The organism is Streptomyces sp. NPDC085944 (assembly GCF_040686295.1).
Taxonomy (GTDB): Bacteria; Actinomycetota; Actinomycetes; order Streptomycetales; family Streptomycetaceae; genus Streptomyces; species Streptomyces salinarius.
In genome coordinates, this window is record NZ_JBFBJX010000035.1 from 1 (window position 1) to 40,518 (window position 40,518).

The window sequence follows — 40,518 nt, forward strand, 5'->3', positions numbered from 1 at the left end:
CGCCGGAGGCATCCGCGCTCCCGCCGGAGGCATCCGCGCTCCCGCCGGAGGCATCCGCGCTCCCGCCGGAGGCATCCGCGCTCCCGCCGGAGGCACCCGCGCTCCCGCCGGAGGCATCCGCGCTCCCGCCGAAGACACCCGCGCCACCGCCGGAGGCACCCGGCCCTGTTACAGCCAGCCCGCGAACTCCAGCAGCAGCTCCGCGTCCTGCTCGCGCCCCACCCGCCGGGCCCGCACCCCCGACTCCACCGCCCGGAACAGCGTCCAGCCACGCAGCCGCTCCTGATCGACCTCCAGCGACTCCGCGAGCCGCTTGATCCGCCGTCGCGTCGTCGACGCCCCCGACGGCTGGGCGATCAGATCCTCCACCCGGTCCCGCACCAACCGCGCCAGATCGAACGCGGTCTCCCCGACCACCGGATCGGGCCCCACCGCCAGCCACGGCATCCGATCCCCGGCGAGCACCTTGCTCTGCCGAAACGTGCCGTGCAGCAGCAACTGCTCCGACGGCTCGGCCAACAACTCCGCACGCGCCGCGAGCGCCGCGTCGACCAGCGGCGCCACCTCCGCGTCGGCCACCGCCGCCGCCCGCATCGCCTCGGCCTGCCGCCCGGTCCGCTCGGCCACGGTCTCGAAGGGATGAGAGACGGGCGGCTCCACCCACAGCCGCCGCAACGTCCCCGCGGCCTCCAGCAACGCCTTCGCCTCCGGCAACGACCGAACCGACACGTCCGGATGCAGCCGCTCGAGCAGCAGCACGCCCTCCTCGGACACCCCCTCGGCACCCTCGTCGCGCACCTGCACGGCCCCCAGCCCACCCCAGTGCACCAGCGCGGCCCGCTCGCTCTCCGGACGGGCCCGGCGAGGGGCAAGCTTCAGCACCGCGGGGGAACCCCCGGCCGTCCGCACGAGCACCACCAGACTGCTGCGCCCGCCGGGCACCTGCACCCGCTCCGCGGTCAGCCCACGCACCGCCACGGCCCGCTCCGCCGCCTCGGGCAGCTTCGCCAGCCAGTCGTCACCGTCCGGTGCCGTCTCGCCGAGCGCTCGGATCAAACGCCGCGGCGGTTCGAAAGCCATGCGCGAGCCGTTCCCTTCCCGTACGGAAAGCCGTACGCGTTACGCAGTCGGTGAAGCCGTTGCCGATGAAGCCGCCGGTCCCGTAGCCGTGTCGGAGGCATCCGGATCAGGACGACCCCGCCCGGACGGCGTCCCGGCCCGCTCGGCGAGCCCAGGGAAGGCTACGCTCCCGCCCCGCCAACGTGCCGCGCGGACCGCCGCCTCGCGCAGCGCCCCGGCCGCCGTGGTCCGCGCGTCGCCCTCGGCCGCCCGCACCAGGTCGGAGTAGACCCCGGCCACCCGGTCCTCCAGCTCGGCCGCCAGCCGCACGGCCGCCGCCGAGTCCGGCACCGAGAACGGCAGCGCGTACCCCGCCGCCGCGGCGACCGGCTCGCCGCCCAGGCCCCGCACGTCGCGCGCCAGCGCGTCCCGCCGCGCCCGGTGAGCGTCGTACGCCGCCCGTGCCTCGGTGCGCCGTTTCTCGCCGACACGCCCACCGACGACCCCGTAGCCGTACACCGCCGCGTGCTCCGCCGCCAACGCGGCCTGGAGGGCGTCCAGCCGCCTGTCCTCCGCCTTGCTCACCCGTCACCCTCCGTCAGCAGAAACACGTGGGCCGCCCCGGCCGCGGCGACCGAGGCCAGCAGCCGCGCCGACTCGCCCGGCACGTCGAGCAGCGCCGCGGCCCGCCGGTCGGCGAGCTTCCGTTCGGCGTCGGCGAGCAGGGCCAGAGCACCCTTCTCGTCGGCCGGCACGGCACCGGAGTCACGGGCCGTCGGCCCGGCGGCCCGCGCGGAATCCGAGGGCGAGGCCGGCGAGGCCGCCCGCACACCACCGAACGCTTCCGCGTGCCGTACGACCTCCTCCCGCAGCGGCCCCAGCCGATCCGCCAGCCCGCTATGGGCCGCGATCACCGCCGCGTACCGCTCGGCCAGCGCTTCGCTGTCCCGGGCCGCACGCGCGCGTACCCGGTCGGCGGCCGACGTCCCGGTCCCGGGATCGTCGGGGGCCGAGCCCCCGGTACAGCCGACAAGCAGCGCGGCCCCGGCGGCCGACGCGAGCAGGCTCCTTCTGCGCGGCCCCCGGGGAGGGCGCGGCGATGGGGAAAACGACACGGCAGACGACCTCGACAGGCTCGTTCGGAAGCGGCGGCAGAGCGACGGGCGACGGCGGGAGCGCGATACGGCCCACGGCCTGCGGCCCGCCAGTGATCACGGTACCCGTGCCCCGCCCCACCCCCCACCCGCACCGCACCACCCACCCGCACCACCCGCACCGCACCACCCACCCGCACCGCACCACCCACCCGCACCACCCACGCACCCGCACCCCCACCCGAACCACCCACCCACCCGCACCGGCCCCCCACCCGAACCGACACCCCCGAACCCACACCCCCCACCCACACCCCCGCCGGCGAACCCGCCCCATCCCCCGGGGTGGACGGCAACACCCCCCGCGACCGGATACCCTTTGACCAGACACGCGCACCGTCCCACAACAGCACACGCGGCCGAGGAGTCACCCGGATGAGCACCACCCAGAGCGAGAGGCTGCGAGAGCTGCTGGAGCCGCTCGTCGCCTCCCAGGGACTGGACCTCGAGGAGATCGCGGTGGACTCGGTCGGCCGTAGGCGTGTGCTGAGCGTGGTCGTCGACTCCGACACCGGGGCGGACCTGGACCGGATCGCCGATGTGAGCCGCGCGCTCTCGGCGAAGCTCGACGAGACCGACGCGATGGGCGAGGGGGAGTACACCCTCGAGGTCGGCACCCCGGGCGCGGAGCGCTCACTCACCCAGCACCGCCACTACGTGCGCGCCACGGACCGCCTGGTCCGTTTCCAGCTGCACGAGGGCGGTGAACTGGTCGCCCGCATCCTCGCCGTGGACGAGGACGGACTCGACCTCGAAGTCCCGGGTGTCAAGGGCCGCAAGGCCACCACCCGCAGACTGCCCTTCGGCGACATCGACAAGGCACGCGTCCAGGTCGAGTTCAACCGCAAGGACACCAAGAACACCGACAACAACACGAAAGAGGAGGAGGCGTAGCCGTGGACATCGACATGAGCGCCCTGCGGGGCTTGGTACGGGAGAAGGAGATCTCCTTCGACCTGCTGGTCGAAGCGATCGAGTCGGCCCTCCTCATCGCCTACCACCGCACCGAGGGAAGCCGCCGGCACGCGCGCGTGCAGCTCGACCGGAACACCGGGCACGTGACCGTGTGGGCGAAGGAGGACCCCGACGACCTCGAGGAGGGCCAGGCGGCCCGCGAGTTCGACGACACCCCGTCCGACTTCGGCCGTATCGCCGCCACCACCGCCAAGCAGGTCATCCTGCAGCGGCTGCGCGACGCCGAGGACGACGCGACGCTCGGCGAGTACGCCGGCCGTGAGGGCGACATCGTCACCGGCGTGGTCCAGCAGGGCCGCGACCCGAAGAACGTACTGGTCGACATCGGCAAGCTGGAGGCCATCCTGCCGGTGCAGGAGCAGGTGCCCGGCGAGACCTACCCGCACGGCACGCGGCTGCGGTCCTACGTCGTCCGCGTCGCCAAGGGCGTACGAGGCCCCTCCGTGACGCTCTCCCGCACGCACCCCAACCTGGTGAAGAAGCTGTTCGCCCTCGAGGTGCCGGAGATCGCCGACGGGTCCGTCGAGATCTCCGCGATCGCCCGCGAGGCCGGCCACCGTACCAAGATCGCCGTACGCTCCACCCGCTCGGGCCTGAACGCCAAGGGCGCCTGCATCGGCCCCATGGGCGGCCGGGTGCGCAACGTCATGGGCGAGCTGAACGGTGAGAAGATCGACATCGTCGACTGGTCGGACGACCCGGCCGAGATGGTGGCGAACGCGCTCTCCCCGGCCCGCGTCTCGAAGGTGGAGGTCGTCGACCTGGCGGCCCGCTCCGCGCGCGTGATCGTGCCCGACTACCAGCTGTCGCTGGCCATCGGCAAGGAAGGCCAGAACGCCAGGCTCGCGGCCCGGCTGACCGGCTGGCGGATCGACATCCGCCCGGACACCGAGCAGCCGGACGAGCAGCCGGACGACCAGCCGTCCGAGTAGCAGGGCGACCGGCCGTCCGAGGCGCCGGGGAATAGATCCAAGCCGCAGGCCGCTGAGATCACGACAGCTTTGCTTGCGGCACGCGTTCGATTCTTGCCCCGAAGGGGTGAGGTCGATTCGGGGAGGTAGACTTAGGAGTGTCTGGCCGGACACGTGCCCGAGCATGCCCCGAGCGCACCTGCGTGGGGTGCCGGGAGCGAGCGGTCAAGAGCGAGCTGCTGCGCACCGTCGCGGTCGAGGGTCATTGCGCCCCTGATCCACGCGGTACGCTGCCCGGCCGGGGTGCGTACGTCCACCCCGTGCCGGTCTGTGTCGACCAGGCAGTGCGCCGCAAGGCGTTCCCGCGGGCGCTCCGCGTCCCGGGTCCGCTCGACGTAAAGGCGTTGCGCCACTACGTCGAGCAGGCACAAGGTTGCGACAAGGCTGCCGAAGGCAGCATGTGAGCAACGTGGTAAGGAAGACATGCCGCGCGGAACCCCGTGCGGTCTGGTACCTCGCGAGTCGAAAGCAGGTCGAGATTGCGATGAGCACTCGATGAGTACGCGATGAGTACGCCCATGAACTAGCGACGGTCCGGACGCAACCCGGACCTCAGAGGAGCGAAGTGGCTAAGGTCCGGGTCTACGAACTCGCCAAGGAGTTCGGTGTCGAGAGCAAGGTCGTCATGGCCAAGCTCCAGGAGCTCGGTGAATTCGTCCGTTCGGCGTCTTCGACGATCGAAGCGCCCGTAGTACGCAAGCTGACAGACGCCTTCCAGCAGGGTGGTGGCAACGGTCGGTCCGCCGGTCGTCCCGCGGCCCCGAAGAAGGCTGCCCCCAGGCCGTCGGCGCCCTCCCCGGCGCAGGCGGCCCGCCCGGCTGCGCCCCGTCCGGGCCCCGCGGCTCCGGCGGCTCCCAAGCCGCCGGCCGCCCAGCAGCCCGCGGCACCGTCCGCCCCGGCGCCGGGCCCGCGTCCGACGCCGGGTCCGAAGCCCGCGCCGCGTCCGGCCCCGGCCGCCCCGGAGTTCACCGCTCCGCCGACCGCCCCGGCCGCCCCGGCCGCTTCGTCCCAGGCTCCGGCCGGTCCGAAGCCCGGTGGTGCGCGTCCCGGTGCCCCCAAGCCCGGCGAGCGCCGTCCGTCCGGTCCGGGTCAGGACCGCGGTCAGCAGGGCGGCCAGGGCCGTCCCGGTGGCCAGCGTCCCGCCTCCCCGGGCCAGCGTCCCGGCGGCCGTCCCGGCGGTCCGCGTCCGGGCAACAACCCCTTCACCTCCGGCGGCAACGCCGGCATGGCGCGCCCGCAGGCGCCCCGTCCGCAGGGCGGGCCGCGTCCGGGCGGTCCCGGTGCTCCCGGCGCCGGTCCCCGTCCGCAGGGCCCCGGCGGCCAGGGCGGCGGTCCCCGTCCCCAGGCTCCGGGCGGCAACCGTCCGAGCCCGGGCTCGATGCCCCGTCCGCAGGGCGGCGGCGCCGGTCCCCGTCCCGGCGGCGGCCCGCGTCCGAACCCCGGCATGATGCCGCAGCGTCCCGCTGCCGGCCCGCGTCCCGGCCCCGGTGGCGGCGGTCGCGGTCCCGGCGGTGCCGGTCGTCCCGGCGGCGGTCGTCCGGGTGGCGGCGGCTTCGCCGGCCGTCCCGGTGGCGGCGGCGGTCGTCCGGGTGGCGGCGGCGGTTTCGCCGGTCGTCCCGGCGGTGGCTTCGGTGGCGGCGGTGGCCGTCCCGGCTTCGGCGGTCGTCCCGGCGGCCCCGGTGGCCGTGGTGGCACGCAGGGTGCCTTCGGCCGTCCCGGCGGACCCGCGCGTCGCGGTCGCAAGTCGAAGCGGCAGAGGCGCCAGGAGTACGAGGCCATGCAGGCCCCGAGCGTCGGCGGCGTGATGCTGCCGCGCGGCAACGGCGAGACCATCCGTCTCTCCCGCGGCGCGTCGCTCACCGACTTCGCGGAGAAGATCAACGCCAACCCGGCGTCGCTCGTCGCGGTCATGATGAACCTCGGCGAGATGGTCACCGCGACCCAGTCCGTCTCCGACGAGACGCTCCAGCTCCTCGCCGACGAGATGAACTACACGGTTCAGATCGTCAGCCCGGAGGAGGAGGACCGCGAGCTGCTCGAGTCCTTCGACCTGGAGTTCGGCGAGGACGAGGGCTCCGAGGAGGACCTGGTCGTCCGTCCGCCGGCCGTGACCGTCATGGGTCACGTCGACCACGGCAAGACCCGACTGCTCGACGCCATCCGCAAGACGAACGTCATCGCGGGCGAGGCCGGCGGCATCACCCAGCACATCGGTGCCTACCAGGTCGCGACCGAGGTCAACGGCGAAGAGCGCAAGATCACCTTCATCGACACCCCGGGTCACGAGGCGTTCACCGCCATGCGTGCCCGCGGTGCGAAGTCGACCGACATCGCGATCCTGGTCGTCGCGGCCAACGACGGCGTCATGCCGCAGACGGTCGAGGCGCTCAACCACGCCAAGGCGGCCGAGGTCCCGATCGTCGTCGCGGTCAACAAGATCGACGTCGAGGGTGCCGACCCGACCAAGGTGCGCGGTCAGCTGACCGAGTACGGCCTGGTGGCCGAGGAGTACGGCGGCGACACCATGTTCGTCGACATCTCCGCCAAGCAGGGTCTGAACATCGACTCCCTGCTGGAGGCCGTGGTCCTCACCGCGGACGCCTCGCTCGACCTGCGGGCCAACCCGAACCAGGACGCGCAGGGCATCTCCATCGAGTCCCGTCTCGACCGCGGCCGCGGTGCCGTGGCGACGGTCCTCGTGCAGCGAGGCACCCTGCGGGTCGGCGACACGATGGTGGTGGGCGACGCCTACGGCCGCGTCCGCGCCATGCTCGACGACAACGGCAACAACGTCGCCGAGGCGGGTCCGTCCACGCCGGTCCAGGTGCTGGGTCTGACCAACGTCCCGGGCGCAGGCGACAACTTCATCGTGGTCGAGGAGGACCGTACGGCCCGCCAGATCGCGGAGAAGCGCGCCGCCCGCGAGCGCAACGCCGCGTTCGCCAAGCGCACGCGCCGCGTGTCGCTGGAGGACCTGGACAAGGTGCTGAAGGCCGGCGAGGTCCAGCAGCTCAACCTGATCATCAAGGGCGACGCGTCCGGATCGGTCGAGGCGCTGGAATCCTCCCTGCTCCAGCTGGACGTCGGCGAAGAGGTCGACATCCGCGTCCTGCACCGCGGCGTCGGTGCGGTCACGGAGTCCGACATCGACCTGGCGATGGGCTCCGACGCCATCGTGATCGGCTTCAACGTGCGCGCCGCCGGGCGTGCCGCGCAGATGGCCGAGCGCGAGGGTGTGGACGTCCGGTACTACTCGGTCATCTACCAGGCGATCGAGGAGATCGAGGCGGCCCTCAAGGGCATGCTCAAGCCGGAGTACGAAGAGGTCGAGCTGGGCACGGCGGAGATCCGCGAGGTCTTCCGCTCCTCCAAGCTGGGCAACATCGCGGGTGTCCTCATCCGCTCCGGCGAGGTCAAGCGCAACACCAAGGCGCGCCTCCTGCGCGATGGCAAGGTCATCGCGGAGAACCTCAACATCGAGGGTCTGCGTCGCTTCAAGGACGACGTCACCGAGATCCGCGAAGGCTTCGAGGGCGGTATCAACCTCGGAAACTTCAACGACATCAAGGTCGACGACGTCATCGCGACGTACGAGATGCGTGAGAAGCCGCGGGTGTAAGCACCGCGTCTTCCGGCAGTGACCGGTCCGGGGCCGGTCGGCGGAGCACAATATCCGTCGATCGGCCCCGGCCGTTCGTTGTACGGTTCTGGTGTCCCCGCCCGTTCGCGGCGGGGCCATCGATCCCGGACCGGCGGGTGAACCGGTTTCACATGTATGTGGGGACGCTGTCCTTCGACCTCCTCCTCGGCGACGTACATTCGCTGAAGGAGAAGCGCTCCGTCGTCCGTCCGATCGTCGCCGAACTCCAGCGGAAGTACGCGGTGAGCGCGGCGGAGGTGGAGCACATGAACCTCCACCGCCGGGCGGTCGTCGGCCTGGCCCTGGTGTCCGGCGACGCGGGCCACCTCAGCGACGTACTCGACCGGTGCGAGCGGCTGGTGGCCGGCCGCCCCGAGGTGGAACTGCTGTCGGTGCGACGGCGATTCCACGGCGACGACGACTGACCAGATCGGGCAGAAGACCAGATCAGGCAAGAGAAGAAAGAACGGGAGACGGACCAGTGGCCGACAACGCGCGGGCGAAAAGGCTGGCGGACCTCATCCGAGAGGTGGTGGCCCAGAAGCTGCAGCGCGGGATCAAGGACCCGCGGCTCGGCTCGCACGTCACCATCACGGACACCCGGGTCACGGGTGACCTGCGGGAGGCGACCGTCTTCTACACGGTCTACGGCGACGACGAGGAGCGCAAGGCCGCCGCGGCGGGCCTGGAGAGCGCCAAGGGCATCCTGCGCTCCGAGGTCGGCAAGGCGGCGGGCGTGAAGTTCACGCCGACCCTGACCTTCGTCATGGACGCCCTGCCGGACACCGCCCGCAACATCGAGGACCTCCTCGACCGGGCACGCCAGTCCGACGAGAAGGTCCGCGAGGCGTCCGCGGGCGCCGCGTACGCGGGCGACGCGGACCCGTACCGCAAGCCGGACGAGGACGACACCGAGGCCGACGAGACGGACGACACCGCTAAATGACCGACAAGCACACCACGCCCGACGGCCTTGTCATCGTCGACAAGCCGTCGGGCTTCACTTCGCACGACGTGGTCGCCAAGATGCGGGGCATCGCCCGCACCCGGCGCGTCGGGCACGCCGGCACGCTCGACCCGATGGCGACGGGCGTCCTGGTCCTCGGGGTGGAGCGGGCGACCAAGCTCCTCGGGCACCTCGCCCTCACCGAGAAGGAGTACCTGGGCACCATCAGGCTCGGGCAGACGACGCTCACCGACGACGCCGAGGGCGAGATCACGGGGTCGCGGGACGCCTCGAAGGTCACCCGGGAGGCGATCGACGCCGGGGTCGCCAAGCTGAGCGGCGACATCATGCAGGTGCCGTCCAAGGTCAGCGCCATCAAGATCAAGGGCGTGCGCTCCTACAAGAGGGCCCGCGAGGGCGAGGACTTCGAGATCCCCGCCCGCCCCGTCACCGTCTCCTCCTTCGCGGTGTACGACGTCCGGGACGCCGTCGCCGAGGACGGCACCCCGGTGCTCGACCTGGTGGTCTCGGTGACCTGCTCCTCCGGTACCTACATCCGGGCCCTCGCCCGCGACCTGGGCGCCGACCTCGGCGTCGGCGGGCACCTCACGGCGCTGCGCCGCACCCGCGTCGGGCCGTACAAGCTGGACGGCGCCCGGACACTGGACCAGCTCCAGCAGGAGCTCACCGTCATGCCCGTCGCGGACGCGGCCGGTGCCGCCTTCCCGCGCTGGGACGTGGACACCAGGCGGGCCCGGCTGCTCACCAACGGCGTACGCCTGGAGATGCCCGAGGAGTACGCGGGCGCCGGTGCCGTCGCCGTCTTCGATTCCGACGGGCGCCTCCTCGCGCTCGTGGAGGAGCAGAAGGGCAAGGCGAAGAGCCTGGCCGTCTTCGGCTGAGCCGGCACACCGCCGGGTCCGCCCGTGGAGCGGCGATCACGGGGACTACCACTGTCGCCGCTCCACGGTCCCCCCTCGGTTCCCCCACCCCCTAGGGTCTATCCAACCCACCCCTTGTGTTCACCCGTCCGGGCAGGCGCTCGGAGTGAACCGGGGGAGTGGAAGGGGGCGCGTTGGCCACGGTGTCTGTCCTGCTGATCATCACGCGCCTACCGTCGAACACACGGCACGGGTGTACGGCGGGGAGGTTCGACGATGGCGTCGCGGAACCGGTCCCGGGGGGTAGCGGGCGGCACGGCGGGGGAGCGGTCCGGGGCCGGCTCCCGGGGAGCGCGAGGCGGGCTCCCGGCCGTCCGTGAGGCCGAGCCGGCGGAGTATCCGTCCGACCCGGCCGGGTGCGCGTCCGGCGACGCCTCCCTGATCCGCGTCCACGACCTCGCCGGCCGCCCCCGCGGCACCGGGTTCGTCGCCGACCACCACGGCACGGTGCTCACCAGCCACGAAGCGGTCGACGGCCTGTCCCGGCTGGTCCTGAGCACCGCCGGTGCCCGGCGTCGGGTCGTGGCCGCCGCCGACGTGACCCCGCTGCCCGCCCTCGGCCTGGCCCTGGTCCGCACCGAGGGCCTCGGCGTCGACCCGCTGCCCCTCACCACGCGGGACCACGTCGATGCCGGGACCTACGTCCGCATCGCCGCCGGCGGCTGGCGCGAGGCCCGCGTCCTGGGCACCACCGACGTCACCTACGCCGCCACCGACCGCTTCCACCTCGTCGGCGACGCCCTGGAACTCGCCGTCGGCACGGCCGGGCGGGACGCCCTGCGACTGGGCGGCGGCGCGGCCGGCGGCCCCGTGCTCGACGCGGCGACCGGCGCCGTCCTCGGTGTCCTCGGCACCGCCCTCAGCTCCGGCCACAGCGACGTCGGCTTCGCCCTGCCCCTGCGCCGAGCGGCCACGGGCCCGCTCGCCGGCCTCCTCGCCGAGAACGCGGCGACGGTCCCGGCGTACGGCGCCGACCTCAACCTGGCCGGTGTGCTGGCCCTGACGGCGACTTCGGTCCGGGAGGGCAGCCCCGCCACCGGTCCCGGCGGCGGATCCGGGACGCCGGAACCGGTCGAACGCGCGGACACGGCCCGCGACTTCGCAGCCTTCGCCGCCGGCCACGCCCGCGTCCTCGGCCTGGTCGGCGCGCCGGGCAGCGGTCGTACGACGGAGCTGGCCGCCCTCGCCGCCCGCCGTGCCAAAGGCCCGGAGGCGGCACCCACGCTGTGGCTGCGCGGCGCCGACCTGCACGACGACGACATGTCGGTGGCGGACGCGGCCCGCCGAACACTGGCCGGGGCGGCCCGCACCGTGGCCGCCTCGGACCCCTCCCGCCCCGCCGGCCTCGGCGACATCGCCCCGGAACGCCTCGCCCACCTGGCCGGTGCCGCCGGCCGGCCCCTCCTGCTCCTTCTCGACGGCCCGGAGGAGATGCCGCCCGTCCTGGCCCACCGCCTCCCCGAGTGGACCGAGGGCACGGCCACCTGGCTGCGGGAGACGGGGGCACGGCTCGTGGTGGCCTGCCGCCCGGAGCACTGGGAGCACGCGGGGGCGGAGTTCCCGGGGGAGCTGCTGTACGGGGCGGTTTCGGGGGCGTCGTCGCCTCCTCGGTCCACGGGTGGGCCGATGTCCGGCCCGACGGCCGGAGCGGGGGCGTCCGGGTGGATGGCGGAGCTTCCGTCGCCCCGGGTGGCCGCCGAAGGGGGGCCGGGGGAGGCGGGTGCCGTGCCCCCGTCCGGAACGGGCTCTCGGGGCGGCCAGGTGCCGGGGACGGACCCCGGTGCGGTGGCGCGCGGGGTGGTTGGAGGCACCCGGCCGGCGGAGGCGGCCGGTCCTGTGTCGGTCGGTGGTGTGTCGGCCGCCGGTGTTTCCGTCGGTCGTGTGCCGGTGTCCCGGGCGTGGGAGGGGACGTCGGACTGGGCGGAAGACGGGGCGCCTCTGTCCGGGACGGTCGGCGGAGCCGCCGCGCCCGCCGCGCCCGGGACGACCAGCGGAGCGCCGTGGCCGCGACGCACCGGCGGCGCAACGGGACCTGAATCGCCGGCCGGAGCGGCCGCCGCAGCAACGCGGGGAGGGACCGGAGCCACCGACCTGCGACCGGCGTCCGCCGAGGTGACGTGCTCCGGGCTTGTGTCCGCCGAGGTGACGCGCTCTGGGCCGATGTACCCCGGGCCGGGGTCCGCCGAGCCGACGTACCACGGGCCGGCGTCTGCCGAGCCGATGTACCCAGGGCGGGGGTCCGCCGAGGTGACGTGCTCCGGGCCGATGTACCCCGGGCCGGGGTCTGCCGAGCCGATGTACCCCGGGCGGGGGTCCGCCGAGGTGACGCGCTCCGGGCCGGCGTCCGCCGAGCCGACGTACCCAGGGCGGGCGTCCGCCCAGGTGACGCGCTCGGGGCCGGCGTGCGCCGAGCCGGTGTCTGCAGGACCCCGGTGGCGCGGGCACGCCGGGCTCCCGCCCTGTGTCCGCCTGGGCGACCTGCGCGACGACGAGGCCCGCGAGGCGCGCGCACGCCACGGTGTACCGGAAGGGGGCCTGGCGGAGGCGGACGCCGGGCACCCCCTCACCCTCCGCCTGTACGCGGAGGTACACGCCGCCCTCCCCGGCTCCCCGGCCCCGGCCCCCGTCACCCGGGACACGGTCTTCGCGGCATACCTGGACCTGATGTGCCTGCGCGTCGCCACCCGCCTGGCCGGGGAGAACGGCCTGCACGGCACCGCGGTGCGCCGGCTCGCGGCGAAGGTCTCCGGGCAGGTCCACGAGGCGGCCCGGCGCAGCCTCGGCCCCGGGCAGGGCGGACTGGACCGGGAGACCTTCGGGGCGCTGTTCCCGTGGGGACCGGCCCCGGCCCGGCTGGGCGGCGGCACCGGCTGGGCCTCGGCCGTGCTCGCCGAAGGCATTTTCGTCCCCGCGGGCAGCGGCTACCGCTTCGCGCACGAGGCACTCGCCGACTGGATCCAGGGCACCCACCTCGACCTGGACGAGGCCCTGCGCGCCCTGGTCCACCGCCGTGACACCCCGCACGGCACGCACATCCTCCCCGTCCCGCACCACCGCATCGGCTCCGTCGTCGAGGCGGTCCTGCTCCTCGCCCGGCAGCACGGCGTCCCCCAACTCGCGCTGACCCTCGAGGAGCTGGTGCACGCCCTCGACCTCGACCCGCACTCCTGGTGGGCCGCCCGACTGCTCGCCGAGGTGCTCACCCGCGTACCCGACGCGACGCCGTACACGGAGGTGCTGCGACTGCTCGCCGACGGCATCGCGGAACGGGGGGCGCAGGGGCAGCCGACGCCGCAGGTGTTCGGGCCCGGCTTCTGGACGGCCCTGCGCCTGCCCGAATCCACCCGCCTGGACCTGCTGCGCCGCCTCGTCCTCGCAGACCGCCCTCCGCACGAGCCCGGCCCCCGCCACCTCGACACCGTGGCCGGGCTGCTCACCGCCGACCCCTCGGCCGTACAACCGCTCCTCGTCCGCTGGTTCGACGACGAGCGGCCGTTGCCCGCCACCCCGCACGCCACCGTCGCGACGGCCGCTCAGGCGCTGCTGCACACCCACCGCCACCGCGGCCTGGACGGCCTCACCGAGGTGCTCGTCGACAGCGCGCAGCGGCGCGCGGACGAACTGCTCGCCGTCCTGGCCGAGGAAGAGCCGTCCGCGCTCTGCCGCGCCGTGGAGCGTTGGGCCCGCGACGAGCGCCCGGCACGGCAGACCGCGGCCGTCACCCACGGACTGCGCACCGCCCCGCACGCCCGCCCCGGCGCCGACCGCACCCTGCTCCGCCACGCCGCCCTGGTGCTGCTCGCCGGCCCTTCCCACAGCCCCCTGCGCGGTGGCGCGCTCGCGTTGCTCGTCCAGGACCCCGATTGCCGCGACCGCCACCTCCCCAGGGCCCTCGACCACTTCGCCGCCTGCGACCCGTATCTCCCGCCGAGCGCGGTGGCCACCGCCCTGCCGACGCACCCCGAGCCCGTCCTCGAGGCGTTCCGGGCCCGCCTGCTCGGCCCGGACGCCGGGGAGGCGCTGCGCAGGCTCGCCGACGCCACCACACCCGCGCTGACTCACCGGGTGGCAGCCCTCGTGGGGCGGGCCGCGGCGGAGCGCCCGGAGATCGCCGGGCACCTGGCCGCGTACGTCGACCGGCGCCTCGACCGGGACCCGGCACCCCGCGCCGTACTCCTCCCGCTGGTGACCCGCCTCCTGGACGACGGTCCCGACCCGGCGCGGGCCGCGCTCGCCACCGTCCTCGCCGCCGACGGGGCCACGGCAGGCGCCCCGCTGCGCCGCGCACTGCGGGAGCACCTGTTCGCCCACGAGCAGGAACCCGCCGTGCTGGACGCGCTGCTGCACGCGGCGGCCCGGTGCAACCGCGGGGAACTGCGCGGCCTCGTCCACCGCACCGGGCTGATCCTGGTCCGCACTCCGGAGGGCGCCACCCGTTTCGACCGGGGTCTGGTCGACCTCGCCCGCCACGTCCCCGGGTTCGCCACCCGCCTGATCGGCTGGCTCACCGACGCACCCGAGGACTGGGCCGTGCTGGTGGGCCCCAGCACCCGCCGCACGATCGAGCAGCTGGCGGGCGCCCGCGTCCCCGCCTGACCCGACCGCGACCGTCCACCGGGCCCGCACGGCGTGCACCCGGTCACAGGGTCGATGCCGATGCGGGCGGGAGCCGGACGGCATGGCACCCTTAGTCCTGCGCAAGGGTCACCACGGAAACCATGGAAACCACGGAAGCACCAAGGAGCGGACACAGTGCAGCGCTGGCGTGGCTTGGAGGACATCCCCGAGGACTGGGGACGCAGCGTCGTCACCATCGGCTCCTACGACGGCGTCCACCGCGGGCACCAGCTGATCATCAGGCACGCCGTGGACCGCGCCCGTGAGCTGGGCGTTCCGGCCGTCGTCGTCACCTTCGACCCGCACCCCAGCGAGGTCGTCCGCCCCGGCAGCCACCCACCGCTGCTCGCCCCGCACCACCGCCGGGCCGAACTGATGGCGGGCCTGGGCGTGGACGCGGTGCTGATCCTCCCCTTCACCAAGGAGTTCTCGAAGCTCTCCGCGGCCGACTTCGTGGTCAAGGTCCTGGTCGACCGGCTGCGCGCCAAGGCCGTCGTCGAGGGCCCCAACTTCCGCTTCGGCCACAAGGCCGCCGGGAACGTGGACTTCCTCGTCGAGCAGGGCAAGGTCTACGACTTCGAGGTCGAGGTCGTCGACCTGTACGTCACCGGCGAGGCGGGCGGCGGCGAGCCGTTCTCCTCCACCCTGACCCGCCGCCTGGTCGCCGAGGGCGACGTCGCGGGCGCCGCGGAGATCCTGGGCCGCCCGCACCGCGTGGAGGGCGTGGTGGTGCGCGGCGCCCAGCGGGGCCGTGAGATGGGCTTCCCGACGGCCAACGTCGAGACCCTCCCGCACACCGCCATCCCGGCCGACGGCGTCTACGCAGGCTGGCTGCACGCCCAGGGCGAGGCGATGCCGGCCGCGATCTCCGTCGGCACCAACCCGCAGTTCGAGGGCACCGAGCGCACGGTCGAGGCGTACGCCATCGACCGCGTGGGCCTGGAGCTGTACGGCCTGCACGTCGCCGTGGACTTCGTGGCCTTCGTGCGCGGACAGGCGAAGTTCGAGACGCTGGACGCGCTGCTCGCGCAGATGGCCGAGGACGTCGACCGGTGCCGGGAGATCACCGAGGCGGACGCGCCCAAGGGCTGAGTCCCGGCGGTCTTCCCGTCGCCGGGCGCCACCGGCGGTCCTCGCCGTCACCGCCGGCTTCCTGGCCGTCACGGCCGGCCTTCCCCGTCCGGTCGACGCCTCGTCAGCCCGGCTGCCCGGCCGCCGGCCGGTCCGTCCGGGCCCAGTGGCAGGCGACCTGTGACTCGTCGCCGCCGCGCAGGATCTCCAGCTCCGTGGTCCGGCACGCGTCCGCGACCCCGGCGCGTTCGGCCTCGCCGCCCGCCAGGACCGGGCAGCGCACGTGGAAGCGGCAGCCGCCCGGGACGTACGACGGGTCCGGCGGCTCGCCGGTGAGCACCACCGGGGCGCCGGGCGCCTCCGGGAGCACGGACAGCAGGGCCTGGGTGTACGGGTGCCGGGGCGCCGTCAGCACCTGCTCCACCGGGCCCGTCTCGACGATCCGGCCGAGGTACATCACCGCGACCCGGTCGGCGATGTTCCAGGCCAGCCCCAGGTCGTGGGTGACCACCAGCGCGGACAGGTCCAGCTCGGTGCGCAGCCGCAGCAGCAGGGCCAGGATCTCGCCGCGTACCGACGCGTCGAGGGAGGCCACCGGCTCGTCGGCGACGAGGAGTTCCGGCTGCAGCACCAGCGCGCCCGCGATGACGACCCGCTGGCGCTGGCCGCCGGACAGCTCGTGCGGGTAGCGCAGGAAGAAGCGCTCCGGCGGTCGCAGCCCGGCCCGCGCCAGCGCCTCGGCCACCGCCGTCCGCTCGTCCCCGGCGTGCCCGTGGATGCGCAGGCCCTCGGCGACGATGTCGTACACCGTGTGCCGCGGGTTCAGCGAGCCGCTCGGGTCCTGCAGGACCAGCTGAGCCCGCCTGCGGTGGGCCTTCAGCGCCCGGGCGGAGTACGCGAGGGACGCGCCGTCGAAGGTGACGCGCCCCCCGGTCGGCCTGGCCAGGCCGAGCAGCGCACGGGCGAGGGTCGTCTTGCCGCAGCCCGACTCGCCGACCAGCGCGACGATCTCGCCCCGCCGGATGTCGAGGTCGACCCCGTCAACGGCCCGCGCGGCAGCTGCCCCGCGCCGCCCGGGAAAGGCGACGCGCAGACCCCGGACGCTCAACAGTGGAGCCTCGGCACCCGTCGTCCTGCTGACCTCGCTGCCACTCATGGGGCACTGCTCCTCACTCCGTCGCCCTGCACCGCCGCGTCTGCGCCGGCCCCATCCGCACGCTCGTCCACGGCTCCGCGCCCGGCCCCTGTTCCGCTCCCGTCGGCGCCGTCGGCCGTTCCGGCGGCCCCCTCTGCGGCAGCACCGGCACCAGGGTCCGCGGCGACCTCGGTGCCCTCGCCGGGCGTCCCGCTGTCGATGGCGGCGCTGTTGCCCACAGGTTCCTCATCGTCGGCAGCATCCCCGGCCGGGATCTCGGCAGTGGGTCCGGTCCGGGGAGCGGGGCCGCCGGACTTCACCGGCCGGCTGCCTGCCGTTTCGGTGCTTTCGGCGGTCGCCCCGGTCGCGGGGGTGGCGTCGCTTTCCGCGTTCCGGCTGTTGGGAGCCTCAGTGCTCGCGCCGGGTGCCTCGGCCTCGGTGGCGGTGCGGCCGGGGGCGGCGGTGCCGTTCCCGGGGGGCTCGGTGCGTTCGGTGGTCGGCTCGAGGGTGGGCGTGGTGCTGTTCCCGGCCGTTTCGGTGCTTTCGGCGGTCGCCCCGGTCGCGGGGGTGGCGTCGCTTTCCGCGTTCCGGCTGTCGGGAGCCTCAGTGCTCGCGCCGGGTGCCTCGGCCTCGGTGGCGGTGCGGCCGGGGGCGGCGGTGCCGTTCCCGGGGGGCTCGGTGCGTTCGGTGGTCGGCTCGAGGGTGGGCGTGGTGCTGTTCCCGGCCGTTTCGGTGCTTTCGGCGGCCGCCCCGGTCGCGGGGGTGGCGTCGCTCTCCGCGTCCCGGCTGTCGGGAGCCTCCGTGCCCTCCTCGGGCACCCCGGCTTCGGCGACCGCCCCGCCGTCGCCCGGGGTCCCCGTGCCGTCCGCCCGCACTCGCACGCACGCCGCCCGGCGTCCCGGGCCCGCCGGTCGCAGCGTCTGGTCCTCAGTGGCACAGAGGTCCAGGGCGACCGGGCAGCGCGGATGGAAGGCGCACCCCGACGGCACCGCCGCCGGGTCGGGAGGGTCGCCCGGCAGGCCGCGCGGCGCGAACCGAGAGGCCGGGTCCCCGATCCTGGGAAACGCCCCGGACAGGGCCCGGCCGTAGGGGTGCCGGGCGTCGTCGTACACCTGCCGGGCCGGGCCCTCCTCGACCACCCGGCCCGCGTACATCACCGCGAGCCGGTCGCAGGTGTCGGCCAGCACCGCGAGATCGTGACTGATCATGATCAGACCCACGTCCTGCGCGCCCACCAGGCCCTCGATCAGCCGCAGGATCTGCGCCTGGATCATCACGTCGAGCGCCGTGGTCGGCTCGTCGGCGACGATCAGACGCGGGTCGCAGGCCAGCGCCATCGCGATCATCACCCGCTGCCGCTGACCACCGGACAGCTCGTGCGGGTAGGCACTCGCCCGCGCCGCCGGCAGACCCACCTGCTCCAGCAGCTCACCGGCCCTCCTGCGCGCACCGGCCGCGGTGGCCCTGCGGTGCAGCACGACCGGCTCGGCGATCTGGTCGCCGACACGGTGGACCGCGTTCAGCGAGTGCATGGCGCCCTGGAAGACGATCGACGCCCCCGCCCACCGCACCGCCCGCAACCGTCCCCACTTCATCGTGAGCACGTCCTCGCCGTCCAGCAGGATCTCCCCGCCCACCCGCGCACCCGGCGGCAGCAGCCGCAGCAACGCCAGCGCCAGCGTGGACTTCCCGCAGCCGGACTCGCCCGCGATGCCGAGCTTCTCGCCCGCCCGCAGGGTGAGGTCGACCCCGCGCACGGCGGCCGCACCCCCGGGATACGTCACCCTCAGGTCCCGGACCTCCAGCAGACTCAACGGGACACCCCCAGCCTGGGATTGAGAACGGCCTCCACCGCACGCCCGCACAACGTGAACGCCAGCGCCACCACCGCGATCCCGACGCCCGGCGGCACCAGGTACCACCAGTCGCCGGAACTCACCGAGCCCGCCTCCCGCGCGTCCTGCAGCAGCCCGCCCCAGGACACCACCATCGGATCGCCGAGTCCGAGGAAGGCCAGGGTCGCCTCGGCCAGGATGGCGGAGGAGATGATCAGGGTGGTCTGCGCGAGGACCAGCGGCATGACGTTGGGCAGCACGTGCCGCGACATGATGTGCCAGTGCCCGCCCCCGAGCGCCTTCGCCCGCTCGATGTACGGCCGCGACTCCACCGCCAGCGTCTGCGCCCGCACCAGGCGCGCCGTGGTGGGCCACGTCGTCACACCGATCGCGAGCACGATCGTGCCGAGCGACCGGGACAGCACCGTCGCCAGCACGATCGCCAGCACCAGCGTCGGCATCACCAGGAACCAGTCCGTGATCCGCATCATCACCGTGGCGTACCAGCCGCGGAAGTGGCCGGCCGTGATCCCGATGAGCGCGCCGATCAGCACGGACAGCGCCGCCGCGAGCAGCCCGACCAGGAGCGAGACGCGCGAGCCCCAGACCAGCAGGCCCAGCAGGTCCCGCCCGAACTGGTCGGTGCCCAGCGGGAACCGTCCGCTCGGGCTCTGCAGCGGCTGCCCGGGCGCGTCGGTGACGCTGTCCACGTCCGACCCCACGGTCAGCGGCGCCGTCAGTGCCACGAGCACGAACAGCACCAGCGCGGCCAGCCCGAACACCCCCGCGCGGTGCTTGCGGTACTCCCTCCAGAAGCGTGCCACGGAGGCACGGCGCCGCCGGCGGGCGAGGGCACGCGGCCCGGGCGTCCCCGGCTTCACAGCAGGCTCGGTGGTCTCGGCGGTCATCGGCCCACCCTCGGATCGAGCATCGGATACAACAGGTCGGCCAGCGTGTTCATCAGGATCACAGCGGCGGCGAAGACGAAGAACAACCCCTGCACCAGCGGCAGATCGGGAACACTGAGCGCCTGGTAGAACAGCCCGCCAAGACCCGGCCAGGAGAAGACCGTCTCGACGAGGATGACTCCCGCCACGGTCCGCCCGAGATTGACGAAGACCAGCGTCACCGTCGGCAGCAGCGCGTTGGGCACCGCGTGCCGGCGCCGTACCAGGTCGTCCCTGAGCCCCTTGGCCCGCGCGGTCGTCAGATAGTCGCTGCCCATCTCGTCCAGCAGCGCCGACCGGGTGACCAGCAGCGTCTGCCCGTACTCCACGGCGACCAGCGTCACCACCGGCAGGACGAGATGGTGCGCCACGTCCAGTACGCGGGCGAGCCCCTCCGCACGGCCCGATTCCATCCCGCCGGTCGGGAAGAGACCCGGAATCGGGTCCACGCCCACCGACAGCACGATGATGAGCAGCAGCCCCAGCCAGAAGGACGGGATGGAGTACAGCATCAGCGCCAGACCGGTGTTGAGCCGGTCGCCGAGCCCGCCGTGCCGCCACGCCGACCGGGTGCCGAGGAAGGCCCCCAGCGCGGTGTACAGCACGAAGGCCGTCCCGGTCAGCAGCAGGGTGTTCGGCAGCGCCTCGGTGATCTTGTCGACGACGGGCGAGTGGAACTGGTACGACGTGCCCAGGTCCCCGGTCAGCGCCTTGGCGCAGTAGTCCGTGAACTGCTGCCACAGCGGCAGGTCGAGCCCGAACTCCTCCCGGTACCCGGCGAGCTGCTCGGCCGAGACCGGGCGGCCACCGGTCATGAACTTCACCGGGTCGCCGGGGATCAGCCGGAAGAGGAAGAAGCTCGTGACGAGGACGGCGAACAGGGAGACGACCGCTCCCGCCAACTTCCCCGCCACGTACCGCGGATACCCGCTGCGGGTGCGCCCCCGCGGTGCCGCGGACGCCCGCTTCCCGTCCTCCTCGCGCTTCTCGACGACCCGGCCGGCGACGCTACTCACGGTCGTCGGCCGACGCACGGCGACGGACGGCGAAGAGCACGCCGAGGCCGACGAGGACGACGACGCCGGCCGCGACACCGACCACGGTCCCGGTCGACGACGAACCCCCGCCGGAGTCCCCGGAGTCCGCGGGCACCGCCGACCACCAGCTCCAGTAACCGTCCTGCCCGTAGATGTTGCCCGCGGCGGAGGGCATCGTCGTGATGGACTCGATCTGGTCCGTGCGGTAGGCCTCGACGGCGTTCGGATACGCCATGACGTTCATGTAGCCGGTGTCGTACAGCCGGGACTGCATCCGCTTGACGATCTCCGCGCGCTTGCCTGCGTCGTACTCGACCAACTGCTGCGCGTACAGCTCGTCGTAGCTCTTGTCGCAGATGAAGTTGTCCGTGGCCCCGGTGTCCTTCGGCGTCGCCGGGAGCGCGTCGCAGGTGTGGATGGAGAGCACGAAGTCCGGGTCCGGGTTGACGGACCAGCCGTCGAAGGCGAGGTCGTACTCACCGGCCAGCCACGGGTCGGTCACGTTGTCCAGGCAGTCGAGGGTGAGGGAGATCCCCAGCTTGCCCCACCACTCCTGGAGGTACTTGCCGACCGCCTTGTCGTTCGGGTCGGTGGCGTGGCACAGGACGCGGTAGCTCAGCGGCTTGCCGTCCTTGCCGAGGCGCTTGCCGTCGGCGTTCGTCCGGTAGCCCGCCTCGTCGAGCAGCCTGGCGGCCGCCTCCGGGTCGTAGGCGAGCTTCTGGTCGGCCGACGGCTCGAAGAAGTACGAGGAGAAGCGCGGCGGGATGTAGCCCGCCCCCTCGACCGCGTGCCCCTGGAAGACCTTGTCGACGATCGCCTTGCGGTCCACCGCCATGAACAGCGCGTTGCGCACCCGCTGGTCCAGCAGCGACGGATCGCCGTCACCGAACTTCGTCCCGTCCTTCGCCCGCGCGCCCGGGTTGGTGGCGAGGGCGTAGAAGCGGCGGCCGGGGGCGTCGTTGACGTGGATGTTCTCCTCGTCCTTGAGCGAGTCGGCCTGGGCCGGGGTCAGCGACGGCGACCCGGCGACGAACGACACCTCGCCCTTGCGCAGCGCGGCGACGGCGGCGTCCTGGTCCTTGTAGTAGCGGAAGACCAGCTCGTCGAACTTCGGGGCGCCGCGCCAGAAGTCCTTGTTGGCCTTCAGCCGCACATAGCTGTCCGGCTTGTAGTCGGTGAGCACGAACGGCCCGTTGCCGACGATCGGGAACTGCTTGTCGTTGTTGAACTTCGAGAAGTCGTCGACCTTCTCCCACACGTGCTTGGGCACGATCGGCACGTCCAGCGCCGTCATCGTGGCCTGCGGCTTCTTCAGCCGGATCACCAACTGGGTCGGGCTGGGCGCGGTGACCTTCGCGAAGTTGCCGACGAAGCTGCCGTTGGCCGTGGCGGCGCCCGGGTCGTTCATCATCTTGTTGAACGTCCACGCCGCGTCCTCGGCGGTGGCCTGCTCGCCGTCCGACCACTCGGAGTCGGAGCGGATCGTGTACGTCCAGGTCAGCTTGTCCGGCGAGGACTTCCACTCGGTGGCGAGTCCCGGTATGACGTGGTTGTCCTTGGGGTCGTAGTTGGTCAGGTACTCGTACGTCAGCCGGTGGATGCTCGTGCTGAGCAGCCGTACCGCCAGGAAGGGGCTGAGCGAGTCCACGCTCTGCGCCACGGCGACGGTGAGCACCTTGTCGCCTCCGTCACCCCCGTCGCCTTCCTTCGCCGAGGCCGAGGGGGCGAGCGTCCCCGACGCGAGAAGCAGCGCGCCGGCGCCCGCTGCCGCGAGGAGGCGGGTTCTCCACGGCCGGTGGCCGGTCCGTCGGCTGTCGTGCTGATCCTGTCTGTTCATGGCTACCTGACCTCGCGTCATCGCACGCGCAGACGCCGGGCGTCCTCGCGTGGGGCGGGCTTGAACGGTGGTGAACGCGGAATGAAGTGTGTGTCTACCAGCGGCAGTCTGTGCGCGTCAACGGTGTGTCAAACCCCATGTGGCCTGCGGAAACGGCTACTTGACCAACGTGTGACTCTCATTGGCGCAGACCACTGGCGCCTTCCTGGTGAGAGCGTGGCGGCTGGGGCGGACGTTGTCGTTCGCACACGCTCGAAGGCCCGCGCCGTCGGAGACGGCGCGGGCCTTCGGAGGGGACATCGAGCTACTGCTGGGGCGGGGGAGGGGGCGCCTGCCCGGGCTGCCCCGGGTGCCCCGGCTGTGCCTGCTGCCCCGGCTGTCCTTGCTGCGGGTATCCGTAGCCGGGCTGGGCGTAGGGCTGCTGCCCGTAACCGGGCTGGGGGTACGGCTGCTGACCGGCTCCGGGTCCGGGCTGCGGCGGGTAGGGCTGCCCCGGCTGCGGCTGCACCGGCTGCTGCTGCGGGTACGGCTGCCCCGGCACCGGCTGGCCGGGGACGGGCTGGCCGGGTGCCCCCTGGCCCGGCATGGGCGGGGCGGCGACCGGCGGCGGGTTGCCGTCGGAGGTCCACAGACCGTGCGACTGCTGGTGGCGGACGAAGTCCTCGGCGACCATCGCCGCGAGGTTGAAGTACGCCTCCCGCACCTTCGGCCGCATCATGTCGAGGTCGACCTCGGCACCGGCGGCCAGGTGCTCGTCGAACGGCACCACGACCACACCGCGGCACCGGGTCTGGAAGTGCCCGACGATGTCGTCGACCTTGATCATCTTGCCGGTCTCACGGACCCCGGAGATGACCGTGATCGACCGCGAGACGAGGTCGGCGTACCCGTGCGCGGAGAGCCAGTCCAGCGTCGTACTGGCGCTGCTCGCACCGTCCACGGACGGCGTCGAGATGATGATGAGCTGGTCGGCGAGGTCGAGTACGCCGCGCATGGCGCTGTAGAGCAGACCGGTGCCCGAGTCGGTGAGGATGATCGGGTACTGCTGCCCGAGCACGTCGATCGCGCGCCGGTAGTCCTCGTCGTTGAACGTCGTCGACACGGCCGGGTCCACGTCGTTGGCGATGATCTCCAGACCGGACGAGGCCTGCGAGGTGAACCGCCTGATGTCCATGTACGAGTTGAGGTACGGGATCGCCTGGACGAGGTCACGGATGGTGGCCCCGGTCTCCCGGCGCACCCGGCGGCCGAGCGTACCCGCGTCCGGGTTGGCGTCGATCGCGAGGATCTTGTCCTGCCGCTCGGTGGCGAGCGTGGAGCCGAGCGCGGTGGTGGTGGTCGTCTTGCCCACACCGCCCTTGAGGCTGATCACGGCGATGCGGTAGCAGGACAGCACCGGGGTGCGGATCAGGTCCAGCTTCCGCTGCCGCTCCGCCTCCTCCTTCTTCCCGCCCAGCTTGAACCGCGACCCGGCGGCCGCCGGACGGCTGCTCTTCGCCTTCTGCCGCTTGTTGTTGAGCAGCCGGTCGGACGACAGCTCCACGGCCGCCGTGTAACCGAGCGGCGCGGCCCCCGGGTTGGTGGGCTGCCGCTGGTCGTGCTGCATGGGCTGCGGCCAGGCGGCACCGAGCCGGGGATCGGCAGGCTGCTGGGCCTGCGGCTGCGGTGCCTGCTGCGGCTGCGGCGGCTGGGGTTGGTACTCCGGCTGCGGTGCCGGGGGCGCGGGGTGCTGCCCGGGCTGCTGCATCGGCTGGGGAGCCTGCGGGGCCTGGGGGGCAGTCTGGGCCGCGTGGGGAGCCTGGCCCGGCGGGGCTTGTTGTGGCTGTTGTGGCTGCTGCGGAACGCCGGGGTACGGCTGCTGCGGCGCCTGCCCGTGCGGATGCTGCGGGAAGCCGTACCCGCCGGCCTGGGCGGGGGAGTGCGGCTGAACCGGCGCCTGCGGTTGGGGAGCCTGCGCACCGGGCTGCGGAAAGCCGTATCCGGTCTGCGGGGCCGGCGGAGCAGGCGGTGCGGCCGACTGGTCCGGTGCGGCGGCCGGCTGGTGCCATGCGGCGGGTGCCGGCTGCGGAGCCTGCGGCTGGAAGGGAGGCTGCTGAGCCGGAGCCGCCGGCTGCTCGGGAGCGGCGGGGGCGGGCTGCGGCTGTGCGGGCCACTGCTGGGCCGGCGCGGGCGCGGCCGGCGGGTACGACGGAGGCAGCGGCGGCATTCCGCCGGGCGCCTGCGACGGTGCGTCCTGCGGAACGGCGTCCTGCGGAACGGCGTCGGCCGACGGAGCGGCGTCGGAAGGCACCGCGTCCTCGGGCTCGTCCGCCGACGGAAGGCCGTCCTCGGGCTCCTCCCCGGTCTCGTCCTCGGCCACGGGGTCGGGTACGGCGGTCAGGACGACCGGCTCCGGTCCGGCGTCACGGGCCGGCCCGTCGATGCGCGGGTCGCTCACGTCGCCGTCCCCGGCACCGGTGACCTCGTCGGAGGCCTTCCCGGAGACGCCGTCGGTGGCCGTGTCGTCCAGTGCGGGGGACCCGGCAACGTCGGCGTCCTCGGACGGAGAGGTGTCCTCGGCAAGCAAGGGCCCCTGGTCCGGGAGGTCGTCGACCGCGTCGGAACCGTCGGCCGACTCCTCCTCGGCGCCGTCCTCGATGCCGTCCTCGGCGCCGTCCTCGGCGGCGGCCCGTTCGGCGATCGCACGCTTGAGCGCGGCCGAGGAGAAGCGCATGGTGGCGCCGCTCTCGAGGTCGCCGTTACCGAGATCACCGGTGTCGGGCTCGGGTTCGACGGCTGCCGAGGGCTCGGCGACCGCCTCGGGCTCCTCCGCGGCCCTGGGCTCCTCGGCCGGCGGGGGCGGAGCGGGGGCTTGGAGCTGGAACCCGCCGGCCGGAAACGCCGGCAGAGCGGTGGGAGCGGCGAGATCCGCGGCAGGCGCCGGGTCGGCCTCCGGTCCGGGCTCCGGCGTCCGAGCCTGCGGATCCGGCTCGGCCTCGGGCTCCGTCGGCGCCGGGGGCTGCGGAGCCGACGGCTGAGGCTGCGGCTCGAACCCGCTCCCCACCGGCAGCCTGGGCACCCCGGCCGGCCCCGCGCTCGGCGGCGCGGGCGGCGTGAACGGCGCACCCGGCCCCGGCGGCGGAGGCGGAGGCGGCGTGAACGAGGCCCCCGGCGCGGGCGCCGGCGGCGGGGGCGTGAAGGAGGCACCCGGAGCAGGAGCCGGCGGCGGCGGCGTGAACGGCGCCCCCGGAGTGGAAGCCGGAGCGGCGGAAGCCCCGTCGGGCGTCGCGTGCGGCGGCGGAGTCAACCCCGGCAGCGGCGGAACGGGTCCACGAGGAGCAGGCGGAACGGCCGCACCGGAAGGGGAAGATGGAGCGGCCGACCCGGACGCGGCAGCGGACGAACCGGAACCGGACCCGGAAGACGACCCGGACCCCTCACCCTCACTCTCCCCCTGCCCGCCGTCGCCGGACGCGTTCTGCGTGTACCAGGCGGGCGGCGCGTAGTCGATGGTGAACTCGCCGGTCGTCTCGACGGAGGACTCCGCGTCGGGTTGGTCATCGCCGGGTGTAGCCCAGCCCCCGCGGATCCCGTCCCGATCGCTGCTCACAGTTCCTCCTGGTGTGGTCGAGCACCCTCAAGCCGTGCTGGGGCGACCCTTGCTTGTCATCCGAAGTTGTCCGAGGTCGTCCGATCCACCGGTTCTCCCCCTGAGACGCCGACGCCCGCTGACGGATTCTGGTGTCGCGCCCGACACCAGCCTAATCATCACGAGCCCCGCCCCGGCAGCCCCCGCCCTCCGCCGAAGCCCCGCCCACCGCGTCCCTGGCGTCTCTTGAGCGTCACACCGCCTCATCTGCCCACCCCCGTACGGAGGATGACTCCACCCGTCACGACCCGGTTCCAGCGAGTGATCGTGAACCCGGCATAGTTGGGGCCGATCTCGCCGTCCCGTCGCACGAATTCCATGACAGAACCACCGGAATTCCCAGAAAGAGGAAGAGGCCCCGAGTGAGTTTCGGCCCGCCCCCGTCGATGCCCCCGGGCCCCGCGACCGCCGCTGAGCCCACCGAGAACCGGCACGGCCCCCACGGCAGCGGCGGTGCGGGGCGGAAGAGCCCCCGGAAGCTGCTGACCGGGCTGCTCGCGGTCATCCTCGTCGGGGCCTTGGGCGCCGGCGGCTGGCTGCTCTGGGGACGCGACGGCAAAGGCTCCGACGCGTCGGGCAAGGCGCAGGCACCGGCCCCACAGGGACCGCTCGACGTCCGTGAGACGGTCGAGAAGAAGCCCGCGAGCACCAGCGGCAAGATGGCGTTCCGGTTCTCCGTGGGCGACATGAAGCACGGGGAGCACGTGGAGATGCCCGGAATGTGGGCCACGGACCGCATCCTCGCCAAGGGCATCAACAAGACACTCGTCGGTCTGAGCATCGGCACCGACGCCGCGCCGGGCGACGAGAAGTGGCGGCTCGCACTCGACGGCCCGATCTGCGGCTACACACGCGACGTCACCGGCGACCACCGCACCGCCGTCCTCTTCCGTGCGAACGACTGGGCGGACGAAGCCCTCTGCAACCAGGTCGCCCTCGTCGACCTCGACGACGGTCGCATGGTCTGGGAGGCCAAGGTCCCCGTCTCGCAGGGCGGACCCGAGTCGGGCGACGCCACGGGAACCGACAAGGACCGGCCCGGCCTCGCCCTCGCGCACGGCACGGTCGCCGTCACCTGGGGCGGCGGCACCGTCGGGTACGACATGGGGAAGGGCGACACCCGGTGGTCCACGACGACCACCGCGCCCTGCCAGGACATGGGCGTCGCGGGCGGCCGCGGACTGATCGTCCGGGAACAGTGTGCGAGCGGCGAGGACCCGCTCTCCGCGGGAACCTGGCGGTCCACCACGTACAAGCTGCGCAAGCTGGACCCGGCCACGGGCAAGGCCCTGTGGACGTATTCCCCCGCCAAGGGCGTCCGCGACGTCCAGGTACCCTCCGTCGACCCGGCGGTCGTCGCCGTCTCCGCCGGGGACAGCGAGGTCACCGACCTCATCTCCCTCGACGACCAGGGCCGCAACCGCGCCACCATCAGTCTCCGCAACGGCGCCTACGTCGCCGAGTGCCTCCTCACCGACTATCTCCTGATCGACGACTGCCCGACCATCACCGTGGGGGAGGACCAGGTCTTCATCCGGAGCAAGGATCAGTCGGAGGTGCCGACGTGGAACTGGATCATCGGCTTCGACCTCGCCACCGGGAAGACCACCAAGAAGTTCGACTCCGGTCGGGGCGCACTGCTCTACCCGGTGCGCATGAGCGGTGACCGGCTCCTCGCCCTGAGCGTGAGCGAGGACACCATCGCGCCGAACGCGCTGGTCGCCCTGGACGCGCGCACGGGCGCGCAAGTGCCGTACCTCTACTTCGGACTGCCGTACGAGGCGCGGCTGATGACGATGACGGAGCACAACGACGTCGTGTTCCAGAACGGCCGCCTCTTCCTCGGCGTCAAGTCCGCGGAAGGTCCCGCCGAGGCCAAGGCCAAGCAGTGGAGCTACCTCGTGCTGGGCATCGGGAGCTCCGCGACGTAGACGTCCCGGCGTCGTGGCCTACTCGGTGCCGGTACCGCGTTTCCGGGGCGTCGGCTCCAGGTCGAACTCCCCGTCCCGCGCGCCGAGTACGAAGGCCCGCCACTCCGCCTCCGTGTACCGCAGCACGGTGTCCGGGTCGAGGGACGACCGCATGGCGACGGCGCCTTCCGGGAGGTAGGCGATCTCGACCCGCTCCTCATGGGTCTCGGTGCCGGGCGCGCTGTGCCACTCGACGCCGGAGATGTCGAGGGCGTAGAGCTCGTCCCGCTCCCGGTCCTTGCGTGCTCGGAGTTCCTTGTCCTCGGCATCGGCCATCGTGGCTCCGGTCCTTCCTGCTGTGCCAACGAACTGTGCGGCTACCCTACTTGCCGCCCGCCCTCCTGCCCCGCGGTTCGCGCACGCTTCACCAGGCAGGGAGTGACGATGCCGTCGGCTCCTTGACCTCCCGACTCGCCGGGATACCGACTCCGCCACTCGAAAGGCGTCCGCCGTGAGTTTCGGGCCACCGCCCATCCTCTACAACGTGCCCGGCCCGGACGTCTCCTCCGGTCCGCCGCCACGCACCGGGCGCCGCAGGACGACCGTCGGCGCGGTCGCGGCCGTCCTGCTGGTGGCCCTGGCCGCCGGAGTGTGGGCGTTCGGTCCGGGCGGGGCCGGTGGCGGCTCCCGTCGGGCGCACGGGCGCGGCGGGTCGCCAGGCGCCGGACGACATCCGGGAGACCGTCGAGAAACGGCCGCCGTCCCCGGAGGGCACCGCGGCGGTCACGGACGAGGCGACCCTGCGTACCGTCGGACGGAACGTCACGGCGATGGGCACCTGGGCCACGGACAAGGTCTTCGCCAAGGGCTTCGGCAACGAGATCAAGGACTTCCGGCTCGGCGGCTCCGAAGCGTCGGGGACCGCCTGACGCCTCACCCTCCAGGACCGCTCTGCGTGGTGACCCGCCACGTCAGCGTGGACGGCCGTACCGCCGTCGCCTACGCCCGCGAAGCCACAGACGCAGCCACAGTCACAGCCACAGCCACAGCCACAGCCACGGACACAGGCACGGACACAGGCACAGCCGGCGGGCCGGAGGCCGACCCGCTCACCCGCGCATGCGACCGGCTCGCGGTATTCGACATGGACACCGGCAAGAAGATGCGGGACACGAAGCCGACCGGCGCGGGCTCCTCCCTGACCGTCAACGTGACGATGACGGGCGGCACCGTCGTCACCGCCCGGGGCGAGGGCTCGGCGGCGTACGAGCTGACCGGTGGCAAGCGGCTGTGGGCGGACACCGACCCGTCGGCCTGCGCGGACGAGGGCTTCGCCGGTGGCCGCGACCTTCTCGCCCTCCTCTCCTGCGGAGACTCCGCGGACCCCACCTACCGCGTCCAGAAGATCGAGCCGCGCACGGGCGACGCGGAGCGGACGTACCGGGTCGCCCGGGGCGTCCAAGACGTCTACCTGGTCTCCGGCTCACCGGCCGTCGTCGCCGTGGCCGCCGGCGACGCCGTCGTCACCGACCTGATCTCCCTCGACGAGCGGGGCAAGCGCCGCGCCACCATCCGCCCGAACCGGGACCACCAGGCCCTCGACTGCGACCGGACCTTCAGCGCCGTGGTCGGGAGCTGTGGCGCGATCGTCGTCGACGACGAACGGCTGTCCCCGTCGGAGGGGGACCACGTCGTCGCCCACGACCTGCCACCGGCCGAGCCGTCGGAAAGTTCGACGCGCCTGCCGGCGGCGAGATGCACCCGCCGAGGATGAGCGGGGGACAGCTGATCGCCTACCGCTCGGGCGGGGCTGGGCCGCCCCGACGCGGTCGTCGCCCTCGACCCCGACTCCGGCGAGGAGACCCTCCTGCTCCTGTTCGCCGGGGGAAGGGAGGTCGGCGCACTCGACGACCCGGCGCAGCACGACATCGTGTACGAGTACGGGCGCGTGTTCTTCGGCGCGCGCACCGTCGTGGGCCCGTACGACGAGGGCGAGGTCGGTGGGACCGACCCGGTCGCGGTGGGCTTCGAAGACGCCGGGTGAGTGGTGCGTCTCCCGACTGGTACCCTGTGTGACGGCCGTTTGTGTACGCGCCTCCGGAGCCCCGTGCCCTGGAGGTCGCGCCCAGCGGATCCCCGCCTTCCGAGTCGTGGAAGATCCCCCGAGACGTAGACCGGGGGCACTCGGTGGCCCGTCACAGACCAAGAGGAGTACGCGTGTCGCTCGACGCCGCAGTGAAGAAGCAGATCATCACCGAGTTCGGTACCAAGGAGGGCGACACCGGCTCCCCCGAGGTCCAGGTCGCTCTGCTGTCCCGTCGGATCTCCGACCTGACCGAGCACCTCAAGACCCACAAGCACGACCACCACTCCCGTCGTGGTCTGCTCATCCTGGTCGGCCAGCGCCGCCGGCTGCTGCAGTACCTCGCCAAGAAGGACATCCAGCGCTTCCGTGCGCTGGTCGAGCGCCTCGGCATCCGCCGCGGTGCGGCGGGCGCCCGCTAGGACGCCGTGGAGGGAGCGGTTCCCATCGTACGGGGGCCGCTCCCTTTGCTGTACGTGCGTGCTGTCGCCGCCCCTTTGTAGTGTGGTAACAGAACACAAGACGTACGAGGAGAAGCGGACCCTCACGCCGCCGCCGGTCCTCGGTAGTGGCCCCCGGGGGCAGAACCCCGGGTGCTTCGATCGAAGACCGGCCCGCATTGCACGGAACGCTTCTCCGCACCGTCCCCTCCGCCACACGGGCGGCGTGGGACAAAAGACGACAAGCATCGGAGAAATCACTAGTGGAGAACGAGACCCACTACGCCGAAGCCGTGATCGACAACGGCACCTTCGGCACCCGCACCATCCGCTTCGAGACGGGCCGCCTGGCCCGTCAGGCCGCCGGTTCCGCCGTGGCGTACCTGGACGACGACACCATGGTGCTGTCGGCCACCAGCGCCTCCAAGAACCCGAAGGACCAGCTCGACTTCTTCCCCCTCACGGTGGACGTCGAGGAGCGGATGTACGCCGCCGGCAAGATCCCCGGCAGCTTCTTCCGCCGCGAGGGCCGGCCCTCCGAGGACGCGATCCTCACCTGCCGCCTGATCGACCGCCCGCTGCGCCCGTCCTTCAAGAAGGGCCTGCGCAACGAGATCCAGGTCGTCGCGACGATCATGGCCCTCAACCCCGACCACCTGTACGACGTCGTGGCGATCAACGCCGCCTCCGCGTCCACGCAGCTGGCCGGCCTGCCCTTCTCCGGCCCGATCGGCGGCGTCCGCGTCGCGCTGATCCGCGGCCAGTGGGTGGCCTTCCCGACGCACACCGAGCTCGAGGACGCCGTCTTCGACATGGTCGTCGCGGGCCGCGTCCTGGAGGACGGCGACGTCGCGATCATGATGGTCGAGGCCGAGGCCACCGAGAAGACCGTCAAGCTGGTCGAGGGCGGCGCCGAGGCGCCCACCGAGGAAGTCGTCGCCGCCGGTCTCGAGGCCGCGAAGCCCTTCATCAAGGTGCTCTGCCGCGCCCAGGCCGACCTCGCCGCCAAGGCCGCCAAGCCGACCGGCGAGTTCCCGATCTTCCTCGACTACCAGGACGACGTCCTGGAGGCGCTGACCGGCGCCGTCAAGCCCGAGCTGGCCCAGGCGCTCACCATCGCCGGCAAGCAGGAGCGCGAGGCCGAGCTGGACCGCGTCAAGGGCATCGCCGCCGAGAAGCTCCTGCCGGAGTTCGAGGGCCGCGAGAAGGAGATCTCCGCCGCGTACCGCGCGCTGACCAAGTCCCTGGTCCGCGAGCGCGTCATCAAGGAGAAGAAGCGCATCGACGGCCGCGGTGTCACCGACATCCGCACCCTGGCCGCCGAGGTCGAGGCCATCCCGCGCGTGCACGGCTCCGCCCTGTTCGAGCGTGGCGAGACCCAGATCCTGGGCGTCACCACCCTGAACATGCTTCGCATGGAGCAGCAGCTGGACACCCTCTCCCCGGTGACCCGCAAGCGCTACATGCACAACTACAACTTCCCGCCCTACTCCGTCGGCGAGACCGGCCGCGTCGGCTCCCCGAAGCGCCGCGAGATCGGCCACGGCGCCCTCGCCGAGCGCGCCATCGTGCCGGTGCTGCCGACGCGCGAGGAGTTCCCCTACGCGATCCGTCAGGTGTCCGAGGCCCTCGGCTCCAACGGCTCGACGTCGATGGGCTCGGTCTGCGCCTCCACCATGTCGCTGCTGAACGCCGGTGTGCCGCTGAAGGCCCCCGTCGCCGGTATCGCCATGGGCCTGATCTCCCAGGAGAGCAACGGCGAGACGCACTACGTCGCCCTCACCGACATCCTCGGTGCGGAGGACGCCTTCGGCGACATGGACTTCAAGGTCGCCGGCACCAAGGAGTTCGTGACCGCCCTCCAGCTCGACACCAAGCTGGACGGCATCCCCGCCTCCGTCCTGGCCGCCGCCCTCAAGCAGGCCCGTGACGCCCGCCTCCACATCCTCGACGTGATGATGGAAGCGATCGACACGCCGGACGAGATGTCCCCGAACGCGCCGCGGATCATCACCGTGAAGATCCCGGTCGACAAGATCGGTGAGGTCATCGGCCCCAAGGGCAAGATGATCAACCAGATCCAGGAGGACACGGGCGCCGACATCACGATCGAGGACGACGGCACCATCTACATCGGTGCCGCCGACGGCCCGGCCGCCGAGGCCGCCCGCGCCACGATCAACGGCATCGCCAACCCGACCATGCCCGAGGTGGGCGAGCGCTACCTGGGCACGGTCGTCAAGACGACCACCTTCGGCGCGTTCGTCTCCCTGCTGCCCGGCAAGGACGGTCTGCTGCACATCTCGCAGATCCGCAAGCTCGCCGGCGGCAAGCGCGTGGAGAACGTCGAGGACGTCCTCGGCGTGGGCGCTAAGGTCCAGGTCGAGATCGCCGAGATCGACTCCCGCGGCAAGCTCTCCCTGATCCCCGTGATCGAGGGCGAAGCGGGCGACGACGACAAGAAGGACGACGCCGACAAGTGACGTCCCGTAGCGCCGGCGCGACGGCCCGCACCTCCTCGGAGGCGCGGGCCGTCGCCCGTACCCAAACCCTCATCAAGGGCGAGCACGGCATCGGCACGGTCCGCAGGACGACCCTCCCCGGCGGCCTGCGCATCGTCACCGAGACCCTGCCCTCGGTCCGCTCGGCGACCTTCGGCATCTGGGCCCACGTCGGCTCCCGCGACGAGACGCCCGCGCTGAACGGCGCCACCCACTACCTGGAGCACCTGCTCTTCAAGGGCACTCGCAAGCGCAGCGCCCTGGACATCTCCTCCGCCATCGACGCGGTCGGCGGCGAGATGAACGCGTTCACGGCTAAGGAGTACACGTGCTACTACGCGCGCGTGCTCGACACCGACCTGCCGCTCGCCATCGACGTCGTCTGCGACATGCTGACCGGCTCGCTGATCCAGGAGGAGGACGTCGACGTCGAGCGCGGCGCCATCCTCGAAGAGATCGCGATGACCGAGGACGACCCCGGAGACTGCGTACACGACCTGTTCGCGCACACCATGTTCGGCGACAACGCCCTGGGCCGCCCCGTCCTCGGCACCGTCGACACGGTCAACGCCCTCACCGCCGACCGCATCCGCCGCTTCTACCGGAAGCACTACGACCCCACCCACCTGGTGGTCGCCGCGGCCGGCAACGTCGACCACGACAAGGTCGTACGCCAGGTCCGCGCCGCCTTCGAGAAGGCCGGCGCCCTCAAGGACCCGGCGGCACAGCCGCTCGCCCCGCGCGACGGCCGGCGCACCGTCCGCGCCGCCGGACGCGTCGAGCTGATCGGCCGCAAGACCGAGCAGGCCCACGTCATCCTCGGCATGCCGGGCCTGGCCCGCACCGACGAGCGCCGCTGGGCCATGGGCGTCCTCAACACCGCCCTCGGCGGCGGCATGTCCTCGCGCCTGTTCCAGGAGGTGCGGGAGAAGCGCGGCCTGGCCTACAGCGTGTACTCGTACACGTCCGGCTTCGCCGACTGCGGCCTCTTCGGCGTCTACGCGGGCTGCAGGCCCTCCCAGGTGCACGACGTGCTCAAGATCTGCCGCGACGAGCTGGACCACGTCGCCGAGCACGGCCTCACGGACGACGAGATCGGCCGTGCCGTCGGCCAGCTCCAGGGCTCCACGGTCCTCGGCCTGGAGGACACCGGCGCGCTGATGAACCGTATCGGCAAGAGCGAGCTGTGCTGGGGCGAGCAGATGTCGGTCGACGACATGCTGGCCCGGATAGCCTCGGTCACGCCGGACGACGTCCGCGCCGTCGCCCGCGACGTCCTGGGCCGCCGGCCGTCCCTGTCGGTCATCGGCCCGCTCAAGGACAAGCAGGCGTCCCGGTTGCACGACGCCGTCGCCTGACACTCCCGGTAAGGAAGCGAACAACATGAGCAAGCTGCGCGTGGCCGTCCTCGGCGCCAGGGGCCGGATCGGCTCCGAGGCGGTACGGGCGGTCGAGGCCGCCGAGGACATGGAGCTGGTCGCCGCTCTCGGCCGCGGTGACGGCCTGGACACGCTGGCCGAGTCCGGCGCCCAGGTCGCCGTCGAGCTGACCACCCCCGCCTCGGTGATGGACAACCTCGACTACTGCCTGCGCCACGGCATCCACGCCGTCGTCGGCACCACCGGCTGGACCGACGAGCGGCTCGCGCGGCTGAACGGCTGGCTCGACGCCTCCCCGGGGACCGGCGTGCTCATCGCGCCGAACTTCTCCATCGGCGCCGTGCTCACCATGAAGTTCGCGCAGATCGCCGCCCCGTACTTCGAGTCCGTCGAGGTCGTCGAGCTGCACCACCCGAACAAGGTGGACGCCCCCAGCGGCACCGCCACCCGCACCGCCCAGCTGATCGCTCAGGCCCGGCAGAAGGCAGGCTCCGCACCGGCGCCCGACGCCACTGCCACCGCCCTGGACGGAGCCCGGGGCGCCAACGTCGACGGGGTCCCGGTCCACGCGATCCGGCTGCGGGGCCTGCTCGCCCACCAGGAGGTCCTGCTGGGCGGCGAGGGCGAGACCCTCACCGTCCGGCACGACTCCCTGCACCACAGCAGCTTCATGCCGGGCATCCTGCTGGGCGCCCGCCGGGTGGTCACCACCCCGGGCCTCACCTTCGGCCTGGAACACTTCCTGGACCTGAACTGAGACCCTCACTCTGATGCGCGCGAAGATCACCTACCTCGTCACGGCCGCCGTCCTGGTCTTCTACTTCGTCCTGGTCGGCAGCCGCGGCGTGCTGCTCATCAAGACCGGCACCCTGCTCACCGTCACCTTCGGCGTCGCGGTGCTGATCCTGCCGGTGATCGGCCTGTGGTTCCTCTGGAAGAACACCCAGTTCGTCCGCCGGGCCAACGCCCTCGCCGCCGAGCTCGACGCCGAGGGCGGACTGCCCGTGGACGAGCTGAAGCGCACCCCCAGCGGCCGCGTCGACCGGGAGTCGGCCGACGCGGTCTTCGCCCTGCGCAAGGCCGAGACGGAGGACAGCCCCGGCGACTGGCGCACCTGGTTCCGCCTCGCCGTCGCCTACCACGACGCCCGCGACACCCCGCGCGCCCGCAAGGCGATGCAACGGGCGATCGCCCTCCACGACGGCAAGCAGGCCGAGGCCGCCTGAGCGGGCAGGAGCCGAAAGGCCGGGGCCCGGACCGCACAGCTGCGGTCCGGGCCCCGGCCTTTCGACCTCCGCCGTTCAGCCCCGCCGGTACTCGTCGGCCCACGCCTCCACCGCGTCGGCGGCCCGGTTGAAGGCGCCGTCGCGGGCGAGGAAGTCGGAGTTGTGCGTGGTCAGCAGCGGAGCCATGGGCTCCGCCGACCGGCCCTGCCGCACGAGCAGCAGCGCCTGCCCCTGCACCGTGCGCGGCAGTCCGAGCCAGCGCACCGGCTGCTGCACCGTGCGCAGGCTGGCGACCTGCTGCCAGGCCACCGTGCGCGTGGTGAGGAAGCCCACCTGACGCACCCCGTGCGCGCTCACCCACGCGCCCATGCGCAGCATCCGCAGGGCGCAGACGATGACGACGACCGCGATGCCGAAGACCGCCCCGGCGGAGGACGGACCGCCCGTCGCCGCGATGATCACCGCGGCGAACAGGACGAACGAGGCCAGCAGCAGCATCAGGGCCGCCGTCCCCACGCGCCACGGCCCCGGCCGGTAGGGCCGGCGCCACCGGTCGCGGTCGTCGTACGGCAGCGCGACGTCGTCGGTCGTGTCAAAGGCGCGGTCGGCCGTCAGGAAGGGCAGGGGCACGGCTGGTCCTCACTCGTTCCATGGCAAGTGTTGTGCCCGGTGAGGCTACCGACCTGTGTCTCCCGTCACCACCCTCGGGGGTCCGGACGGAGTCGGGCCGTCCGCCCCCGTGTGCCTCTAGCGCCCCTCGGACGCCTGCGACGGCTGCTTGTGCGGGGAGGGCTGGTCGGCCGACAGGGCGGGCATCCCGATCACCAGGGAACCCACGAGACCGGCGACGACGGTGAGGCCGAGGAGCCAGCGTCCGGCCAGCTGGCCGAAGGACGCCCGCTCGCGCGGCGGGGGTGTGACATTGCTGCGGAACCTGTCGGCCTCGGCGACGAAGGCGAACGGCACGGGTTCACGCCGGCGGATCATAGGGGCTGCGTCTCCCTTCAGGGACTGGAATGAAGTGCTGTTACTCATACAGACGAACGAACGCCCCTCCCGGTGCCCTGTTTCGCCGACTTCATTGCGGCACGGCATCGAGCGCCCGATTCGGCGCCACTTGGCGGGCCGTAGAGTGGCCTCGCCAAGCGCCGAGATTGACTGGGAAGGCCCTCCACACCGTGACCGACATCCCCGCCGACGATCCGAAGATCGAACTCCGCAGCGACATCACCGTCGAGCTGGTCAAGAGCGCCGCGACCGACTCCGACGTGCTGTTCGCCGCCCGCGTCTCGACCGCCGGGGAGCAGTCCCTGGACGAGCTGAAGAAGGACCCGGAGCGCTCCAAGGGCCTGATCAACTACCTGATGCGGGACCGGCACGGCAGCCCGTTCGAGCACAACTCGATGACCTTCTTCGTCAGCGCCCCGATCTTCGTCTTCAGGGAGTTCATGCGGCACCGCGTGGGCTGGTCCTACAACGAGGAGTCGGGCCGCTACCGGGAGCTCCAGCCGGTCTTCTACGTGCCGGACACGTCCCGCAAGCTGGTGCAGCAGGGCCGCCCCGGCAAGTACGTCTTCGTCGAGGGCACCCCCGAGCAGCACGAACTGGTCGGCGGCGCGATGGAGGACTCCTACCGCCAGGCCTACGCGACGTACCAGAGGATGCTCGCCGCCGGTGTCGCCCGCGAGGTGGCCCGCGCGGTGCTCCCCGTCGGCCTCTACTCGTCGATGTACGCCACCTGCAACGCCCGCTCGCTGATGCACTTCCTGGGCCTGCGCACCCAGCACGAGCTGGCCAAGGTGCCCTCCTTCCCGCAGCGGGAGATCGAGATGGTCGGCGAGAAGATGGAGGCGGAGTGGGCCCGCCTCATGCCGCTCACCCACGCCGCCTTCAACGCCAACGGCCGCGTGGCGCCGTAACGGGCCGGGCCCCCTGGCCGGCCCGGCCGGGCACAGATGTACGCATCAACCATGCGAAGTGTCCGGATTGCGGCGTTTGGAGAAGTTCATCTAGCCTGATCAAAGGGACCCGGCACTGCTTGAACCCCCGAGCAGGCAGTGCCGGGCTCCACCTCCGTTCCGACCTGCCGCCTCCCCCGAGGGCAGACCCCGCCCTGAGCAACGAGTAGCGTGTAACCCATGGCTCCGACCTCCACTCCGCAGACCCCCTTCGGGCGGGTCCTCACCGCCATGGTCACGCCCTTCGCGGCGGACGGCGCACTCGACCTCGACGGCGCACAGCGGCTCGCCGCCCACCTGGTGGACGCAGGCAACGACGGCCTGATCATCAACGGCACCACCGGCGAGTCCCCCACCACCAGCGACGCGGAGAAAGCGGACCTCGTACGAGCCGTCCTGGAGGCCGTCGGCGACCGGGCGCACGTCGTCGCCGGAGTCGGCACCAACAACACCCAGCACAGCATCGAGCTGGCCCGCGCCGCCGAGCGCGTCGGCGCCCACGGCCTGCTGCTCGTCACGCCGTACTACAACAAGCCCCCGCAGGAGGGCCTGTACCAGCACTTCACGGCCATCGCCGACGCCAGCCGGCTCCCGGTCATGCTCTACGACATCCCCGGCCGCAGCGGCGTCCCGATCAACACGGAGACCCTGGTCCGCCTCGCGGAGCACCCGCGGATCGTCGCCAACAAGGACGCCAAGGGCGACCTCGGCCGGGCCAGCTGGGCCATCGCGCGCTCCGGCCTCGCCTGGTACTCCGGCGACGACATGCTGAACCTGCCGCTGCTCTCCGTGGGCGCGGTCGGCTTCGTCTCCGTCGTCGGTCACGTCGTCACCCCCGAGCTGCGCGCCATGGTGGACGCGTTCGTCGCCGGTGACGTACAGAAGGCCCTGGAGATCCACCAGAAGCTGCTCCCGGTCTTCACCGGCATGTTCCGCACCCAGGGCGTCATGACCACCAAGGCCGCGCTCGCCCTCCAGGGACTGCCCGCCGGACCACTGCGCGCCCCCATGGTCGGCCTCACGCCCGAGGAAACCGAGCAGCTCAAGATCGATCTTGCCGCCGGCGGGGTACAGCTCTGACAACAGACTTCGCACCACCGCACGACCGCACGGACTTCACAACTGAATAAGCGGGCCACCGGTGCCCGCAGCCCACAACGACAACTGCTTCTGCACGAACGTCACGCGCGCCACGTGCCACCGGTACGTGGCGCGCGTGGTGAGGAGAGTCTTTTGAGTCATCCGCATCCTGAACTGGGCCGGCCCCCGGCGCTCCCCAAGGGCGGCCTCCGGGTCACGCCGCTGGGCGGCCTCGGCGAAATCGGCCGCAACATGACGGTCTTCGAGTACGGCGGCCGTCTGCTGATCGTCGACTGCGGCGTGCTCTTCCCCGAGGAGGAGCAGCCCGGCATCGACCTGATCCTGCCGGACTTCTCGTCCATCCGGGACCGCCTCGACGACATCGAGGGCATCGTCCTGACCCACGGCCACGAGGACCACATCGGAGGCGTCCCCTTCCTCCTCCGCGAGAAGCCGGACATCCCGCTCATCGGCTCCAAGCTGACCCTCGCCCTGATCGAGGCCAAGCTCCAGGAACACCGCATCCGGCCGTACACCCTCGAGGTGGAGGAGGGGCACCGCGAACGCGTCGGTCCCTTCGACTGCGAGTTCGTCGCGGTCAACCACTCCATCCCGGACGCGCTGGCCGTCGCCATCCGCACCCCGGCGGGCATGGTGGTGCACACCGGCGACTTCAAGATGGACCAGCTCCCGCTGGACGGCCGCCTCACGGACCTGCACGCGTTCGCGCGTCTGAGCGAGGAGGGCATCGACCTCCTTCTCTCGGACTCGACCAACGCCGAGGTTCCGGGCTTCGTCCCGCCCGAGCGGGACATCTCGAACGTCCTGCGTCAGGTCTTCGCCGGCGCCCGCAAGCGCATCATCGTGGCGAGCTTCGCCAGCCACGTCCACCGCATCCAGCAGATCCTGGACGCCGCCCACGAGTACGGCCGCCGGGTCGCGTTCGTCGGCCGCTCCATGGTCCGCAACATGGGCATCGCGAGAGACCTCGGCTACCTCAAGGTCCCGCCGGGCCTGGTGGTCGACGTCAAGACGCTCGACGACCTGCCCGACAGCGAGGTGGTCCTCGTCTGCACGGGCTCCCAGGGCGAACCGATGGCCGCCCTGTCCCGCATGGCCAACCGGGACCACCAGATCCGCATCGTCAACGGCGACACGGTGATCCTGGCCTCGTCCCTCATCCCGGGCAACGAGAACGCGGTGTACCGCGTGATCAACGGCCTGACCCGCTGGGGCGCGAACGTCGTCCACAAGGGCAACGCCAAGGTGCACGTCTCGGGCCACGCCTCGGCCGGCGAGCTGCTGTACTTCTACAACATCTGCCGCCCGAAGAACCTGATGCCGGTCCACGGCGAATGGCGCCACCTGCGCGCCAACGCCGAACTGGGCGCCCTGACCGGCGTCCCCCACGACCGCATCGTCATCGCGGAGGACGGCGTGGTCGTCGACCTCGTCGAGGGCAAGGCGAAGATCGCCGGCAAGGTCCAGGCGGGGTACGTCTACGTCGACGGCCTCTCGGTCGGCGACGTCGGCGAGCCGGCCCTCAAGGACCGCAAGATCCTCGGCGACGAGGGCATCATCTCCGTCTTCGTGGTCATGGACTCCTCCACCGGCAAGATCACCGGTGGGCCCCATGTGCAGGCCCGTGGGTCGGGCATCGAGGACTCGGCCTTCTCGGCGGTGCTCCCCAAGGTCACCGAGGCACTGGAGCGCTCGGCCCAGGACGGAGTCGTCGAGCCGCATCAGCTCCAGCAGCTGGTGCGCAGGACCCTCGGCAAGTGGGTGTCGGACACCTACCGCCGCCGGCCGATGATCCTTCCGGTCGTCGTGGAGGTCTGACGGGCCGTCGGACCACCGAAAGCGCCAACCTGGAGCGGGGCGCCCCGATTTGCATCGGGGCGCCCCGCTCCAGTACGTTTACATCTCCGCTCGGACGGGCACCCGATCACCTCGTGGTTCGGAGCCGCCCCGGGGGCGGAAATCCCGACTCAGAATCTCTGATAAAGTCGGAGCCGCCGGAAAGGGAAACGCGAAAGCGGGAACCTGGAAAGCGCCGAGGAAATCGGGTCGGAAAGATCTGATAGAGTCGGAAACGCAAGACCGAAGGGAAGCGCCCGGAGGAAAGCCCGAGAGGGTGAGTACAAAGGA

Annotated in this window: 31 protein-coding genes and 1 pseudogene; 20 read left to right on the top strand and 12 right to left on the bottom strand. The window is 72.5% G+C overall.

From position 1 onward, the window contains the following. Positions 1-168: 168 nt before the first annotated feature. Genes AB0P07_RS35645 through AB0P07_RS35655 form a run of 3 tightly spaced genes read right to left on the bottom strand, consistent with a single transcriptional unit; the run spans position 169 to position 2,174 of the window. Positions 169-1,080: an aminoglycoside phosphotransferase family protein gene (locus tag AB0P07_RS35645; RefSeq protein WP_365558310.1), complete on the bottom strand. Its 912-nt coding sequence runs from the start codon at positions 1,078-1,080 to the stop codon at positions 169-171. A 39-nt stretch (positions 1,081-1,119) separates the two neighbouring features. Then, the gene (locus tag AB0P07_RS35650) at positions 1,120-1,644 is read right to left on the bottom strand and encodes a ferritin-like domain-containing protein (protein ID WP_365558311.1); all 525 of its coding nucleotides are present in this window, start codon (positions 1,642-1,644) and stop codon (positions 1,120-1,122) included. Beyond that, positions 1,641-2,174, bottom strand: coding sequence for a hypothetical protein (locus AB0P07_RS35655; protein ID WP_365558314.1), 534 nt, complete (start codon positions 2,172-2,174; stop codon positions 1,641-1,643). The genes AB0P07_RS35650 and AB0P07_RS35655 overlap by 4 nt, the downstream gene beginning before the upstream one ends. Before the next feature lie 414 nt (positions 2,175-2,588). On the opposite strand from AB0P07_RS35655, the gene rimP reads away from it, so the two are divergent. The 9 genes from rimP (at position 2,589) to AB0P07_RS35700 (ending at position 15,395) form a co-directional block, all read left to right on the top strand. Continuing rightward, positions 2,589-3,107 (top strand): ribosome maturation factor RimP, encoded by a 519-nt coding sequence (gene rimP / locus AB0P07_RS35660; RefSeq protein WP_365558316.1) that lies wholly within the window; start codon positions 2,589-2,591, stop codon positions 3,105-3,107. Positions 3,108-3,109: 2 nt separating this feature from the next. Beyond that, positions 3,110-4,120: a transcription termination factor NusA gene (gene nusA, locus AB0P07_RS35665; protein WP_365558318.1), complete on the top strand. Its 1,011-nt coding sequence runs from the start codon at positions 3,110-3,112 to the stop codon at positions 4,118-4,120. Positions 4,121-4,257: 137 nt separating this feature from the next. Continuing rightward, complete coding sequence (locus AB0P07_RS35670) at positions 4,258-4,563, top strand: YlxR family RNase P modulator (RefSeq protein WP_365558319.1); 306 nt, start codon at positions 4,258-4,260, stop codon at positions 4,561-4,563. A gap of 161 nt (positions 4,564-4,724) precedes the next feature. Next, complete coding sequence (gene infB / locus AB0P07_RS35675) at positions 4,725-7,778, top strand: translation initiation factor IF-2 (protein ID WP_365558322.1); 3,054 nt, start codon at positions 4,725-4,727, stop codon at positions 7,776-7,778. A gap of 152 nt (positions 7,779-7,930) precedes the next feature. Continuing rightward, positions 7,931-8,224, top strand: coding sequence for a DUF503 domain-containing protein (locus AB0P07_RS35680; RefSeq protein ID WP_003973319.1), 294 nt, complete (start codon positions 7,931-7,933; stop codon positions 8,222-8,224). 56 nt (positions 8,225-8,280) lie between these two features. Continuing rightward, positions 8,281-8,745, top strand: a complete 465-nt coding sequence (rbfA, locus tag AB0P07_RS35685; protein WP_365558326.1) for a 30S ribosome-binding factor RbfA — start codon at positions 8,281-8,283, stop codon at positions 8,743-8,745. Beyond that, entirely contained in the window at positions 8,742-9,647 is a 906-nt protein-coding gene (truB, locus tag AB0P07_RS35690; protein WP_365558329.1) for a tRNA pseudouridine(55) synthase TruB, read from the top strand. Before rbfA ends, truB begins: the two co-directional genes overlap by 4 nt. A 255-nt stretch (positions 9,648-9,902) precedes the next feature. After that, positions 9,903-14,282, top strand: a complete 4,380-nt coding sequence (locus tag AB0P07_RS35695; RefSeq protein WP_365558331.1) for a trypsin-like peptidase domain-containing protein — start codon at positions 9,903-9,905, stop codon at positions 14,280-14,282. Positions 14,283-14,438: 156 nt separating this feature from the next. Then, a complete protein-coding gene (locus AB0P07_RS35700; protein WP_365558333.1) occupies positions 14,439-15,395 on the top strand; it encodes a bifunctional riboflavin kinase/FAD synthetase in 957 nt (318 codons plus the stop codon). A gap of 103 nt (positions 15,396-15,498) precedes the next feature. On the opposite strand, the gene AB0P07_RS35705 is transcribed toward AB0P07_RS35700, so the two are convergent. The 6 genes and pseudogenes from AB0P07_RS35705 to AB0P07_RS35730 all read right to left on the bottom strand — a co-directional run bounded on the left by AB0P07_RS35705 (position 15,499) and on the right by AB0P07_RS35730 (position 25,754). Continuing rightward, positions 15,499-16,530 carry an ABC transporter ATP-binding protein gene (locus tag AB0P07_RS35705; protein ID WP_365558336.1) on the bottom strand — a complete coding sequence of 344 codons (1,032 nt, stop codon included), beginning with the start codon at positions 16,528-16,530 and terminating at the stop codon, positions 15,499-15,501. A gap of 842 nt (positions 16,531-17,372) precedes the next feature. Then, positions 17,373-18,323: pseudogene (locus AB0P07_RS35710) on the bottom strand (ABC transporter ATP-binding protein); the annotation flags it as partial. Continuing rightward, positions 18,320-19,252 carry an ABC transporter permease gene (locus AB0P07_RS35715; RefSeq protein ID WP_365558338.1) on the bottom strand — a complete coding sequence of 311 codons (933 nt, stop codon included), beginning with the start codon at positions 19,250-19,252 and terminating at the stop codon, positions 18,320-18,322. The pseudogene AB0P07_RS35710 and the gene AB0P07_RS35715, both read right to left, overlap by 4 nt. Further along, positions 19,249-20,205: an ABC transporter permease gene (locus AB0P07_RS35720; protein ID WP_365558370.1), complete on the bottom strand. Its 957-nt coding sequence runs from the start codon at positions 20,203-20,205 to the stop codon at positions 19,249-19,251. Before AB0P07_RS35720 ends, AB0P07_RS35715 begins: the two co-directional genes overlap by 4 nt. 94 nt (positions 20,206-20,299) lie before the next feature. Next, complete coding sequence (locus tag AB0P07_RS35725; RefSeq protein ID WP_365558340.1) at positions 20,300-22,165, bottom strand: ABC transporter substrate-binding protein; 1,866 nt, start codon at positions 22,163-22,165, stop codon at positions 20,300-20,302. Between the two features lie 304 nt (positions 22,166-22,469). Then, entirely contained in the window at positions 22,470-25,754 is a 3,285-nt protein-coding gene (locus AB0P07_RS35730) for an SCO5717 family growth-regulating ATPase (protein ID WP_365558342.1), read from the bottom strand. Positions 25,755-26,155: 401 nt separating this feature from the next. On the opposite strand from AB0P07_RS35730, the gene AB0P07_RS35735 reads away from it, so the two are divergent. Then, on the top strand, positions 26,156-27,724 hold the full coding sequence (locus tag AB0P07_RS35735) for a PQQ-binding-like beta-propeller repeat protein (RefSeq protein ID WP_365558344.1): 1,569 nt from the start codon (positions 26,156-26,158) through the stop codon (positions 27,722-27,724). An 18-nt stretch (positions 27,725-27,742) separates the two neighbouring features. Here AB0P07_RS35735 and AB0P07_RS35740 read toward each other — a convergent pair whose 3' ends face one another. After that, the gene (locus AB0P07_RS35740; RefSeq protein WP_365558347.1) at positions 27,743-28,039 is read right to left on the bottom strand and encodes a DUF397 domain-containing protein; all 297 of its coding nucleotides are present in this window, start codon (positions 28,037-28,039) and stop codon (positions 27,743-27,745) included. A gap of 341 nt (positions 28,040-28,380) precedes the next feature. Here AB0P07_RS35740 and AB0P07_RS35745 point away from each other — a divergent pair, with 341 nt between their 5' ends. The 7 genes from AB0P07_RS35745 to AB0P07_RS35775 all read left to right on the top strand — a co-directional run bounded on the left by AB0P07_RS35745 (position 28,381) and on the right by AB0P07_RS35775 (position 35,332). After that, positions 28,381-28,632 carry a hypothetical protein gene (locus AB0P07_RS35745; RefSeq protein WP_365558350.1) on the top strand — a complete coding sequence of 84 codons (252 nt, stop codon included), beginning with the start codon at positions 28,381-28,383 and terminating at the stop codon, positions 28,630-28,632. A gap of 215 nt (positions 28,633-28,847) precedes the next feature. Beyond that, a complete protein-coding gene (locus tag AB0P07_RS35750; RefSeq protein WP_365558352.1) occupies positions 28,848-29,477 on the top strand; it encodes a hypothetical protein in 630 nt (209 codons plus the stop codon). A gap of 443 nt (positions 29,478-29,920) precedes the next feature. After that, positions 29,921-30,208: a 30S ribosomal protein S15 gene (rpsO, locus tag AB0P07_RS35755; RefSeq protein WP_003973291.1), complete on the top strand. Its 288-nt coding sequence runs from the start codon at positions 29,921-29,923 to the stop codon at positions 30,206-30,208. A gap of 281 nt (positions 30,209-30,489) precedes the next feature. Further along, positions 30,490-32,709, top strand: coding sequence for a polyribonucleotide nucleotidyltransferase (locus AB0P07_RS35760; protein ID WP_365558354.1), 2,220 nt, complete (start codon positions 30,490-30,492; stop codon positions 32,707-32,709). Further along, positions 32,706-34,085, top strand: a complete 1,380-nt coding sequence (locus AB0P07_RS35765) for a pitrilysin family protein (protein ID WP_365558356.1) — start codon at positions 32,706-32,708, stop codon at positions 34,083-34,085. Before AB0P07_RS35760 ends, AB0P07_RS35765 begins: the two co-directional genes overlap by 4 nt. 25 nt (positions 34,086-34,110) lie before the next feature. Then, the gene (gene dapB, locus AB0P07_RS35770) at positions 34,111-34,863 is read left to right on the top strand and encodes a 4-hydroxy-tetrahydrodipicolinate reductase (protein ID WP_365558358.1); all 753 of its coding nucleotides are present in this window, start codon (positions 34,111-34,113) and stop codon (positions 34,861-34,863) included. Positions 34,864-34,876: 13 nt separating this feature from the next. Next, on the top strand, positions 34,877-35,332 hold the full coding sequence (locus AB0P07_RS35775) for a hypothetical protein (protein WP_365558361.1): 456 nt from the start codon (positions 34,877-34,879) through the stop codon (positions 35,330-35,332). A 75-nt stretch (positions 35,333-35,407) separates the two neighbouring features. Here AB0P07_RS35775 and AB0P07_RS35780 read toward each other — a convergent pair whose 3' ends face one another. Together AB0P07_RS35780 and AB0P07_RS35785 are read right to left on the bottom strand one after the other, a co-directional pair. Further along, the gene (locus AB0P07_RS35780; protein ID WP_365558363.1) at positions 35,408-35,962 is read right to left on the bottom strand and encodes a hypothetical protein; all 555 of its coding nucleotides are present in this window, start codon (positions 35,960-35,962) and stop codon (positions 35,408-35,410) included. Between the two features lie 117 nt (positions 35,963-36,079). Continuing rightward, positions 36,080-36,319, bottom strand: a complete 240-nt coding sequence (locus tag AB0P07_RS35785; protein WP_061442225.1) for a hypothetical protein — start codon at positions 36,317-36,319, stop codon at positions 36,080-36,082. 191 nt (positions 36,320-36,510) lie between these two features. Here AB0P07_RS35785 and thyX point away from each other — a divergent pair, with 191 nt between their 5' ends. From thyX to AB0P07_RS35800, 3 genes are all read left to right on the top strand, one after another. Next, positions 36,511-37,251, top strand: a complete 741-nt coding sequence (thyX, locus tag AB0P07_RS35790; protein ID WP_365558366.1) for an FAD-dependent thymidylate synthase — start codon at positions 36,511-36,513, stop codon at positions 37,249-37,251. Between the two features lie 219 nt (positions 37,252-37,470). Beyond that, a complete protein-coding gene (dapA, locus tag AB0P07_RS35795; RefSeq protein WP_102932736.1) occupies positions 37,471-38,370 on the top strand; it encodes a 4-hydroxy-tetrahydrodipicolinate synthase in 900 nt (299 codons plus the stop codon). Positions 38,371-38,523: 153 nt separating this feature from the next. Continuing rightward, positions 38,524-40,209, top strand: a complete 1,686-nt coding sequence (locus AB0P07_RS35800; RefSeq protein ID WP_365558368.1) for a ribonuclease J — start codon at positions 38,524-38,526, stop codon at positions 40,207-40,209. The last annotated feature ends 309 nt before the right edge of the window (positions 40,210-40,518 follow it).

Bases quoted from the DNA above. Each gene is read 5' to 3' on its own strand.
- rimP (WP_365558316.1), top strand. From the start codon at position 2,589: ATGAGCACCACCCAGAGCGAGAGGCTGCGAGAGCTGCTGGAGCCGCTC.
- AB0P07_RS35695 (WP_365558331.1), top strand. From the start codon at position 9,903: ATGGCGTCGCGGAACCGGTCCCGGGGGGTAGCGGGCGGCACGGCGGGG.
- truB (WP_365558329.1), top strand. From the start codon at position 8,742: ATGACCGACAAGCACACCACGCCCGACGGCCTTGTCATCGTCGACAAG.
- dapB (WP_365558358.1), top strand. From the start codon at position 34,111: ATGAGCAAGCTGCGCGTGGCCGTCCTCGGCGCCAGGGGCCGGATCGGC.
- AB0P07_RS35775 (WP_365558361.1), top strand. From the start codon at position 34,877: ATGCGCGCGAAGATCACCTACCTCGTCACGGCCGCCGTCCTGGTCTTC.
- AB0P07_RS35680 (WP_003973319.1), top strand. From the start codon at position 7,931: ATGTATGTGGGGACGCTGTCCTTCGACCTCCTCCTCGGCGACGTACAT.
- AB0P07_RS35740 (WP_365558347.1), bottom strand. From the start codon at position 28,039: ATGGCCGATGCCGAGGACAAGGAACTCCGAGCACGCAAGGACCGGGAG.
- AB0P07_RS35715 (WP_365558338.1), bottom strand. From the start codon at position 19,252: ATGACCGCCGAGACCACCGAGCCTGCTGTGAAGCCGGGGACGCCCGGG.
- AB0P07_RS35645 (WP_365558310.1), bottom strand. From the start codon at position 1,080: ATGGCTTTCGAACCGCCGCGGCGTTTGATCCGAGCGCTCGGCGAGACG.
- AB0P07_RS35785 (WP_061442225.1), bottom strand. From the start codon at position 36,319: ATGATCCGCCGGCGTGAACCCGTGCCGTTCGCCTTCGTCGCCGAGGCC.
- AB0P07_RS35705 (WP_365558336.1), bottom strand. From the start codon at position 16,530: ATGAGTGGCAGCGAGGTCAGCAGGACGACGGGTGCCGAGGCTCCACTG.
- dapA (WP_102932736.1), top strand. From the start codon at position 37,471: ATGGCTCCGACCTCCACTCCGCAGACCCCCTTCGGGCGGGTCCTCACC.
- AB0P07_RS35750 (WP_365558352.1), top strand. From the start codon at position 28,848: ATGGACACCGGCAAGAAGATGCGGGACACGAAGCCGACCGGCGCGGGC.
- AB0P07_RS35725 (WP_365558340.1), bottom strand. From the start codon at position 22,165: ATGAACAGACAGGATCAGCACGACAGCCGACGGACCGGCCACCGGCCG.